Annotated in this window: 52 protein-coding genes and 4 tRNA genes (2 of these 56 cut by a window edge); 32 read left to right on the top strand and 24 right to left on the bottom strand. The window is 60.2% G+C overall.

From position 1 onward, the window contains the following. The 6 genes from MKZ87_RS04265 to MKZ87_RS04290 form a co-directional block, all read left to right on the top strand. A protein-coding gene (locus tag MKZ87_RS04265) for an ureidoglycolate lyase (protein WP_027613342.1) crosses the window boundary here: on the top strand, positions 1-17 show its 3' portion. 487 nt of this gene lie to the left of the window's left edge; only the last 17 of its 504 coding nucleotides appear in the window; its start codon lies off the left edge, out of view; its stop codon occupies positions 15-17. Between the two features lie 51 nt (positions 18-68). Beyond that, positions 69-1,382 (top strand): urate hydroxylase PuuD, encoded by a 1,314-nt coding sequence (locus MKZ87_RS04270; RefSeq protein ID WP_266200341.1) that lies wholly within the window; start codon positions 69-71, stop codon positions 1,380-1,382. Positions 1,383-1,550: 168 nt separating this feature from the next. After that, the gene (locus MKZ87_RS04275; RefSeq protein WP_011333188.1) at positions 1,551-2,909 is read left to right on the top strand and encodes a nucleobase:cation symporter-2 family protein; all 1,359 of its coding nucleotides are present in this window, start codon (positions 1,551-1,553) and stop codon (positions 2,907-2,909) included. Positions 2,910-2,993: 84 nt separating this feature from the next. Continuing rightward, positions 2,994-3,779, top strand: coding sequence for an outer membrane protein OmpK (locus MKZ87_RS04280; protein WP_085705322.1), 786 nt, complete (start codon positions 2,994-2,996; stop codon positions 3,777-3,779). Position 3,780: 1 nt separating this feature from the next. Next, a complete protein-coding gene (locus MKZ87_RS04285) occupies positions 3,781-4,155 on the top strand; it encodes a hypothetical protein (RefSeq protein ID WP_234204756.1) in 375 nt (124 codons plus the stop codon). Beyond that, positions 4,152-4,937: an outer membrane protein OmpK gene (locus MKZ87_RS04290; protein ID WP_266200342.1), complete on the top strand. Its 786-nt coding sequence runs from the start codon at positions 4,152-4,154 to the stop codon at positions 4,935-4,937. The genes MKZ87_RS04285 and MKZ87_RS04290 overlap by 4 nt, the downstream gene beginning before the upstream one ends. Before the next feature lie 130 nt (positions 4,938-5,067). Here MKZ87_RS04290 and MKZ87_RS04295 read toward each other — a convergent pair whose 3' ends face one another. After that, on the bottom strand, positions 5,068-6,240 hold the full coding sequence (locus tag MKZ87_RS04295) for a patatin-like phospholipase family protein (RefSeq protein ID WP_085705323.1): 1,173 nt from the start codon (positions 6,238-6,240) through the stop codon (positions 5,068-5,070). A 36-nt stretch (positions 6,241-6,276) separates the two neighbouring features. Further along, positions 6,277-7,209: a lipid A biosynthesis lauroyl acyltransferase gene (locus tag MKZ87_RS04300; protein WP_085701123.1), complete on the bottom strand. Its 933-nt coding sequence runs from the start codon at positions 7,207-7,209 to the stop codon at positions 6,277-6,279. 117 nt (positions 7,210-7,326) lie between these two features. On the opposite strand from MKZ87_RS04300, the gene minC reads away from it, so the two are divergent. The 8 genes from minC to MKZ87_RS04340 all read left to right on the top strand — a co-directional run bounded on the left by minC (position 7,327) and on the right by MKZ87_RS04340 (position 14,578). Then, complete coding sequence (minC, locus tag MKZ87_RS04305) at positions 7,327-8,064, top strand: septum site-determining protein MinC (protein ID WP_085701203.1); 738 nt, start codon at positions 7,327-7,329, stop codon at positions 8,062-8,064. A gap of 169 nt (positions 8,065-8,233) precedes the next feature. After that, the gene (gene minD / locus MKZ87_RS04310; protein WP_085690474.1) at positions 8,234-9,046 is read left to right on the top strand and encodes a septum site-determining protein MinD; all 813 of its coding nucleotides are present in this window, start codon (positions 8,234-8,236) and stop codon (positions 9,044-9,046) included. Continuing rightward, positions 9,046-9,300, top strand: coding sequence for a cell division topological specificity factor MinE (gene minE, locus MKZ87_RS04315; protein WP_007960071.1), 255 nt, complete (start codon positions 9,046-9,048; stop codon positions 9,298-9,300). Before minD ends, minE begins: the two co-directional genes overlap by 1 nt. A 91-nt stretch (positions 9,301-9,391) precedes the next feature. After that, positions 9,392-10,027 (top strand): RluA family pseudouridine synthase, encoded by a 636-nt coding sequence (locus tag MKZ87_RS04320; RefSeq protein WP_266200343.1) that lies wholly within the window; start codon positions 9,392-9,394, stop codon positions 10,025-10,027. Between the two features lie 46 nt (positions 10,028-10,073). Continuing rightward, a complete protein-coding gene (locus MKZ87_RS04325) occupies positions 10,074-10,667 on the top strand; it encodes a hypothetical protein (protein ID WP_266200344.1) in 594 nt (197 codons plus the stop codon). A gap of 76 nt (positions 10,668-10,743) precedes the next feature. After that, entirely contained in the window at positions 10,744-12,033 is a 1,290-nt protein-coding gene (locus MKZ87_RS04330; protein ID WP_085705327.1) for a M18 family aminopeptidase, read from the top strand. Positions 12,034-12,165: 132 nt separating this feature from the next. Then, positions 12,166-12,342 (top strand): hypothetical protein, encoded by a 177-nt coding sequence (locus MKZ87_RS04335; RefSeq protein ID WP_007960078.1) that lies wholly within the window; start codon positions 12,166-12,168, stop codon positions 12,340-12,342. Positions 12,343-12,418: 76 nt separating this feature from the next. Beyond that, on the top strand, positions 12,419-14,578 hold the full coding sequence (locus MKZ87_RS04340; RefSeq protein ID WP_085705329.1) for a mechanosensitive ion channel family protein: 2,160 nt from the start codon (positions 12,419-12,421) through the stop codon (positions 14,576-14,578). A gap of 409 nt (positions 14,579-14,987) precedes the next feature. Here MKZ87_RS04340 and MKZ87_RS04345 read toward each other — a convergent pair whose 3' ends face one another. Then, complete coding sequence (locus tag MKZ87_RS04345; protein WP_085701120.1) at positions 14,988-15,701, bottom strand: UTRA domain-containing protein; 714 nt, start codon at positions 15,699-15,701, stop codon at positions 14,988-14,990. A gap of 351 nt (positions 15,702-16,052) precedes the next feature. Between MKZ87_RS04345 and MKZ87_RS04350 the strand changes: the two genes are divergently transcribed. The 6 genes from MKZ87_RS04350 (at position 16,053) to MKZ87_RS04375 (ending at position 21,405) form a co-directional block, all read left to right on the top strand. Beyond that, positions 16,053-17,117, top strand: coding sequence for an ABC transporter substrate-binding protein (locus tag MKZ87_RS04350; protein ID WP_085690470.1), 1,065 nt, complete (start codon positions 16,053-16,055; stop codon positions 17,115-17,117). Positions 17,118-17,295: 178 nt separating this feature from the next. Then, complete coding sequence (locus MKZ87_RS04355) at positions 17,296-18,102, top strand: alkaline phosphatase family protein (RefSeq protein ID WP_085705331.1); 807 nt, start codon at positions 17,296-17,298, stop codon at positions 18,100-18,102. A gap of 5 nt (positions 18,103-18,107) precedes the next feature. Further along, positions 18,108-18,944 (top strand): ABC transporter permease, encoded by an 837-nt coding sequence (locus MKZ87_RS04360; RefSeq protein WP_176247781.1) that lies wholly within the window; start codon positions 18,108-18,110, stop codon positions 18,942-18,944. Continuing rightward, on the top strand, positions 18,931-19,731 hold the full coding sequence (locus MKZ87_RS04365) for an ABC transporter permease (protein ID WP_085690467.1): 801 nt from the start codon (positions 18,931-18,933) through the stop codon (positions 19,729-19,731). The genes MKZ87_RS04360 and MKZ87_RS04365 overlap by 14 nt, the downstream gene beginning before the upstream one ends. Then, positions 19,728-20,717 (top strand): ABC transporter ATP-binding protein, encoded by a 990-nt coding sequence (locus tag MKZ87_RS04370; protein WP_011333173.1) that lies wholly within the window; start codon positions 19,728-19,730, stop codon positions 20,715-20,717. Before MKZ87_RS04365 ends, MKZ87_RS04370 begins: the two co-directional genes overlap by 4 nt. Before the next feature lie 34 nt (positions 20,718-20,751). Next, the gene (locus tag MKZ87_RS04375; RefSeq protein ID WP_085705335.1) at positions 20,752-21,405 is read left to right on the top strand and encodes an HAD family hydrolase; all 654 of its coding nucleotides are present in this window, start codon (positions 20,752-20,754) and stop codon (positions 21,403-21,405) included. Positions 21,406-21,450: 45 nt separating this feature from the next. On the opposite strand, the gene MKZ87_RS04380 is transcribed toward MKZ87_RS04375, so the two are convergent. Then, a complete protein-coding gene (locus MKZ87_RS04380; protein ID WP_085705337.1) occupies positions 21,451-22,413 on the bottom strand; it encodes a zinc-binding dehydrogenase in 963 nt (320 codons plus the stop codon). Positions 22,414-22,594: 181 nt separating this feature from the next. Between MKZ87_RS04380 and MKZ87_RS04385 the strand changes: the two genes are divergently transcribed. Beyond that, complete coding sequence (locus MKZ87_RS04385) at positions 22,595-24,679, top strand: carboxy terminal-processing peptidase (RefSeq protein WP_176247780.1); 2,085 nt, start codon at positions 22,595-22,597, stop codon at positions 24,677-24,679. Between the two features lie 133 nt (positions 24,680-24,812). Next, positions 24,813-26,603 carry a bifunctional diguanylate cyclase/phosphodiesterase gene (locus tag MKZ87_RS04390; RefSeq protein WP_085705341.1) on the top strand — a complete coding sequence of 597 codons (1,791 nt, stop codon included), beginning with the start codon at positions 24,813-24,815 and terminating at the stop codon, positions 26,601-26,603. 32 nt (positions 26,604-26,635) lie between these two features. Here MKZ87_RS04390 and MKZ87_RS04395 read toward each other — a convergent pair whose 3' ends face one another. The 7 genes from MKZ87_RS04395 to MKZ87_RS04425 form a co-directional block, all read right to left on the bottom strand. Next, a complete protein-coding gene (locus tag MKZ87_RS04395; protein WP_085705343.1) occupies positions 26,636-26,995 on the bottom strand; it encodes a hypothetical protein in 360 nt (119 codons plus the stop codon). Then, positions 26,992-31,761 carry an RHS repeat-associated core domain-containing protein gene (locus tag MKZ87_RS04400; protein WP_266200345.1) on the bottom strand — a complete coding sequence of 1,590 codons (4,770 nt, stop codon included), beginning with the start codon at positions 31,759-31,761 and terminating at the stop codon, positions 26,992-26,994. Before MKZ87_RS04400 ends, MKZ87_RS04395 begins: the two co-directional genes overlap by 4 nt. 225 nt (positions 31,762-31,986) lie before the next feature. Beyond that, entirely contained in the window at positions 31,987-32,394 is a 408-nt protein-coding gene (locus MKZ87_RS04405) for an SEL1-like repeat protein (protein ID WP_085703391.1), read from the bottom strand. After that, positions 32,395-32,766: a hypothetical protein gene (locus tag MKZ87_RS04410; protein WP_003223109.1), complete on the bottom strand. Its 372-nt coding sequence runs from the start codon at positions 32,764-32,766 to the stop codon at positions 32,395-32,397. Next, entirely contained in the window at positions 32,763-33,104 is a 342-nt protein-coding gene (locus MKZ87_RS04415) for a helix-turn-helix domain-containing protein (protein WP_266200346.1), read from the bottom strand. Before MKZ87_RS04415 ends, MKZ87_RS04410 begins: the two co-directional genes overlap by 4 nt. A 114-nt stretch (positions 33,105-33,218) precedes the next feature. After that, entirely contained in the window at positions 33,219-33,674 is a 456-nt protein-coding gene (locus tag MKZ87_RS04420; RefSeq protein ID WP_085699283.1) for a YkvA family protein, read from the bottom strand. 293 nt (positions 33,675-33,967) lie between these two features. Further along, on the bottom strand, positions 33,968-34,681 hold the full coding sequence (locus MKZ87_RS04425) for an FKBP-type peptidyl-prolyl cis-trans isomerase (protein WP_085699285.1): 714 nt from the start codon (positions 34,679-34,681) through the stop codon (positions 33,968-33,970). A 270-nt stretch (positions 34,682-34,951) separates the two neighbouring features. Between MKZ87_RS04425 and MKZ87_RS04430 the strand changes: the two genes are divergently transcribed. After that, positions 34,952-36,760, top strand: coding sequence for a di-heme-cytochrome C peroxidase (locus MKZ87_RS04430; RefSeq protein ID WP_085699287.1), 1,809 nt, complete (start codon positions 34,952-34,954; stop codon positions 36,758-36,760). 26 nt (positions 36,761-36,786) lie between these two features. Next, positions 36,787-37,923, top strand: a complete 1,137-nt coding sequence (locus tag MKZ87_RS04435; RefSeq protein WP_139834850.1) for a catalase family protein — start codon at positions 36,787-36,789, stop codon at positions 37,921-37,923. 145 nt (positions 37,924-38,068) lie between these two features. Here the strand turns inward: MKZ87_RS04435 and MKZ87_RS04440 are convergent. The 4 genes from MKZ87_RS04440 to MKZ87_RS04455 all read right to left on the bottom strand — a co-directional run bounded on the left by MKZ87_RS04440 (position 38,069) and on the right by MKZ87_RS04455 (position 38,602). Further along, positions 38,069-38,145 (bottom strand) — tRNA-Asp (locus MKZ87_RS04440). Between the two features lie 19 nt (positions 38,146-38,164). Continuing rightward, positions 38,165-38,240, bottom strand: a tRNA-Val gene (locus MKZ87_RS04445). Between the two features lie 190 nt (positions 38,241-38,430). Then, positions 38,431-38,507: transfer RNA gene (locus MKZ87_RS04450), tRNA-Asp, on the bottom strand. 19 nt (positions 38,508-38,526) lie between these two features. Then, positions 38,527-38,602: transfer RNA gene (locus MKZ87_RS04455), tRNA-Val, on the bottom strand. A gap of 159 nt (positions 38,603-38,761) precedes the next feature. On the opposite strand from MKZ87_RS04455, the gene rdgC reads away from it, so the two are divergent. The 3 genes from rdgC to sugE all read left to right on the top strand — a co-directional run bounded on the left by rdgC (position 38,762) and on the right by sugE (position 41,155). Beyond that, complete coding sequence (rdgC, locus tag MKZ87_RS04460) at positions 38,762-39,682, top strand: recombination-associated protein RdgC (RefSeq protein WP_085703388.1); 921 nt, start codon at positions 38,762-38,764, stop codon at positions 39,680-39,682. A gap of 74 nt (positions 39,683-39,756) precedes the next feature. Beyond that, positions 39,757-40,722, top strand: coding sequence for a bile acid:sodium symporter family protein (locus MKZ87_RS04465; RefSeq protein ID WP_085703387.1), 966 nt, complete (start codon positions 39,757-39,759; stop codon positions 40,720-40,722). 118 nt (positions 40,723-40,840) lie between these two features. After that, positions 40,841-41,155 (top strand): quaternary ammonium compound efflux SMR transporter SugE, encoded by a 315-nt coding sequence (sugE, locus tag MKZ87_RS04470; RefSeq protein WP_039769847.1) that lies wholly within the window; start codon positions 40,841-40,843, stop codon positions 41,153-41,155. 42 nt (positions 41,156-41,197) lie between these two features. Here sugE and MKZ87_RS04475 read toward each other — a convergent pair whose 3' ends face one another. From MKZ87_RS04475 to MKZ87_RS04490, 4 genes are all read right to left on the bottom strand, one after another. Further along, positions 41,198-43,072: an MFS transporter gene (locus MKZ87_RS04475; RefSeq protein ID WP_085699293.1), complete on the bottom strand. Its 1,875-nt coding sequence runs from the start codon at positions 43,070-43,072 to the stop codon at positions 41,198-41,200. A 98-nt stretch (positions 43,073-43,170) separates the two neighbouring features. After that, on the bottom strand, positions 43,171-44,322 hold the full coding sequence (locus MKZ87_RS04480; RefSeq protein ID WP_085703386.1) for a TDT family transporter: 1,152 nt from the start codon (positions 44,320-44,322) through the stop codon (positions 43,171-43,173). 105 nt (positions 44,323-44,427) lie between these two features. Continuing rightward, the gene (locus MKZ87_RS04485; RefSeq protein ID WP_085699297.1) at positions 44,428-44,739 is read right to left on the bottom strand and encodes a cupin domain-containing protein; all 312 of its coding nucleotides are present in this window, start codon (positions 44,737-44,739) and stop codon (positions 44,428-44,430) included. A gap of 53 nt (positions 44,740-44,792) precedes the next feature. Further along, entirely contained in the window at positions 44,793-45,980 is a 1,188-nt protein-coding gene (locus MKZ87_RS04490; RefSeq protein ID WP_085703385.1) for an MFS transporter, read from the bottom strand. Between the two features lie 91 nt (positions 45,981-46,071). Here MKZ87_RS04490 and MKZ87_RS04495 point away from each other — a divergent pair, with 91 nt between their 5' ends. Beyond that, entirely contained in the window at positions 46,072-46,614 is a 543-nt protein-coding gene (locus tag MKZ87_RS04495; RefSeq protein WP_085699301.1) for a TetR/AcrR family transcriptional regulator, read from the top strand. A gap of 134 nt (positions 46,615-46,748) precedes the next feature. Then, the gene (locus MKZ87_RS04500) at positions 46,749-50,219 is read left to right on the top strand and encodes a hybrid sensor histidine kinase/response regulator (RefSeq protein ID WP_085703384.1); all 3,471 of its coding nucleotides are present in this window, start codon (positions 46,749-46,751) and stop codon (positions 50,217-50,219) included. Positions 50,220-50,228: 9 nt separating this feature from the next. Here the strand turns inward: MKZ87_RS04500 and rmuC are convergent, their stop codons facing one another. Together rmuC and MKZ87_RS04510 are read right to left on the bottom strand one after the other, a co-directional pair. Then, entirely contained in the window at positions 50,229-51,593 is a 1,365-nt protein-coding gene (gene rmuC, locus MKZ87_RS04505; RefSeq protein WP_176247747.1) for a DNA recombination protein RmuC, read from the bottom strand. A gap of 175 nt (positions 51,594-51,768) precedes the next feature. Continuing rightward, a complete protein-coding gene (locus MKZ87_RS04510; RefSeq protein ID WP_081493545.1) occupies positions 51,769-52,092 on the bottom strand; it encodes a hypothetical protein in 324 nt (107 codons plus the stop codon). A 953-nt stretch (positions 52,093-53,045) separates the two neighbouring features. Between MKZ87_RS04510 and MKZ87_RS04515 the strand changes: the two genes are divergently transcribed. The 3 genes from MKZ87_RS04515 (at position 53,046) to MKZ87_RS04525 (ending at position 55,447) form a co-directional block, all read left to right on the top strand. Next, positions 53,046-53,270 (top strand): hypothetical protein, encoded by a 225-nt coding sequence (locus MKZ87_RS04515; protein ID WP_007950419.1) that lies wholly within the window; start codon positions 53,046-53,048, stop codon positions 53,268-53,270. A 276-nt stretch (positions 53,271-53,546) separates the two neighbouring features. After that, a complete protein-coding gene (locus MKZ87_RS04520; RefSeq protein ID WP_085699307.1) occupies positions 53,547-54,029 on the top strand; it encodes a hypothetical protein in 483 nt (160 codons plus the stop codon). A 146-nt stretch (positions 54,030-54,175) separates the two neighbouring features. Continuing rightward, positions 54,176-55,447 carry an OmpP1/FadL family transporter gene (locus tag MKZ87_RS04525; protein WP_085703382.1) on the top strand — a complete coding sequence of 424 codons (1,272 nt, stop codon included), beginning with the start codon at positions 54,176-54,178 and terminating at the stop codon, positions 55,445-55,447. 97 nt (positions 55,448-55,544) lie between these two features. Here MKZ87_RS04525 and MKZ87_RS04530 read toward each other — a convergent pair whose 3' ends face one another. The 3 genes in view from MKZ87_RS04530 to MKZ87_RS04540 are tightly spaced (at most 55 nt apart) and all read right to left on the bottom strand, a layout consistent with a single transcriptional unit that may run on beyond the window. After that, positions 55,545-56,105, bottom strand: a complete 561-nt coding sequence (locus tag MKZ87_RS04530; RefSeq protein WP_085699310.1) for a glutathione peroxidase — start codon at positions 56,103-56,105, stop codon at positions 55,545-55,547. A gap of 55 nt (positions 56,106-56,160) precedes the next feature. After that, complete coding sequence (locus tag MKZ87_RS04535) at positions 56,161-56,283, bottom strand: hypothetical protein (protein ID WP_256574712.1); 123 nt, start codon at positions 56,281-56,283, stop codon at positions 56,161-56,163. Further along, positions 56,280-56,735, bottom strand: the 3' end of a protein-coding gene (locus MKZ87_RS04540; RefSeq protein WP_085703381.1) for an MFS transporter. The gene runs 753 nt beyond the window's last position; 456 of the gene's 1,209 nt are visible here — the last part of the coding sequence; its start codon lies beyond the right edge, outside the window; it ends in the stop codon at positions 56,280-56,282. Before MKZ87_RS04540 ends, MKZ87_RS04535 begins: the two co-directional genes overlap by 4 nt.

The raw sequence follows: 56,735 nt of genomic DNA on the forward strand, positions 1-56,735 counted from the left end.
TCGCCCCCCACCAATAAGAGAAGGTCTGATCACTCGACAACAAGAGTGACAGGCGAGAGGTAAAGACTGTGGAAGCACATCTGTTGGAATGGCTGAACCTGAGCGTGCGCTGGGTTCACATGATCACTGGCGTGGCCTGGATCGGCGCGTCGTTCTACTTCGTCTGGCTGGAGAACAACCTCAACCGCGTCAACCCGAAAACCGGTCTTGCCGGTGATCTGTGGGCGATCCACGGCGGCGGTATCTATCACCTGGAAAAATACAAACTGGCCCCTCCGTCGATGCCGGAGAACCTGCACTGGTTCAAATGGGAAGCCTATTTCACCTGGATGTCGGGGATCGCGCTGCTTTGCGTGGTGTTCTACTCCAACCCCGTGCTCTATCTCGTGGCACCCGGCAGCGGCCTGACCGGCCCTGAAGGCGTGGCCATCGGCGTCGGTTCGCTGATCGCCGGCTGGTTCATCTACGACTTCCTTTGCGATTCACCCCTCGGCAAGAAACCCGCCCTGCTCGGCTTCATCCTGTTCGTGCTGATCATCGGCGCGGCGTATGGCTTCAGCAAGGTGTTCAGCGGTCGTGGTGCGTACCTGCACGTCGGCGCGATCATCGGCACCATCATGGTCGGCAACGTGTTCCGCATCATCATGCCAGCGCAGCGCGCACTGGTTGCCGCGATTGCCGAGAACCGCACGCCGGATCCGGCCCTGCCGGCCAAAGGCCTGCTGCGTTCGCGTCATAACAACTACTTCACCCTGCCGGTGCTGTTCATCATGATCAGCAACCACTTCCCGAGCACTTACGGCAGCCAGTACAACTGGCTGATCCTGGCCGGGATCGCAGTGTTGGCGGTGTTGGTGCGTCACTACTTCAACACCCGTCACGACAGCCACAAATTTGCCTGGACCCTGCCAGTGGCAGCAGTGGGCATGATCAGTCTGGCGTACGTCACCGGCCCTGCGCCGATGTCGACCGCTCCGGACGTGGCCAAGGCGCCTGCGAAAATCGAGTACCAGCCGCTGCCGGAAACGGCTTTGGGTGGTGGCGCGAAACCGGCTGAAGCGGCGCAGCCAGCAGCTCCTGCTGCACCGGCCGCCGCTCCCGCTCAGGCCTCCAACGCCGGCCCTGAGTTCGACAAGGTGCACAACGTGATCCAGGAACGCTGCGCGGTCTGCCACTCGGCCAAACCAACCAGCCCGCTGTTCAGCGCTGCACCGGCCGGTGTGATGTTCGACACCCCCGAGCAGATCCGCCAGAACGCGGCGCGGATCCAGGCGCAAGCCATCACCACGCAGATCATGCCACTGGGCAACATCACACAGATGACCCAGCAGGAACGTGACCTGATCGGTGCATGGATCGCCCAGGGAGCCCAGACCAACTAAGCCGTAAAAACATCGCTGGCAAGCCGGCTCCCACAGGGTTTTGCACTGCCTGTGTGGGAGCTGGCTTGCCAGCGATCAGCCGCAACGCGGTTTACCTGATGCAAAGAAACAGCTGTGAGCAACCCGGCAGCTGTTCATCACAAGAATAAAAAAGATCCGAGGTGTTGCATGTCCGAGCTGTCCAAAGCGCGCATCCCCGACGCACCCGCCATTCAGCGTTTGCCCCTTTTGCAACTGATCCTGGTCGGTTTGCAACATGTACTGCTGATGTACGGCGGCGCCATCGCGGTACCGCTGATCATCGGACAGGCCGCTGGCCTGAGTCGTGAAGAAATCGCCTTCCTGATCAACGCCGACCTGCTGGTCGCCGGCATCGCCACCATCGTGCAATCCTTGGGGATCGGCCCGATGGGCATTCGCATGCCGGTGATGATGGGCGCCAGTTTTGCCGCCGTCGGGAGCATGGTCGCCATGGCCGGCATGCCCGGCATCGGTCTGCAGGGAATCTTCGGCGCAACCATCGCCGCCGGGTTCTTCGGCATGATCATCGCGCCGTTCATGTCCAAGGTCGTACGCTTCTTCCCTCCCCTGGTGACCGGCACGGTCATCACCTCGATCGGTTTGTCGCTGTTTCCCGTGGCCGTGAACTGGGCCGGTGGCGGCGCTGGCGCCGCTCAATTCGGTTCACCGATTTACCTGGCCATCGCCGCACTGGTGCTGGCCACCATTCTGTTGATCCACCGCTTCATGCGTGGTTTCTGGGTCAACATTTCCGTGCTGATCGGTATGTGCCTGGGCTACGTGCTCTGCGGCGCCATCGGCATGGTCGACCTGAGCGGCATGGCCAACGCGCCATGGGTTCAGTTCGTCACCCCGCTGCATTTCGGCATGCCGAAGTTCGAACTGGCGCCGATCCTGTCGATGTGCCTGGTGGTGGTGATCATCTTCGTCGAGTCCACCGGGATGTTCCTTGCGCTGGGCAAGATCACCGGCCAGGAAGTCTGCCCGCGCATGCTGCGTCGCGGACTGCTGTGTGATGCCGGCGCATCGTTCTTCGCCGGATTCTTCAACACTTTCACCCACTCCTCCTTCGCGCAGAACATCGGACTGGTGCAGATGACCGGCGTGCGCTGCCGCTCGGTGACCATCGTTGCCGGCGGCTTGCTGATCGTCCTGAGCCTGCTGCCGAAAGCGGCGTTCCTGGTGGCGTCGATTCCACCGGCGGTGCTGGGCGGGGCGGCGATCGCGATGTTCGGCATGGTGGCGGCGACCGGCATCAAGATTTTGCAGGAAGCCGACATTGGCGACCGGCGCAATCAATTGCTGGTGGCGGTGAGCATCGGCATGGGCCTGATTCCCGTGGTCCGTCCGGAATTCTTCGCCCACCTGCCGTTGTGGATGAGCCCGATCACCCACAGCGGGATCGCCATGGCCACCCTGAGCGCGCTGACGCTGAACCTGTTGTTCAACATTCTCGGTGGCGCCGAACGCGCCGCGATCAACGACTGCCACGCACACCCGCACTGATCCGAAGAGTAAAAAAGGGGCTCGCCAACGCCAGCCCCTCGCGACAGCTTTGCCTCAAACAATAAAAACAAGAGGGAGCAACAGATGATCCGGACTCAAACCAACGTGTTGTTGAGCGGCGGCCTGCTGGCCGCATCCCAGGCCATGGCCGGCGATTTATTGCTGTGGCAGACCAACAGCCTGAGCTACCTGTACGGCAAGAACTTCGCGATCAACCCGTCGATCCAGCAGACGGTGACGTTCGAGCATGCCGACAAGTGGAAGTACGGTGACAACTTCCTGTTCGTCGACAAGATCTTCTACAACGGTAAGGAAGACCGCAACAAAGGACCCCACGCGTTCTACGGCGAATTCAGCCCGCGCCTGTCGTTCGGCAAGATCTTCGACAGGAAGCTGGAGTTCGGCCCGATCAGGGACGTGCTGCTGGCCATGACCTACGAGTACGGCGAAGGCGACAGCGAGGCCTATCTGATCGGTCCCGGCTTCGACCTCAAGGTGCCGGGTTTCAACTATTTCACCCTGAATTTCTATCGCCGCCAGACCGAAGGCCCGCGCCCCGGCGATGGCGTCTGGCAGATCACTCCCGGCTGGTCCTACAGCATTCCCGTGGGCAATTCCGACCTGCTCATCGACGGCTATCTGGACTGGGTGGTCGACAACGACCAGAACTCGCGCGGCACCTATCACGCCAACCTGCACATCAACCCGCAGATCAAATACGACTTGGGCAAAGCCCTTGGCTGGGGCGAAAAGCAGGTGTACTTCGGCACCGAATACAGCTACTGGAAAAATAAATACGGCATCGAAAACACCCACAGTTTCGACACCAATCAGAACACCGCCAGCCTGCTGGTGAAGGTGCACTTCTAAGATGACCCGCAACCGTGCGCCTTACCTGTCGTCGGTGCTCTGTTGCGGGGCACTTGAGGCCTGGCCGTTGAGTCAGTATTCTCCGCGGCCTCCTGAATTCGGTCTAAAAAAAAGCCCGAATTTAATTCCTGACCGAAAAGCCAACTTATCCCGGCCGCGGTCAGTACCGAGGCATCCCGAAAACACGCTCAATCGACTGTTTTTCAGCAGCCGACGGGCGTTTTTTTGTTTTTCGAAAAGCCTTGGCTCAGCTCTTGCTAACAGCATGAAAGCTGACCGGATGGATGATTTTTGCTTCAACGAAAAAAGGCGCCACACCAGAGCGCCGACTCAAAAAAATAAACGTGGAACACCTACTTTGGGAGCAACCGAATGAAACGTATGTGCACCAGCCTGATGCTCGCGGGATCGCTGCTGGCAGGGGGTCAGGCCATGGCCGACGGCCTGCTGCAATGGCAGAACAACAGCCTGACCTACCTTTACGGCAAGGACTTCAAGGTCAACCCGGCCATCCAGCAGACCGTCACCTTCGAGCACGCCGATGCCTGGAAGTACGGGGACAACTTTTTGTTCGTCGACAAGATTTTCTACAACGGCAAGCCTGACGGTGGTGTCGGCAACAACACTTACTACGGCGAATTCAGTCCACGCCTGTCGTTAGGCAAGATCCTCGATCAGAAGATCGAATTCGGCCCGGTCAAAGACGTGTTGCTGGCGATGACCTACGAGTTCGGCGAAGGCGACGTCGAGTCCTACCTGATCGGTCCAGGCTTCGACCTGGCGATTCCCGGCTTCGACTACTTCCAGTTGAACTTCTATCAGCGTCACACCGAAGGCTCGCGTCCGGGCGACAATGTCTGGCAGATCACACCGGTCTGGTCTTACACCATTCCGGTCGGCGACTCGAACATCCTGATCGATGGTTTCATGGACTGGGTGGTCGACAACGACGTTAACAGCAAGGGCGCATACCACGCCAACCTGCACTTCAACCCACAGGTCAAATACGACCTGGGCAAGGCGCTGAATTTCGGCGAGAAGCAGCTGTACGTCGGTGTTGAATACGACTACTGGAAAGACAAGTACGGGATCGATGATACCCGTGCCTTCACCACCAATCAGAACGTGACCAGCTTCCTGGTGAAGTTCCACTTCTGATCCGGCGGCGTCCTTATGGACGCCATCGCGAGCAAGCTCGCTCCCACAGGGTCACGCGCCGTTCACAGCGGTTGTGTACACCGCAGAACCCTGTGGGAGCTGGCTTGCCAGCGATTGCTGCGCCCAAATCTCAAGCGGGAACAAGCGCCTCGCCGATCCCGAGAAACCGGCACAGCTCATCGCGCTTGGCCAAGGCATCGCGCCGCCCAAGGTCGATCAATTCGCTGCAATACCCCGCCTCGAACAGCAAGTAACTCAACACCCCTGCCCCGCTCGTCTTGGTCGCCCCCGGCCCACGCAAGAACAACCGCAACGCCGCCGGCAGTTCCTGGCGATGCCGCGCCGCGATTTCATCGATCGGCTGACTTGGTGAAATCACCAGCACTTCCACCGGCGCCACACCCAGCGCGCGGGTCGGCGTGCCTTCGGGCATCAGCCGGCTGAACTGGTTGAGACGCTGAAGCAGTTCGATATCGCTTTCCAGGCTATCAATAAAGGTGCTGTTGAGCATGTGCCCGCCAATCTGCGCCAGTGTCGGCTGTTGACCGGTGTAGGTGCGCTCCAGTGGTTGCGCCGGGTCAAATCCGCGCGGGTTGCCGCTGACACCCACCACCAGCACCCGGCTCGCCCCCAGATGCAGCGCCGGACTGATCGGCGCTGACTGCCGCACCGCGCCATCGCCGAAATACTCCTCGCCGATTTTCACCGGCGCGAACAACAGGGGGATCGCCGAACTGGCCAGCAAGTGCTCAACCGACAACTGCGTCGGCACGCCGATGCGACGGTGACGCAGCCAGGAATCGATGGTGCCGCCGCCCTGGTAGAAGGTCACCGCCTGTCCCGACTCGTAGCCGAACGCCGTGACCGCCACCGCGTGCAATTGCTTGCGCGCGATGGATTCGGCGATGCCGGGCATGTGCAGTTTTTCATTGAGAAGATGACGCAGCGGCGAACTGTCGAGCAGCGCCACCGGCACTTGCCGGCCCATGCCCAACAGACTGTGGCTGACAAAACGACTGGCCTGGCGGATCACCCCCGGCCAGTCGCTGCGCAGCACGCGATGGCTGCGAAAGCCTTGCCAGAACAGCGTCAGACGTTCGATGGCGGCGCGAAAATCCGTGGCACCGCTGGCCAGGCTGACCGCGTTGATGGCACCAGCAGAAGTGCCGACGATCACCGGAAACGGATTGTCCGCCCCCAATGGCAGCAATTCGGCGATCGCCGCCAGCACTCCCACTTGATACGCCGCCCGAGCCCCACCGCCGGAAAGAATCAAACCTGTGACCGGTTCAGCTGGGCTCATCGCAACGCTCCGTGGTGCTTGTGGGGATGGGTCAAATCAACCGCGTTTGGCGTACAGCTTCGGCTCGCCCGGTGGCCGGCTCTTGAAGCGTCGGTGCGCCCACAGGTATTGCTCGGGGCACTCACGCAACACGCTTTCGACCCACTGATTGATGCGGATGCAATCTTCCTCTTCGGTCTCGCCCGGAAAACCTTCCAGCGGCGGATGAATCACCAGACGATAACCGCTGCCGTCGGCCAGACGCTCCTGGGTAAACGGCACCACCAGCGCCTTGCCCAACCGGGCGAACTTGCTGGTGGCGGTGACCGTTGCAGCCTGAATGCCGAACAGCGGCACGAAGATACTTTGCTTGGCGCCGTAGTCCTGATCCGGTGCATACCAGATCGCCCGGCCGGAACGCAGCAGCTTGAGCATGCCACGCACGTCGTCACGCTCCACCGCCAGCGAATCGAGGTTGTGCCGCTCGCGGCCCTGACGCTGGACGAAGTCGAACAGCGGATTCTTGTGTTCGCGGTACATCCCGTCGATGGTGTGCTGCTGGCCGAGCAGCGCCGCGCCGATTTCCAGGGTGGTGAAATGCACCGCCATCAGAATCACGCCCTTGCCTTCGCGCTGGGCCTTTTGCAAATGCTCCAGACCTTCGACGTGAGCCAGTTTGGCCAGACGCTGACGCGACCACCACCAGCTCATCGCCATTTCAAAGAAGGCGATGCCGGTGGAGGCAAAGTTTTCCTTGAGCAGGCGCTTGCGTTCGGCGGCGGACTTTTCCGGGAAACACAGTTCCAGATTGCGCTTGGCGATGCGCCGCCGGTCGCCGGCGAAGCGATACATCAGGGCACCGAGAAAACGACCGATGGCCAGCAACGCCGGATAGGGCAGCTGCACGATCAGCCACAACAGCCCGAGGCCGCACCAGAGCGGCCAGAAGCGCGGGGCAAGAAATGCTTTTCGAAAACGCGGGCGATCCATTAAAGCTTCCGTAAATACAGTGGCCGCGCATTCTACATCGTTCGACCCGGCTTGCGGCCTGCGGGCGTTCTCGTTATAAGTCTCGGCACTTTTAGTGACAAGCCGTTGTATGCCGACATGAGCCAAACCGAACCGAAAGACCAAGATCCCGTGTTCCAGCTGAAGGGCAGCATGCTCGCCATTACAGTGCTGGAGCTGTCCCGCAACGACCTGGACAGCCTCGATCGGCAATTGGCCGCCAAAGTCGCCCAGGCACCGAATTTCTTCAGCAACGCGCCGCTGGTTCTGGCGCTGGACAAACTGCCGCCAGGCGAAGGCGCTGTCGACCTGCCGGGCCTGATGCGCGTGTGCCGTCAGCACGGCCTGCGCACCCTGGCGATCCGCGCCAGCCGCATCGAAGACATCGCCGCCGCCATCGCCATCGACATCCCGGTGCTGCCGCCGTCCGGCGCCCGCGAACGACCGCTGGAAAGCGCTGAACCCGTCGCACCGAAGAAGCCGGAAAAACCGCCGGAGCCGGCCGTCAAACCGACCCGCGTCATCACCACGCCAGTACGTGGTGGCCAACAGATATATGCCCAGGGTGGCGATCTGGTGGTGGTGTCCTCGGTCAGCCCGGGGGCGGAACTTCTCGCCGATGGCAACATCCATGTATACGGCCCGATGCGCGGTCGTGCGCTGGCCGGGGTCAAGGGCGACACCAAGGCGCGGATTTTCTGTCAGCAATTGAGCGCTGAACTGATCTCCATCGCAGGCCACTACAAGGTTTCCGAGGACCTGCGTCGCGATCCGATGTGGGGCTCGGGCGTACAGGTCAGCCTGTCGGGCGACGTGTTGAACATCATTCGGCTTTAACGGATACTGCCGCATTTTCCAAGCATCTCTAAAACGTAGCGAAAACGGCTCAAACGAAGTAGGAAAAAGGCCAAAAGCCGAATTCCAGCCAAGGCTGTCCGACTGCAGTAGTTTTCTAGAGATGTTTTTCAGGGGCTGAACAGTCCTTCTTCCTTAGGGGTGAAACACCTTGGCCAAGATTCTCGTGGTTACATCCGGCAAGGGTGGTGTGGGTAAGACCACCACCAGCGCCGCTATCGGTACCGGCCTCGCTCTGCGCGGCCACAAAACAGTGATCGTCGACTTCGACGTGGGCTTGCGTAACCTCGACCTGATCATGGGTTGCGAGCGCCGCGTGGTGTATGACTTCGTCAACGTGGTGAACGGCGAAGCCAACCTGCAACAGGCCCTGATCAAAGACAAGCGCCTGGAAAACCTCTACGTGCTGGCCGCCAGCCAGACCCGCGACAAGGACGCGCTGACCCAGGAAGGCGTGGAAAAAGTCCTGATGGAGCTCAAGGAACAATTCGAGTTCGTCGTCTGCGACTCCCCGGCGGGCATCGAGAAAGGCGCGCACCTGGCCATGTACTTCGCTGACGAAGCGATCGTCGTGACCAACCCGGAAGTGTCCTCGGTACGTGACTCCGACCGCATGCTGGGCCTGCTGGCCAGCAAGTCCCGTCGCGCCGAAAAAGGCGAAGAGCCGATCCAGGAACACCTGCTGATCACCCGCTACCACCCGGAGCGCGTCGAAAAAGGCGAAATGCTGGGCGTCGAAGACGTCAAGGAAATCCTCGCCGTACGCCTGCTGGGCGTCATTCCGGAATCCCAGGCCGTACTCAAGGCCTCCAACCAGGGCGTACCTGTGATCCTCGATGATCAAAGCGACGCCGGCCAGGCCTACAGCGATACCGTTGATCGCCTGCTGGGCAAGGAAAAAGAACACCGGTTCCTGAATGTCGAGAAGAAGGGATTCTTCGAGCGTCTGTTTGGAGGTAGGTAATGAACCTTTTTGACTTCTTTCGTGCCAACAAAAAGCCAAGTACCGCCTCGGTCGCGAAAGAGCGTCTACAGATCATCGTGGCGCATGAACGCGGCCAGCGCAGCACCCCTGACTACCTGCCATCCTTGCAGAAGGAACTGGTGGAAGTGATCCGCAAGTACGTCAACATCGGCAACGACGACGTACACGTGGCACTGGAGAGCCAGGGCAGCTGCTCGATTCTGGAACTCAACATCACCCTGCCAGACCGCTGAGTCGATCCGGCAGGAACGACGGCGGCTCAGGACCCTTCCGATAGTGGAGGGGCCCTGAGCCGCCGTTGGCATTTGTTACGAGGCTGTTTTAATGCCGTTGTCCAACGTCCAAATCATTCATCAGGACGCCGCCGTTCTGGTGGTGAACAAACCGACCCTGTTGCTCTCCGTCCCCGGCCGGGCCGACGACAACAAGGACTGCCTGATCACCCGCCTGCAGGAAAACGGCTACCCGGAAGCGCGAATCGTCCATCGCCTGGACTGGGAAACGTCGGGGATCATCCTGCTGGCCCGCGACGCCGATACCCACCGCGAACTGTCACGCCAGTTTCATGATCGTGAAACAGAGAAAGCCTACACCGCGCTCTGCTGGGGCCAGCCGGAACTGGACAGCGGCAGCATCGACTTGCCGTTGCGCTACGACCCGCCGACCAAACCGCGCCATGTGGTGGATCACGAACTCGGCAAGCACGCGCTGACTTTCTGGCGTGTACTGGAGCGTTGCGGCGACTGGTGCCGCGTCGAACTCACGCCGATCACCGGCCGCTCGCACCAGTTGCGGGTGCACATGCTGTCGATCGGCCATCCGTTGCTCGGTGACGGCCTCTACGCCCACGAGCTAGCCCTCGCGGCCTGGCCACGACTGTGCCTGCACGCGAGCATGCTCAGCTTCACCCACCCACAGTCCGGCGAACGCTTGCGCTTCGAATGCCCGGCACCGTTTTAAGCACTGCCTGACCGGCAGTCGCTCGTTTTAAAGGATTTTGTTCCGGATGAGTTGTACTGATTCCCTGGCAACACCCGTCAAGAAGACCCGTCATCAACTGCTCTACCTGATTTACGGCAATCAGGATGTCTACCGGCGCGAAGTCAAATTCAGCATCCTCACAGCCCTGTCCCAGGCCAAAAACGGCAAACGTCCGGCGATCAGGATTCTCACTGACCGGCCGCAGGACTACGAAGGCTGGCCGGTCGACACCGTGTTGCTCGACGAAGCGACCCTGACGCGCTGGCAGGGACACAACGGCTACCACCATCGGCGCAAGGCCTGCGCGATTGCCGCCGGTATGCAACTGGCCGAGAAAACCCTGTTCGTCGACACCGACACCCTGTTCACCAGCCCCCCGAGCAGCCTGTTCCAATACATCGATGCGAATCAGTCGGTGATGGATCACCCCTACTACAGCGCCTGTCGTCATGAATGGTGGGAATGCGCGTCGCGGGAGATTCTGCGCTGGGACGAGAGCCGTCAGAAAAAGCTGCTCAATCAGAGCCGCTGGCCAAAACAACTGCCTCGTCCGGACAAGCCTGAAGACGAAAAAGTGATCATGAACTATCTGAAAAAAAGAGTGGCCGCCACTCGTTGATGCGAGTGGCACATGTCTTGTCCCAAGCATCAGGCCGATGCGTTAAACTCCCGCCCATTGCTGTCTGGAGCTTCTTATGCGCGAAGAGTTGAACCAAGGCCTGATCGACTTCCTCAAGGCCTCCCCTACCCCGTTCCACGCCACCGCCAGCCTTGTTCAACGGCTGGAGGCCGCCGGTTATGTGCGCCTCGACGAGCGTGAAACCTGGCACACCGAAGCCAATGGTCGTTACTACGTCACCCGTAACGACTCCTCGATTGTCGCGATCAAGATGGGCCGCAACTCACCGCTGCACGACGGCATCCGTCTGGTCGGCGCCCACACCGACAGCCCGTGCCTGCGAGTCAAGCCACAACCTGAGCTGCAGCGCCAGGGCTTCTGGCAGCTCGGCGTCGAAGTCTACGGCGGTGCGCTGCTCGCACCGTGGTTCGACCGCGACCTGTCGCTGGCCGGCCGCGTCACCTTCCGCCGTGACGGCAAGGTCGAAAGCCAATTGATCGACTTCAAGGCCCCGATCGCGATCATTCCCAACCTGGCCATTCACCTCAACCGTGAAGCCAACCAGGGCTGGGCCATCAACGCCCAGACCGAACTGCCACCGATTCTCGCGCAGTTCGCCGGTGATGAGCGGGTGGACTTTCGCGCGGTGCTCACCGACCAACTGGCTCGCGAGCATGGCCTCAACGCCGACGTGGTGCTGGATTACGAGCTGAGTTTCTACGACACCCAAAGCGCCGCCATCATCGGTCTGCATGGCGACTTCATCGCCGGTGCGCGCCTGGACAACCTGCTGTCGTGCTACGCCGGCCTGCAAGCCTTGCTGACCGCCGACACCGAAGAGACCTGCGTGCTGGTGTGTAACGACCACGAAGAAGTCGGTTCCTGCTCTGCCTGCGGCGCTGATGGCCCGATGTTGGAACAGACCCTGCGCCGTCTGTTGCCGGAAGGTGACGAGTTCGTGCGCACCATCCAGAAATCCCTGCTGGTCTCGGCCGACAACGCCCACGGCGTGCACCCGAACTACGCCGAAAAGCATGACGCCAATCACGGCCCGAAACTCAACGCCGGCCCGGTGATCAAGGTCAACAGCAACCAGCGTTACGCCACCAACAGTGAAACCGCCGGTTTCTTCCGCCATCTGTGCATGGCCGAAGAAGTCCCGGTGCAGAGCTTCGTGGTACGCAGCGACATGGGTTGCGGCTCGACCATCGGCCCGATCACCGCCAGCCACCTGGGCGTGCGCACCGTCGATATCGGCCTGCCGACGTTCGCCATGCACTCGATCCGCGAACTGTGCGGCAGCCACGACCTGGCCCACCTGGTCAAAGTGCTGAGCGCGTTCTACGCCAGTCGCGAACTGCCGTAGGACACAGTCGGGATCGCAGCTTCGGGCTGCGATCCCTCGGCCTGTAAAACCGGCTCGGTTCTGATACAGATCACCACCGGTCGGCCAAATCCCGCCTAGACTTAAATCATTTCCTTCGACAAGGCTGTCGCCATGATCTCGATGTCTGCGTTTCACTCCATGCTCATTCCCATCCTGTGCGGAATGATTCTGCTGGCCATCGGCTTCAACTTCCGTGACAAGAACGCCGGTGTGTTCGCCATGTGGATCGGCATGCTGATGATCCTGGCCACCGTGGTCTACAAGATCCTTGCCAAACTCAACGAATAAATCCGCCCCCGGCTCGCATTGAATCTGGCGGGCTCGTACACTCGCCCGATCCGCCCCTTGCGAGGTTGACCGCCTAGTGTTCGCTCGTCTTTTTGCCCTGCCCTGCCTGTTTCTCGTTTGCCTGATGACCCTGATGTCGCCGGCACCTGCCGATGCTGCCGGTCTGCCGGGGCTGCTCACGGGCTCCGGCAATACTCAGCCCGAAGCCCAGGCACCGCTCGGCCAGTCCCTGGACGAAGTCATCAAGTCGCTGGAAAACGACAAGCAACGCGCCCAGTTGCTGACCGATCTGAAAAAACTGCGCGACGCCACGAAAAAGGCCCAGGCCAGCCCGGAAGAAGGCGTGCTGGGACTGATCGGCGGCACCCTCGCCACCTTCGAAAAACAGTTCACCGGCGCCGACAGCCCGCTCAATCGCTGGTCCGCCGAATTCGACATGGCTCAGGACGAGCTCAAAGGCCTGATGCTGCCGGCCAGCGAGTGGCTGCCGATCATCTTCGCCTTCGCCGTGATCCTCGCGGTCTGGAGCCTGCTCGCCGCCGCGCTGATCTGGCTCGGCCACCGGGTACGCATGCGCTTCGGTCTGACCGAAGAACTGCCGCAAAATCCCCGGGCCCTCGACATGTTGCGCTTCGCCCTGCGCAAGCTCGGGCCCTGGCTGATCGCGTTGGTGATCACGGTTTACATGAGCTACGCACTGCCCTCGTCACTGGGCAAAAGCCTGGCGATGGTGCTGGCGTATGCGCTGGTGGTCGGCACCTGTTTCTCGGCCATCTGCGTGATCGCCTTTTCCGTACTCGACGGCCCGCACCGCCATCGCGCGTTGTACATCCTGCGTCACCAGGCTTTCCGCCCGTTGTGGCTGATCGGCAGTTTCGCCGCCTTCGGTGAAGCCCTGAGCGATCCGCGACTGGTGGCCGGCCTCGGTGTGCACCTGGCCCACACCGCCGCCACCGTCGCCAATGTCCTTGCGGCGCTGTCGACCGGGCTGTTCATCCTGCGCTTCCGCCGGCCGATCGCCCACCTGATCCGCAACCAGCCGTTGTCCCGGCGCCTGACCCGCCGCGCCCTCAGCGACACCATCGAAATCCTCGGCACCTTCTGGTACGTCCCGGCACTGGTGCTGGTAGGCATTTCCCTCTTCGCCACCTTCATCTCCGCCGGCGACACCAGCACCGCACTGCGCCAGTCACTGATCTGCACCGTGCTGCTGGTGTTGTGCATGGTCATCAACGGCCTCGTCCGCCGCCACGCCCTCAGACCCCAACGCGGCCCGAAACGTCATGCGTTGTATTCCGAGCGCCTGAAAAGCTTTTTCTACACCCTCGCCCATTTACTGGTGTGGCTGGCCTTCATCGAACTCGGCCTGCGGGTCTGGGGCATGTCACTGATCGGCTTCACCGAAGGCGAAGGCCACGACGTCAGCGTAAAAATCTTCAGCCTGATCGGTACGCTGATCTTCGCGTGGCTGATCTGGATTCTCAGCGACACCGCCGTCCACCACGCCCTCACCCGCTCCCGCAAAGGCCTGGCCAACGCCCGCGCGCAAACCATGATGCCGCTGATCCGCAACGTGCTTTTCGTGGCGATCTTCATCATCGCCCTGATCGTCGCCCTGGCAAACATGGGCATGAACGTCACGCCCCTGCTGGCCGGTGCCGGCGTGATCGGTCTGGCCATCGGCTTCGGCGCCCAGTCGCTCGTAGCGGATCTGATCACAGGCCTGTTCATCATCATCGAAGACTCCCTGGCCATCGACGACTACGTCGACGTCGGCGGCCACCTGGGCACCGTCGAAGGCCTGACCATCCGCACCGTTCGCCTGCGGGACATTGACGGCATCGTCCACACCATCCCGTTCAGCGAAATCAAAAGCATCAAAAACTACTCCCGCGAATTCGGCTACGCGATCTTCCGCGTGGCCGTGCCGTTCAACATGAGCATCGATGAAGCCATCAAACTGATGCGCGACGTCGGCCAGAAAATGCGCACAGATCCGCTGCAACGCCGCAACATCTGGTCGCCGCTGGAATTTCAGGGCGTGGAAAGCTTCGAATCCGGCAACGCGATACTGCGCGCAAGGTTCAAGACAGCACCGATCAAACAGTGGGAAGTTTCACGGGCGTTCAACCTGTCGCTGAAACGGCATCTGGATGAGGCCGGCCTGGATCTGGCGACGCCGAGGATGAATGTGCAAGTGATCACCGCAGGCGGTGGTGGCCAAACTCAAGAATAGATCCGGCGAATCTGACCGACTTCCGGCCGCCATCGCTGGCAAGCTAACTCCCACCACTCACCACGATGAGCGTTAGCTCGAGTAAAGCTTTTGATCTTTTGGCCCCATCGGAAGGCTGAGTGGAGGGATTTATCCGGGGGTGGGAGCGCAGCGACCGTGCGGCGCAGCCGCATGCATCGAGAGGAGGTGCAGCGAAGCAAACCGTAGGCGATGCCCCCGGATGAATCCCGGAACGAAGGAACACCGAGCCTCAGCGAGGTGCCGAACGCAGGGGCCCAGCGTTTTGGTTACTTTGGGGCGTTTGCCAAAGTGACTCGCCGTAAGGGCGAAACCGTCAGCGGCAGCACCCGAAGCAACGGATATTCACCCAAAACAACCCAAAACCTGGTCGGCCCAGAGGCCGCCAAGGTCAAACCACATCAACCCCCACGTGAATCGCATCATGCCGCCAAAACTCCAGATCACAATCAATCAACCGCCCGGCCTGATCATAATTAACCCGAGCAATCCTCAACCCCGGACTCCCCACCGACACCCGCAACGCCGCCGCCGCATCGACCGATAAAGACGTCGGCACAATCTCGAACCGCACCCGCCCATAGTGCAAGTCGTAATGCCGCGCATACAGTTCGGTAATCGACTGATTCAAATCAAACTCCAGAATCCCCGGAAAAAACTGCGGATTCAGATAATGCTCCACATACAACACCAGCCGCCCATCGATCCGCCGCGACCGGCAAATCTGAATCACGCTCGACAACGCCGGCAACTGCAACCAGGCACATACTGCCGCTGACGCCGGTTGCAACCGCGCCGAAATCACCTCGGTCGACGGCACCCGCCCCTGCGCACTGACCATCGCGTGAAAGTGACTGCGCTGCATCAGGTTGTAGGCCAGACGCGGTGGCGACACGAACCAGCCCCGCCGCTCCTCGCGATAAATCTGCCCTTGCGCCTCCAGTTGCAACAAGGCTTCACGCACCGTAATCCGCGTCGTGCCGAACAGCTCACTGAGCTTGCGCTCGGCCGGCAACTTGCTCCCCGCCGCCAGCAACCCGTGATCGAGCTGCTCCTGAAGGATCTGGCCAATCGCTGTCACCGCTTTTGTTGCCTCATCGCGCATCAACGTTACCTATCTGGACTAGACCAGCACTGTTTCGGGGCAAAACCGCACAGCTATTGCGCCATTCGGTCGTGTTGCAAGCCTAGGCAGTGCAGATGACCGAGAGATGACAAAACTACCGAACGGTCGCCCTGACAACTTGCAATACATCGGCCAAGTCCCTTGCCCACCGGGACTTTGAGGGTGGTCTACGCTTAGCGGGCTGCCGACGATATCGGCGAAATAAAGGGCGGGTCAGGTATCCGCCGACATCAAAGTGTCATCCAGCCCCCCTACATTGGCTCAGGTATTGCTGACCTAGACCAACACAAACCGCAATCGCAGCGTTGAACACGACCAAGGAGCTTCGGAATGAAACAGCTTTTCCTGGCAACACTGTTAGGCTCGACCATTGCCATGTGCACCGCCGCCATGGCGGCTGATGATCTGAAAACCCTCGAAGCCGCTGCGAAAGCGGAAGGCGCCGTCAACAGCGTCGGCATGCCCGATGACTGGGCCAACTGGAAAGGCACCTGGGAAGACCTGGCCAAGAACTACGGCCTGAAACACATCGACACCGACATGAGTTCGGCCCAGGAAATCGCCAAGTTCGCCGCCGAGAAAGACAACGCCACCGCCGACATCGGCGACGTCGGCGCGGCTTTCGGCCCGATCGCGGTCAAGCAAGGCGTGGTGCAACCGTACAAGCCGACCACCTGGGATCAAGTACCGGACTGGGCCAAGGACAAGGACGGCAACTGGGCACTGGCCTACACCGGCACCATCGCTTTCATCGTCAACAAGAAGCTGCTGCACGGCTCCGAAGTTCCGACCAAATGGGCTGACCTCAAGGGCGGCAAATACAAGGTTTCCATCGGTGACGTGAGCACCGCTGCACAAGCTGCCAACGGTGTACTCGCCGCTGCGCTGGCCAACGGCGGCGACGAGAAAAACCTCCAGCCTGCCCTGCTGCTGTTCGCAGACATCGCCAAGCAGGGTCGCCTGTCGATGGCCAACCCGACCATCGCCACCATGGAAAAAGGCGAGATCGAAGTCGGCGTGGTCTGGGACTTCAACGGCCTGAGCTACAAGGCCAAGATGGCCAACCCGGATGACTACGTGGTGCTGATTCCGTCTGACGGCTCGGTGATTTCCGGCTACACCACCATCATCAACAAATACGCGAAGAACCCGAACGCCGCCAAGCTGACCCGCGAATACATCTTCAGTGACGCCGGCCAGACCAACCTCGCCCGCGGCAACGCTCGCCCGATCCGCGCCGAGCACCTGCAATTGCCGGAAGACGTGAAAGCCAAACTGCTGCCGAACGAGCAGTACAAGAAGGTCACGCCGATCAAGGACGCCGATGCGTGGGAAAAAACCTCCAAGGCCCTGCCGCAGAAGTGGAACGAAGAAGTCATCGTAGAAATGAAGTAAGCCCGTAAGTCCCGCTTCCGGGATTGCTGGAGATCCCTGTGGGAGCGAGCTTGCTCGCGAATGCGGTCTTTCGTTCAACATTGATGTTGGCTGACACGACTCCTTCGCGAGCAAGCTCGCCCCCACAAGGGCTCCCGACTGAATCTGAAATTTTCTGTTTCGCGGAGTTTTTGCCCCTATGAAGCACACCGTCATCCTTGTCGTGCTCGACGGCCTCAGTTACGAGGTTGCGTGTCACGCCATGGGGCATCTGCAGGCTTACGTTGGCGCAGGACGCGCGGCGCTGTACCAGCTGGAGTGCGAGCTGCCGGCCCTGTCCCGACCGCTTTACGAATGCATCCTCACCGGCGTGCCACCGATCGAGAGCGGCATCGTCCACAACAACGTCTCGCGCCTGTCCAACCAGCGCAGCATTTATCACTACGCCCGCGATGCCGGTCTGAAAACCGCCGCCGCGGCGTACCACTGGGTCAGCGAGCTCTACAACCGCTCGCCGTTCGTGGCGGCTCGGGATCGGCATACCGATGACCCGACGCTACCGATCCAGCACGGCCACTTCTACTGGAACGATCACTACCCGGACTCGCACCTGTTCGCCGACGCCGAAAACCTGCGCCTGCGCCACGCCCCGGATTTTCTGCTGATCCATCCGATGAACATCGACGACGCCGGCCACAAGCACGGCCTCGACACCCCGCAATACCGCAACAGCGCGCGCAGCGCCGACATCATCCTCGCCGACTACCTGCAAGGCTGGCTCGACGCCGGTTACCAAGTGCTGGTGACTGCCGACCACGGCATGAACAACGACCGCTCGCACAACGGCCTGCTGCCGGAAGAACGCCAGGTGCCGTTGTTCGTACTCGGTGACGCCTTCAGCCTGAATGCCGGCGCCACGCCGAAGCAGACCGACATCTGCGGAACCGTCTGCGAACTGCTCGGCGTACCCCACGACAAACCTGTTTGCCGGGAGTTGCTCAAGTGAACTCAATGACTCGCGGCAAATGGCTGGCCGCCCTGTGCCTGGTGCCTTTCGCGCTGTTCTTTATCGTGTTCGAAATCGCCCCGCTGATCTGGGTGATGATCAACAGCCTGCAATCGGAAGAATTCGGTTGGGGCTTCGCCAACTTCAGCAGGATCTTCAGCTCGAAGTTCTACCTGCAGGCGATCCAGTACAGCCTCGAAATCAGTTTCTGGTCGAGTGTGTTCGGGATCATCATCGCGGTGCTGGGTGCGTACTCCCTGCGCCGGGTCGATTCGAAACTGCGCAACTTCGTCAATGCCTTCGCCAACATGACCAGCAACTTCGCCGGCGTGCCTCTGGCGTTTGCCTTCATCATCCTGCTCGGCTTCAACGGCAGCATCACCATCATGTTGAAGCAGGCCGGGATCATCGAAGACTTCAACCTGTACTCGAAAACCGGGTTGATCATCCTCTACACCTACTTCCAGATTCCCCTCGGCGTCCTGCTGCTGTACCCGGCATTCGATGCGCTGCGTGAAGACTGGCGCGAATCCGCCGCCCTGCTCGGCGCTGACAGCTGGCAGTTCTGGCGCCACATCGGCCTGCCGGTGCTGACCCCGGCCCTGCTCGGCACCTTCGTGATCCTGCTGGCCAATGCCCTCGGCGCCTACGCCACGGTTTACGCGCTGACCACCGGCAACTTCAACGTATTGCCGATCCGGATTGCGGCGATGGTGTCCGGCGACATTTCCCTCGATCCGAACCTGGCCAGCGCCCTGGCCGTCGTGCTGGTGGCGCTGATGACCCTGGTGACCGTCGTGCATCAACTGTTGCTGAAGAGGAGCTACCATGTCTCGCGCTGAATCCGGCCCGGCCGGCGTCTACCACCGCGTCGTGGTGTATCTGCTGTTCGCCATCCTGCTTCTGCCGCTGCTGGGCACGCTGATCTACTCGATTGCCAGCAGCTGGTCGGCCACCATCCTGCCCAGCGGTTTCACTTTCAAGTGGTACGTCCAGTTGTGGAGCGACCCGCGCTTCCTGCACGCCTTCGGTCAGTCGCTGCTGGTGTGCGTCGGCGCGCTGATCCTGTCGGTGGTGCTGATCCTGCCGCTGCTGTTCGTGGTGCATTACCACTTCCCGAAACTCGATGCGCTGATGAACATCCTGATCCTGCTGCCCTTTGCGGTGCCGCCGGTGGTGTCGTCGGTGGGGCTGTTGCAGCTTTACGGTTCCGGGCCGTTCGCGATGGTCGGCACGCCGTGGATCCTGATCGGTTGCTACTTCACCGTTGCCCTGCCGTTCATGTACCGGGCGATCACCAACAACCTGCAAGCGATCAACCTGCGCGACTTGATGGACGCCGCCCAACTGCTCGGCGCCAGCACCTTTCAGGCAGCTTTCCTGGTGGTACTGCCGAACCTGCGCAAAGGCCTGATGGTCGCCTTGCTGTTGTCGTTCTCGTTCCTGTTCGGTGAGTTCGTGTTCGCCAACATTCTGGTCGGCACCCGCTACGAAACCCTGCAGGTCTACCTCAACAACATGCGTAACAGCAGCGGCCACTTCACCAGTGCGCTGGTGATCTCCTACTTCTTTTTCGTGCTGGTCCTGACCTGGGTCGCCAACATCTTGAACAAGGACAAAAGCGAATGAGCTATGTCAGCGTCCAACACCTTCAGAAAAACTACGCGGGCACCACGGTGTTCAGCGACATCAACTGCGAAATCCAGAAGGGTGAATTCGTCACCCTGCTCGGCCCATCGGGTTGCGGCAAATCCACCTTGCTGCGCTGCATCGCCGGCCTGACGCCGGTGGATGGCGGCAAGATTCTGCTCGATGGCGTCGACATCGTGCCGCTCACCCCGCAGAAACGCGGGATCGGCATGGTGTTCCAGAGCTACGCACTGTTCCCCAACATGACCGTTGAACAGAACGTCGCCTTCGGTTTGCGCATGCAAAAGGTCAACGCCGACGACAGCCACAAGCGGGTTGCCGAAGTGTTGAAACTGGTTGAACTCAACGATTTCGCCAGCCGCTATCCGCATCAGCTGTCCGGCGGTCAATGCCAGCGTGTCGCCCTCGCCCGCTCGCTGGTCACCCGTCCGCGCCTGTTGCTGCTGGATGAACCGCTGTCGGCCCTCGATGCACGGATTCGCAAACACCTGCGTGAGCAGATCCGTCAGATCCAGCGCGAACTCGGCCTGACCACGATTTTCGTCACACACGATCAGGAAGAAGCGCTGACCATGTCTGACCGGATTTTCCTGATGAATCAGGGAAAGATCGTACAAAGCGGCGACGCCGAAACCCTCTACACCGCGCCGGTCGACGTGTTCGCTGCCGGCTTCATCGGCAACTACAATCTGCTGGATGCCGAAAGTGCGTCGAAGCTGTTGCAGCGGCCTATCAACCACCGCATCGCGATTCGCCCGGAGGCCATCGAATTGAGTCTGAGCGGTGAGCCCGACGCGCAAATCCGCAGCCACAGCCTGCTGGGCAACGTGATTCGCTACCGCGTCGAAGCCCGGGGCGTGGAACTGGTGGTGGATGTGCTCAACCGTTCGGCAGCGGATCTGCATCCCGACGGTCAGCGCCTGTCACTTTCCATCGATCCCACCGCCCTGTGTGAGGTAGCCTGATGACTTTGCTGACACCCAAGAGGGAACTGAACTGATGGCCCTGGCAATTTTTGATCTGGACGACACGCTGATTCATGGTGACTGCGCAACGCTATGGTGCGAGCAGATGGGGCGCCTGGGCTGGGTCGATCCCGAGTCGTTCATGCGCAGGAACAATGAGCTGATGGACGCCTACAGCCATGGCAAGTTGCGCATGGAGGACTACATGGACTTCAGCCTCGAGCCGCTGATCGGCCGCACCTCGGAAGAAGTCGAGCATCTGGTCGCGCCGTGGGTTGAAGACTTCATAGAACCCATCATCTTCAGCGATGCCACCAAAACCATCGCCGCCCACCGCCAGGCCGGCGACCGGATTCTGGTGATCTCGGCCTCGGGCACGCACCTGGTGAAACCGATTGCCGAACGGCTGGGTATCGACGAAGTTCTGGCCATCGAACTGGAAGTGGCGCATGGCGTGTACAGCGGCCAGACCGTAGGCACCCTGACCTACCGCGAAGGCAAAATCACCCGGTTGCTGGAATGGCTGGACGCCGAAGAAGAAAATCTTGAGGGCGCGAGTTTCTATTCCGACTCACGCAATGACCTGCCGCTGCTGCTGAAAGTGGATTACCCGCATGTGGTCAATCCGGATCCGGTGTTGCTTGCGCAGGCCGAGAAATCCGGCTGGCCGATTCACCTCTGGAAGTAAGCGATTGCCTTGTGGGAGCAGGCCTGCTCCCACAAGCATCGATGATCAACTCAGGCTTTCGTCGATCACCAGCACCAGCTTCCCCGCCACCGTGTTGCTCGCCAGCTCGGCGAACGCCGCCTCCGCATCCTTGATCGGGAACGCCTTGGCCAGTTGCGGCTTCAGGCGCCCTTCGGAAAACAGCGGCCACACGTGCTGGCTCAGATCGCTGAACAGATCGGCCTTGAACTGATCCTCACGGCTGCGCAGGGTCGAGCCCAGCAGTTGCACGCGCTTGGCCAGCACCTGGGCCAGATCCAGTTTCGCTTCACGGCCACCCATCAGACCGATCAGCACCCAGCGGCCGTCTTGAGCCATCAGCTTCAGATTCAGCGCTGAATAATTGCCGCCGACCGGATCCAGAATCACATCGAACGGCCCGAAATCCCGGAGACTTTCCAGATCATCGGTGCGCACCACCCCGCCCTGGGCACCCAGCGATTCGCAATAGGCCAGTCGCTCAGCCGAGCCGACGCTGACCCAGCATGGATTGCCGAAAGCCTTGCACAGTTGAATCGCGGCTGAGCCGATGCCACTGGCCCCGGCGTGCAGAAGAACTTTCTCACCCGGTTTGAGCGCAGCGAGTTGAAACACATTCAGCCAGACGGTCGCGTACACCTCGGGCAAGGCAGCGGCCTCGATCAGCGATACACCTTCCGGAACCGGTAGCACATGCCGTCCGTCGACGACCACCTCTTGCGCCATCCCGCCCCCGGCCAGCAGGGCGCAGACCCGGTCACCGACCTGCCAGGAAGAGCCCGCGCCGACCTCGCTGATCACCCCGGAGCACTCAAGACCCAGCACCTGGCTGGCACCCGGAGGGGGCGGATAAAGTCCGGCTTTCTGTAATAAATCCGCACGATTGAGGCCCGCTGCCGCTACTCGGATGCGAACTTGTCCTACATCACATGTAGGACTTGGTTCATCAACCCATGCCACTTGACCTTCAACGCCTTGCAATGCCTTCACAGTGCCTCCATAGTGAGTCTGGACTGAGCCCGAAGCTGTAGCGCCGGGCTTTTTGCATTATGCGACCGGCCCTGGGGTCTGAACGAACGCTGAACAGCAGTTATCGTACAGAGCGTAGAGGTACCGGCGACTTCAAAGACGGCCTAATATGCGTTATCAATTGTCCCCGCGTCGAATCAGCATGAAGCATCTGCTCCCCAGCACCGCCCTCGCTCTTTTCATCGGTATCGGCCTGTTGCCGGTGTCGGGCACCACCTTCGCAGCCAACAGCTGGGACAAGTTGCAGCCTGATCGCGACGAAGTGATCGCCAGTCTGAACGTCGTCGAGTTGCTCAAGCGTCACCACTACAGCAAGCCGCCGCTCGACGATGCGCGCTCGGTGATCATCTACGACAGCTACATCAAGCTGCTCGACCCGTCGCGCAGCTATTTCATGGCCAGCGACATCGCCGAATTCGACAAGTGGAAGACCCAGTTCGACGACTTCCTCAAGAGCGGCGACCTCAACGCCGGGTTCACCATCTACAAGCGCTATCTGGACCGCGTGAAGGCGCGTCTGGACTTCGCCCTTGCCGAGCTGAACAAAGGCGTCGACAAGATGGACTTCACCACCAAGGAAACCTTGCTGATCGATCGCAAGGACGCTCCTTGGCTCAAGTCCACCGCCGAACTCGATGACCTGTGGCGCAAACGCGTCAAGGACGAAGTGCTGCGGCAGAAGATCGCCGGCAAAGACCCGAAGCAGATCCAGGAAACCCTGACCAAGCGCTACAAGAATCAACTGGCGCGTCTGGACCAGACCCGCGCCGAAGACATCTTCCAGGCGTACATCAACACCTTCGCGATGTCTTACGATCCGCACACCAACTATCTGTCGCCGGATAACGCGGAGAACTTCGACATCAACATGAGCCTGTCCCTCGAGGGCATCGGCGCCGTGTTGCAGAGCGACAACGACCAGGTGAAAGTCGTGCGTCTGGTGCCCGCAGGCCCGGCCGACAAGACCAAGCAGGTTGCTCCGGCCGACAAGATCATCGGTGTTGCCCAGGGCAACAAAGAGATGGTAGACGTGGTCGGCTGGCGTCTGGACGAAGTGGTCAAGCTGATCCGTGGCCCGAAAGGCACCGTGGTGCGTCTGGAAGTGATTCCGGCCAGCAATGCGCCGAACGACCAGACCAGCAAGATCGTGCCGATCACCCGTGAAGCGGTGAAGCTCGAAGACCAGGCCGTGAAGAAGTCCGTGCTGAACCTGAAACAGGACGGCCGCGACTACAAGCTCGGCGTGATCGAGATTCCGGCGTTCTACCTCGACTTCAAGGCCTTCCGTGCCGGCGATCCGGACTACAAGAGCACCACCCGCGACGTCAAGAAGCTGCTGACCGAACTGCAGAAAGATAAAGTCGACGGCGTGGTCATCGACCTGCGCAACAACGGCGGCGGTTCCCTGCAGGAAGCCACCGAGCTGACCAGCCTGTTCATCGACAAGGGCCCTACCGTGCTCGTGCGCAACGCCGATGGCCGGGTCGATGTACTTGAAGATGAAAACCCGGGCGCGTTCTACAAAGGCCCGATGGCGTTGCTGGTCAACCGCCTGTCCGCCTCGGCTTCGGAGATCTTCGCCGGCGCCATGCAGGACTACCACCGTGCGCTGATCATCGGTGGCCAGACCTTCGGCAAAGGCACCGTGCAGACCATTCAGCCGCTGAACCATGGCGAACTGAAACTCACTCTGGCCAAGTTCTACCGGGTTTCCGGTCAGAGCACCCAGCATCAGGGCGTCCTGCCGGACATCGATTACCCGTCGATCATCGACACCAAGGAAATCGGCGAAAGCGCCCTGCCGGAAGCCATGCCGTGGGACACCATCCGCGCGGCGATCAAACCGGCGAGCGATCCGTTCAAACCGTACCTGGCCCAGCTGAAATCCGAGCATGACACCCGTTCCGCCAAGGACGCGGAGTTCGTGTTCATCCGCGACAAGCTGGCCCTGGCGCAGAAGCTGCTGGAAGAGAAAACCGTCAGCCTCAATGAAGCCGAACGCCGTGCCCAGCACGCCGATATCGACGCCAAGCAACTGGCGATGGAGAACATCCGTCGCAAGGCCAAAGGCGAAGAACCGCTCAAAGAGCTGAAGAAAGAAGACGACGACGCCCTGGCAGCCGCCGAGCCGGACAAGGTCAAACCGGAAGACGACGCCTACCTTAGCGAGACCGGGCGTGTACTGCTGGATTACCTGAAGCTGAGCAACCAGGTCGCAAAGAAATAAGGTGATGGCAATTTAATGCTGACGATCCCCGGGTCGTCATCAAACAGTCATCATTCTGTCGTGCAATAAAGGACTGGGAGCGGTTCTCTTCATCGAGAACGCTCCCAGTCCTTTTTTATCGCCAGAGATTGCCATGACCACGACCGAACAGCTGAGTGCCTTGAGCTCGATCCTGACTCAAAGCGGTTTACACAGCCTGTTCCAGCCGATCATTTGCCTCTCCGAACGGCGCATTCTCGGCTACGAAGCCCTGACCCGCGGCCCGTCCAACAGCCCGCTGCACTCCCCCATCGCCCTGTTCGCCGTGGCCCGCCAGGCCGGCCGCTTGAGCGAACTGGAAATCGCCTGCCGCCAGAGTGCCTGTCGTCGTTTCAACGAACAGCAATTGCCGGGCAAACTGTTTCTCAACGTCTCTCCCGAATCCCTGCTCGAAGCCGCGCACCAGCCGGGGCGGACACTGCAGTTGCTACAGGATTTTGGTATTCCGCCGAGTCAGGTGGTGATCGAACTCACCGAACAGACACCGATCGACGACTTTCAGTTGCTGCAAACCGCGCTGCATCACTACCGGGCGATGGGTTTTTCGATTGCTCTCGACGATCTGGGCGCGGGTTACTCGAGCCTGCGCCTGTGGTCGGAGCTGCGGCCGGATTACGTGAAGATCGACCGGCACTTTATCGACGGCATTCATCAGGACGCGTTGAAGCGTGAGTTCGTCGGATCGATCCTGCAAATCGCCAAGGCCTCGCGGGCGCAGGTGATTGCCGAGGGCATCGAGTTGCCGGAAGAGTTGGCGGTGCTGACCGAGATGGGCGTTGATCTGGTGCAGGGCTATTTGCTGGGGCGCCCGCAGGAACATCCGTCACGCGACGCCCGGACCCTGATGCCCAAACACGACAGTAGCGCCGTGGCGCTGAATGACGAAGGCAGCGACCTGAGCGCCCTGCTCATCGATCAACCGGCCGTGAATCGCGACACACCGACCGCCACCGTACTGGAAGCCTTCCGCCGCCAGGCCAACCTGAACTCACTGGCGGTGCTCGACGAACAGGGTCAGCCGTGCGGCATCGTTCATCGTCATTCATTGTCCGATGCCCTTCTCAAGCCGTTCGCCACCGACCTGTTCGCTCGCAAACCGATCAGCCGCCTGATGAACGACGACTTCCTCGCCGTGGAAATGAGCCAGTCACTGCAACAGGTCAGCCGTCTGATCACCAGCCGCGCCCGGCAACGCATCGAAGAAGACTTCATCATCACCCTCAACGGCAGCTATCTGGGTCTGGGCAGGGTAATCGACGTGCTCAAACTGATTACCGAACTGAAAATCCAGCAGGCTCGGTACGCCAATCCGCTGACTCTGCTACCCGGCAACGTACCGATCCAGCAATGCCTGACACGGTTGCTGCAACAGGGACGGGAGTCGGTTATCTGCTATGTCGATATCGACAGCTTCAAACCCTTTAACGATATCTATGGGTATGGGCGTGGGGATGAGGTGTTGTTGTGTCTGGCGCAATGCCTAAACGAACGCGTCGACCCGTCCCGCGATTTTGTTGGCCACATCGGTGGTGACGATTTCCTGTTGGTGCTCGGCCCGGAAGATTGGCGCAAACGGCTGAACCAATTGCTTGATGATTTCCAGAGCCAATGCCGTCGCTTCTACCGCCCCGAACACCTGGACGCTGGGTGTTTTGTTGCGCCGAACCGCCAGGGTATTCGTCAGGAGTTTCCATTGCTGTCATTGTCCATTGGTGTGGTGCATTTGCATCCTGAAGCTTGTGCGCAACTGGATGCGAGTCAATTGGCGGAAATGGCTTCGCAGGCGAAGCATCATGCGAAGAATGTGCCGGGGTATAGTGTGCATTTGATTGATAGCCTTACGGCTCCTGACCTTGATACACCGCAGGTTATTGGCCAACGCTGACTGTCAAAGTACGGCCTTTCCCTGTGACATCCTTATCTCTCTGTTGAGTCATCGATGTGATACCTCAACAAGCAACTTAACAAAACCTGCATGAACTGACGTTGATCCTCTACATCATCATCAAAATAAGTTGTGATTTTTGTGAATACAGCATCAAAGCTGTCACCAGCGTCCAAGTAGTGCTTCAGCGTATCAATACACCACTCGCGTTCATGAAAAGTGTAAGAAAGAAACTCAGGCTTCATAAGAATATCAAGCAGCTCAGCAAGCTCTTTCTTGTCATTAACATTCTTTGAAACAATGATTTTTTCACGTGCATCATCATGAGTGTTTTCTATATCAAACAGAAAAAGAAGACCACGCAAAACAAAATATTCAGGCTTACGTTTCATTCCATAAATTCCGTATAAGAGGTTATCGGCATACCTGCTCTATCAAGGATGACTACCGCATGTGTTTGCTGCCCGTAAATTACTCCACCTCTTTTGTACCCTTCACCAACCACCTTGCCCATATTCATCGGTTCCTTAGACGCCATTTGCCCATTTCGCCTGAAAATAAGCTGAGCACGATGTATCGCGTTCAATTGGTCTCGATAGCTAAAAAAATGAGTGGCAGCACTGGGTATTTTTGGCTGCCCTGCTCGTCTCCCGTTGGTGTAAACCTCGATGACTCCAGTTGTTGGATTTCTACCCGTCATCGAACGTTCCTGCTGAGAAGCCAGTGTGGTCTGTTTGCCATGTTTCTCTAAGGAGTGTGCGTCTCGCGTAGCTTTCTCCATTTCATCCAAACGCCGATAAGCATTCGCCTCTGCCAACTCATCAATCTTCGCCCGCCGTTCCTGCGCTGTCATCTTCGGCAGCTGCGGCTCGCCTTTATCAACAACCGAACCACCTACCCCATCCGGCACCGGACATCCCGGCCTGTTCGGCGGCGGACAATTGGACGTCAACCCCAACGGATCCACCCACCCCGTGGGATTCGGCACGTACCGGTACTGGTTCAGCCCCCCGGCCAGCTTCACCGGATCCGGCGTCAGGTACCGGCCCACCTCCGGGTCGTAATACCGGTGCCGGTTGTAATGCAGTCCGCTTTCGTCATCGAAGTACTGCCCCTGAAAGCGCAGCGGCTGGTTCAGGTAGTCCTCGGTCGCCAGTTCCAGCGAGGTGACCTTGCCGTAGGCGCTGTATTTGGCCGACCAGACGATGTCGCCGCTGTAGTCGGTCAACTCCTGCGGCGTGCCGAGGTGGTCGAGTTGGTAGTAGAACGGGCAGGCGCGTTTCGGGCCTTTGCCGTCGAGCATCGCCAGCGGGCGGAAGGTCCCCGGTTCGTAGATGAAGCTGCGGTGTTGTTGTTCGCTGCTTTCGGCGATCAGGTGGTCGCCTTGCCAGAAGAACTCGGTGGTCTGGCCGTCGACGGTCTTGCGGATGCGCCGGCCGAAGGCGTCGTATTGGTAGGTCGCGCTGGTGCCGTCGGGGCGGGTGAGGCCGATCAGGCGGTGCTGGCTGTCATAGCGGTATTCGGTGACGAGTTGTTGGGCGCGGCCGCGGCGTTCGCGGATCAGGTTGCCGAAGGCGTCGTAGTCGTAATGGCGGTCGCCCTGCATCAACAGGCGGTTGCCCTTGATCTGGGTCGGGCCGGGGCGGTCCTGCATCAGCAGGTTGCCGGCCGGGTCGTGGGCGAAGTTTTCCGGCACATCGTCGCGGGTGTGGCGCACGCGAATCAGCCGGTCCAGAGCGTCGTAGGTGTAGCTGCGCTGGCCGTGGCGGGTGTCGGCAATGTGTTCGAGGTTGCCGTTGGCGCTGTAGGCAAAGTCGCGGCGGTACAGCGCGCTGCGTTGATGGCCTACGGCGTGGGACTGCAAGCGGCCCTGTTCGTCGTAGGCATATTCGCTGAGCAGCAGGCCTTGCTGGCGCTGCTGTTCGCGGCCGTTCTGGTAGACGTGGCGGGTCAGCAAGGCGCCGTTGAGGTCGATCGCGGTCAGCGCACCGCCCTTGGCGTAGTGGTAATCGAGCTTGCTGTTGTCCGGCAGGCGCAGGCGGGTCAGTTGGCCGCAGGCGTCATAGGTGTAACGCAGGGTGCCCCAGCCCTGATGCTCGCGCACCAGTCGGTCCTGCAGGTCGTATTCGAAGGCCAGCGGGTGATCCTGGCCGTCGTCCACCCCGACCAGACGGCCTAAGCGGTCATAGCGATAGCTGACCTCGACCCCGTCCGGCAGGGTCTTGAGCAGCAGGCGTCCGGCGCTGTCGCGTTGGTAAGCGGTGACCAGCGTCGAGCCGTCGTCGCCGAACTCGGTCTTTTCCAGCAGATGGCCGTTGCGGTCATAGACGTACGCGGTGCGCCGGCCATCGAAGCCGGTTTCCTGTCGGATCAGTCCGGTCGGCGTGTAGTCCAGCCGGTACTTTTCGCCGGACTCGTTCTCGATTTCCGTGAGCAGCAGCTGCGCATGGTCGTAGCGGTACTGCACTCGTGTACCGTCCGGGTTGATCCGCCGGCTGACCAGGTGCAGGTCGTCGTCATACTCGTAACGGGTGATGCGCCCCTGTTCATCGCGTTCGGCGGTGATCTGGCCATAGGCGCTGTAGGACCAGGCGCGGGTGGCTCCGGTAGGCAGCGTCGTCTGGATCAGCCGGCCAACGGCGTCCCAGGCGTGGCGGGTGACCGCACCATGCTCGTCCTGAACCGTCGTCCGCCGCCCCAAGGCGTCGTAGGAAAACTTCCAAACCCCGCCGTCCGGCAGACTTTCCTCGACCAGTTGCCCGAGGTCGTTCCAGACGAACACATGGCGACCACTGTCCGGATAACGGATCGACCGCAACCGCCCCTGCGCGTCAAAGTGGTAATGGGTGACATGACCGTCGGGATCGACCGCCTCGGTGACGTCACCCTGAGCATTGCGCCGGTACGTCCAAACGGCATCGCCGCGTGAACGGCTGTGCAGGAAACCGTTACGGTACTCGTAGGACGTCGGCGCATCGTCCGGCGGAATCAGCGCGATCAGCCGTCCGGCATCGTCGTAGCGGTACTCGGTGACCGCGCCCAGCGCATCCTGCTCGGCGACCAGCCGGCCCGCCGAATCGTAGGCCTTGAGCTGCTCGCCCCCGTCCGCCGACACCTGACGCACCAGCCGCGCCGTGTCGTCGTGGACGTAAGTTTCCTCAGTCCCGTCGACGTAATGCACGGTGACGCTGCCGGCGTCATCCCAGACGTAACGCGTGTCCATCTGCGAAAACGACGCCCAGTGCCGCACGCAACGCGCCGCCTTGCCGGACCGCTCCCATGCCCAGAAGAAGCTCGCACCGCCAGCCAGTTGCCGTTGCAGGATGACGTGCCGGTCGTCGTAGTCGTAACGCTCGCTTTCGCCGACGGCGTTGGTCGCCTCGATCAATCGATGGCGGGCATCAAAGCGGTAACTGGCCAGCGTCTGCTCGGTACGCCAGGCCGCCTCGCGCCAGACCTGATAATCGACCGCGACCAGATGCGCCCGCTCATAGCGCAGCAACACCGAACGACCGGCCCCGTTATCCAGGCGCTGAATCCGGTCGGAAAGATCCCGATGCACCGTCAGACGATTGCCGTACGCATCGCTGATGGCGGTCAGACGCCCAACCCGAAAGTGATAAAACCGCGCGGCCTCACCCGCCAGCGCAACGATCAACTCTTCCGGTTCATCCCCGAGAAAGATCGCCGCCCGCGACAGACTGTTGTGAATCGCCGGCCGCTCAACGCTCGGCAACGGAAACCGCGTGCGCCGGTTTTCATGGTCGACCCAGACCACCGCCGCGCCATCAACCTCCAGACGATGCGCCAGCGAATGGCTCCAGCCAAACCCCAATCCAGCATCGATCTCGGCTGCACTGCTGCGATACAAGCGGCTGAACTCGAACGGCAACAGCCCATCGAGTACACCGTCAGTCAACGTCAGCAGTTCTTCCCCGGTGACCATCGACACCGGACAGCCGTTGGTGCAGGTCAGCGGCGCACAATCGGCGCTGTCACCGTTGGGATTTTTCGCCTGATCCGGCGTGTCGTCGTGCTGCTCGTCTTTTTTCAGGGAAGCATTACGCCGGGCATCCCAGCGCAATTGCATGCGACCCTTTTTCACCCCGGCGGCGATGCCCCTTGCGGCGACGGACTTGTAGTGGTTCACATAACCGATAAAGGTGCTGACGATGCCGAACATCGCCTTCACCAGTCGCGTCACCGCCGACAACAACTGAGCGCCACGCTCCGCCAGACGCAAGGTCAGATAAGCGATCCCTGCCCCGGCGCCAACGAAAGTCAGCACAACGCCGATCAATACATCGATCAGCAGCTGCACCACCACCATCGAGACTGCCTCGGCGGTTTTCCCGGCAATTTCAGTGCCGGGCAACATTTCCAGCCAGAGGCTCGCAGTACGCAGCAACAAACACAGCGCCGCCTCGTCACTGACCAGTAACTGAAGCTTCTCCATCATTTCAGGCGCTGTTTCTGCCAGCGCAATCAGCTGTGCGGCGCCACTGCCCAACCGCTCGGCAAACTTTCCGGGGTCCTTGAGAATTTCCGACAACAACCCGATGCTGTCCCACACCCCCTCGATCGCCGCCCAGCTCCCGGCGAGCATGCCGTTGCCCGCCGCCGTCACCACCGACTGCGACCACTGCGGCTTGAAGCCTTGCCACTCGCTGCGCAGCCAGCCATCCAGCTGCCGACTCAGGCCATCGTAGGACTCGAAAAGTGCATCAATCTGCTGCTCGCTGGCCTCGCTGTGCACCACCACCCGGTAGAACTTGCCTGCTTCACCGGTAAACACCCCCTTGCCTTGAGCATCGAGGGTGACGGAGTTGACCTCGCCACCGTCCATCGCCACCACATCGACTACGATGCCGCCCAATGGAATGTCGTATACCGACTCGAACTTGCTCTCGATCTCCATCGGCCCGGATTCCGGGCATTGCACGAGCGCAGAAGAGAAACGGTTGTCGTCAATCGCGACCGCCGTGCTGTGCTCGCCGAAACGGATGATCCGCTCCATCCCCATCAGAGACGGCAGATCGGCCGCATGACTGACACCATCTGCCGAGCGACTGAGCCAGTGCTTCAGTTGTTCGCGATAGAGATCGAGGGTGCGGGGAAAGCTGTCGAGTTCTTGCTCGATGCGGGTGACGGCATCCATCAGCGCAATCCCATGCGCATGGCGAAACGTAAAACCGGGTCGAACATATGCGTTCCCTCGCGCAAAAATCAGGCGAGGGACTTTGCGGGGGATCAAACAGAAAAGAAGTCAGGCGAGTAGGCGGAGGATGTAGGAGAAGTCTGTAACTGATTTTTATCGCACGGCAGACGCAAAAACGGGGCGGGAGGTTTACCTCACGCCCCGTTCACGGAACAGATGATTTGCTTATTTAAAAGCGTCTCGGCCGGCCAGCTCTTTCAACTTGAGCTCGGCCAACGGATGCCCGGCCTTGGCGGCCATGGTCCACCAGCGAGCGGCTTCCGAAGGATCTGGCGCTTTGCTCGGCGTACCTGCAAGACTGATGACACCGACTTGATATGCCGCTTTGCCATCCCCGGCCAGCGCCGCCAGTCGCAACAAACGTACACCTTCCTGACGTGCGCCCAGGCCAACCCCGCGAAACGTCAGGATGTGCCCGTAAAAACTTTGCGCGCCGACATCGCCCAGATTGGCCATGCGCGCAAACTGACCTTCGAGCCAGCGCCAGCCGCGGGGCTGACGGACAAACCACGCCCAGTGAAACAGCCTGCGGGCGAGCCAGTAACTGGCCCGCGCCTTGAGTCGTAAAAACACTCAGGCCTCCGCCGATTCCGGGTACTCGTACTCAAAGACCCGCACCACTTCCGAAGCATGCCAGGAGGCGGCGGCAACACCGTCGGACGGCCCGGAAAAACGCCCCAGGCGCTCGACACATTCAAAGAAACCGGTGCGTGGCAGGCGACTGGCACCCTGGCTGATCACCAGCGAGCTGCGCAACGGCTGTTCGGCTTTCGCGTCCAGTGCCGCGAGATGCTCCAGTGCAGCGGTCAATGTCTGCATGGCCGGCGTGGGCAGTTGCAGGCGTTCGAGCAAGGCTCGATAAGTCAAAAGATGGCGCTGCCTGCGCGCCTGATCCAGTTCCCCCAGCAATCCGTCCCAATGTTGACGACTGATGCGTACGCTCACGATTGTTCCCTCCACCCTGGCACCGTCAACTCCCAGGCCAGGCTGCGGCGAATCGCGGCGTCGGGCAGACGCTCGCCACTTTCAATCATGGCCAGGTAAGACGGGCTGATGCCTACCGTGCGGGCCAGCGCCTCGATGGCGATGCCCTTCCCTTCGCGCAAACTGCGTAACTGATCCAGACCTGGAAGAATCGGGTCCGGGGTTGCCGCAAGCGGCGCTGGAGCCGGTTGCGACGGTGCTTCGTTAATGCCTGCTGCTTTCAGTAGAGCCTGATACTGAGCCCATCGCAGAACCGCATATTCGGGTTCGCCATCGCGTGCAATTATCTGAATATCCATGACTACCCCGTAGGACAACAACACTTAGCGAGTCGGCACTTTTCCCTAGAAGTGTAATCCTAACAGCGGCCAAGGTCGTGGGGGGTATCTATCTGAATAAGAGGCTGTCGCAATTCAGGACTTTTTCGGGCCCTGAAGCTGAAGTTGCTCGGGGGTATCGGGCAGGCGCTCGACCACTCTGAGCTTTTCCGGCGTCTGGCGCTGACGCCACAGGCGGAAAGCATTCAGTTCATCGTCGAGGGTTTTCATCAGCCAGGCGAGGACGGCGATGTCATCAAGCATGCCGAACATGGGAATGAAATCGGGAATTGCATCGACCGGACTGAGGAAATACATCAGACCGGCAACCACCGAAACGATCGCCTTGGCGCTGATTGCGCGGTACTCGCCGCGCCAATAGGCCAGGCACAGTGCCTGCAACAGACGCAAATCGTCCTTCAGCTTGCCGAGGCGATTGCCTTGGGCGGCGCCTTTGCTGGCCACGGCAAACAACAGGGTCGGCAAGCGGCCTCGCGCCAGCAATCGTCCGGCCAGAGGAAGGAATCGGGCGAAATTCCACGGCGCTTTCATTTATTTCTCCCGTTGAAATGTTATCCACACAAATTGTGGATAACCTTGTGAACAGAGCTGCATTTAAGCGCTGAGAGCCCCGTTTCATAAGGGCTGCGCTCAGATCGGGCGTTTTTTACTCACATAAAAAATCCCAATATTTCATTGACTTGGCGGCTTCAGACGTCTAGCGCGGCAACCTTAAAGTCTAGGACTGCCAGGACCGGCATCGGTTCGGTCTGTTTACGCTGACCATCGTCCAGATGCAACAACGCCCCGCATAAGCGAGGCGTTGTTGTTGAAACCGGCGCAGATTACTTGGCGGCGTCTTCTTTGGCTGGATCCTTGATACCCAGCAGTTCCAGGTCGAAAACCAGAACCGAGTTGGCCGGGATTGCCGGGCTTGGCGATTGTGCGCCGTAAGCCAGATCGCTAGGGATGTACAGCTTGTACTTCTCGCCAACGTGCATCAGTTGCAGGCCTTCGACCCAACCCGGGATCACACCGCTGACCGGCAGATCGATCGGGCTGCCGCGTTCGACGGAGCTGTCGAAAACGGTGCCGTTGGTCAGCTTGCCGGTGTAGTGAACGGTCACGACATCGGTAGGCTTAGGCTGTGGGCCGTCGGCCTTCTTGACCACTTCGTACTGCAGACCGGAAGCGGTGGTGGTCACGCCGGCTTTCTTGCCGTTTTCTTCGAGGAATTTCTTGCCGGCGGCTGCCGACTCTTCGCTCATCTTGGCCATACGCTCTTCGGCACGCTTTTGCAGCGCGGCGAAGGCTTCGACCAGTTCTTCATCTTTCAGCTTCTGTTCTTTCTTGCCGACGGCATCTTCGATGCCCTGGGCTACCGCTTTGGAGTCCAGATCATCCATGCCTTCCTGAGCAAGGCTCTTGCCCATGTTCAGGCCGATACCGTAGGAAGCTTTTTGCGCCGGGGTTTTCAGCTCTACGCTGGTCTGCGAATCACAACCCGCGAGTACCAGGCTAACCAAGGCAACCGCCGCCGCCAACCGATGCTGTTTCATGCTATTTCCTTGTTCATGCGCCTAAAGGGCAATCGAGTAAAGCCGCGAGCTTATCAGGCCGCCACGACCAATGGCTACCGGCATGAGAGCAGGAATCTTCCGATAAGTTCAGGGATTAAAAAGCATTTGGCGAAAGGCACGATGAAGCTTCTGTCATCTTTTACCGACAGCGATTGATGCCGCTTCCCACAACACTTGGCGTAATGGCCACTTGCCGCACACGGCCTCGCTCAGGCATAACAGCGCAACAACTCGACAAGGATGTTCATCTTGCGCCTTTTATACCGTGTGCTGACGCTGATCGTGGTGCTGCTGGGACTGATCCTGGCGGTAGTTCTTTACTATGTCGCCAATCCGAGATTGCCCTTCCCCGCGCCTGCAAAACAAGTGCATTACCTGAACCAATGGACTGAGCAAGAGCGCCAGACCTACTACTTCACCCCGCAGGGGACGCAGGTCAAAGGCCTTCGTTACGAATGGTTTCAGGCGCTGGAGCTACCATTCTCGCAGCAACGCTTTGCCTCCCCGGAATACCTTGCACGCTTTGGTTTTCTGATCGATCCGCAGCAGAAAGCCACGCCCGAAAACCCGGGCAATCTGCCGGTAGGTTTCGCCCGGCATCAAAATCCCGGCAGCGCCGAGCAATATCTCGACATCACTTGCGCGGCCTGCCACACCGGCGAGCTGCATTTCAATGGCCAGGCGATACGCATCGACGGGGGCACGGCCCAACACGTGTTGCCTTCCAGTGTTCCTACATTGCGCGGCGGAAGTTTCGGACAGGCATTGGTTGCCAGTCTCACCTCGACTTACTACAACCCGTGGAAATTCGAGCGCTTCGCCCGCAATGTGCTGGGCAACGACTACGACGCACGCAATGAACAACTGCGCAAAGACTTCAAAAGCTCACTGAACACCTTCATCAAAGTGGCGTGGAACGACACCCACCGCGGCCTCTACCCCACCGAAGAAGGCCCGGGCCGCACCGATGCCTTCGGCCGTATCGCCAACGCGACCTTCGGCGATGCGATCTCCCCGAGCAATTACCGCGTGGCCAACGCTCCCGTGGATTACCCGCAGCTGTGGGACATGTGGACCTTCGACTGGGTGCAGTGGAACGGTTCGGCGCAGCAGCCGATGGCACGCAATATCGGCGAGGCACTGGGTGTCGGCGCCACTCTGAATTTCTTCGACGCCAACGGCCAACCGCTGCAGGGCGATGAGCGCTATGCCTCCAGCGTACGTGTGCGTGATCTGCACAAAATCGAAGAAACCCTGCAAAAACTGCAACCGCCGGCATGGCCTGAAGAGGTACTGGGCGTCGTCGACAAACCCTTGGCAGCCAAGGGGCGAACCCTGTTCGCCGAGAATTGCGCCGGATGCCACGTCCCGCGCCAGACCCGGGAAGGCGAGCGCTGGGTACAACACCTGCACATGCTTGCGGTGGATGTCATCGGCACCGACCCGAATGCCGCCAACAACATTGCCAATCACCGCTTCGACCTGACCGCCCTGCAATGGAACCCGGCAGAGCTTGAACAAATGGACGTGAAGTTGCACCCCACCCCCAAGGAACCGCTGGACCTCAGCCAGCTATCAGTGGCCAAGGGACTGGCTTATGTGACCGCCTTCGTGGAAAACCGTGCGTACCGTGAAGCGGGCGTTACCGCTGCCGAGAAGCCACAACTCGATGGCTTCGGCCTGCCGATCGGCGTTCGCGAAAAAGTCGCCTACAAGGCCCGTCCGCTTGCCGGTGTATGGGCCACGGCCCCGTTCCTGCACAACGGCTCGGTCCCGAGCCTTTATCAGTTGCTGTCGCCTCAGGACGAGCGCGCCACGACCTTCTATAAAGGCACGCTTGAATACGATCCACGCCATCTTGGGTACCGCACCGAGGCTTTCACCAACGGTTTCCTGTTCGACACCCGCATCACCGGCAACCACAACAGTGGCCATGAATTCCGCGCCGGCGAACGCGGCAACGGGGTGATCGGCCGACTGTTGCAGCCAGAAGAACGTTGGGCGCTGCTCGAATACCTGAAAGTGCTGGGCGGCCCGCTGGAGGCACAACTGCCATGATCTTCAATTCCTTTAAAAGACCTTCGATGCTGGCGCGTTTCTGGCTCTGGCTGGGACGGTTACTGGGCAAAACCCTGTTGTTCCTGCTGGTGATCGGCCTGATCGGCTGGGCCCTGACCACCGCGTGGTTTGCCTGGCAGCACCGGGGTCCGGTATCGGCGCTGGAGCAGATTCCGGACGGTGAAGCCGCCATGACCCAGGACGTGATCCAGACTGCCGTGCGCATCGTCGATCAGCACCGCGAAAGCACCCGCTACCTGCGCGATGCCCATGCCAAGGCCCATGGCTGCGTGAAAGCCGATGTGCAGGTGTTGCCGGATCTGGCTCAGGAATTGCGCCAGGGCGTATTCAGCGAACCAGGCAAGCTGTGGAAAGCAACGATGCGCCTGTCCAACGGCAACGCCTATCCGCAATTCGACAGCATCCGCGATGCCCGGGGCATGGCGATCAAATTGCTCGATGTGCCGGGCAAATCCTTGCTGGCTGATCGTCAGGAGTTGCACGAACAGGATTTCGTGATGTTCAGTCACCCGAACTTCTTTGTCAGCAATGTCGCCGAGTATCGTCAGAATGTGGCGGCGCAGGCTGACGGCAAGAGGGTCATGGCGTTTTTTCCGGGGTGGGATCCGCGTAGTTGGCAAATCCGGCATCTGTTCATTGCACTGGCAACCTTATCGCCACCGCCGGAAAGCCCGACCCGCACGACATATTTCTCGGTATCGCCCTACAAGTTCGGCGAGGCCAATGCCAAGTTCCGGGTGATGCCGGATCCGGAGCGCTGCCCCGCTTATACCTTGCCGAAACAGAACCAGGATCTGCCGAACTTCCTGCGCAGCGCATTGAACCAGCAACTGTCCACCGACCGGATGCCGGCGTGCTTTGTGTTGCAGATCCAGCGGCAGGACGCGAACAAGTTCATGCCGATCGAAGACACCAGCATCGAATGGCGCGAGCAGGACAGTCCATTCCAGACTGTGGCCAGGATCACTCTGCCCCCGCAGGACTTCGACACCCCGGCGCTGAACCTGCAATGCGACAACCTGTCGTTCAATCCCTGGTTCGGCATCGAAGCCCATCGCCCGATTGGCGGAATCAACCGGCTGCGCAAAGCGGTGTATGAAGCGGTCAGCGATTACCGCCACAGCCGTAACTCGGCGCAATAGCAGCGCCAGAAACGAAAAAAGCGACCGTCAACGGTCGCTTTCTCATGGCCAGACTCAGCGAAAGCCAAATCCCAGGCAGCAAAAAGCCCGCAAAAGGCGGGCTTTCTGAGGTGATCTGGCGTTCAGTGTTCCAGATTACCGAATATGGCGCAGCGGACGGGACTCGAACCCGCGACCCCCGGCGTGACAGGCCGGTATTCTAACCGACTGAACTACCGCTGCGCGAAACGCTTGAAACGAATGGTGGGTGATGACGGGATCGAACCGCCGACATTCTGCTTGTAAGGCAGACGCTCTCCCAGCTGAGCTAATCACCCTTCGCTTCGTTACGGGGCGCATTATGCCACAGATTTTCGTAACGTGTTGATTTAATTGAATTTTTTTTCAAATAAATCCGAAAACCGGTGAAACGATACATCCCGCAGGTACAACTCGAGGCAGAAAAAAACCCGCCTCGGCGGGTTTTTCCGTGGTGACCTGGCGTTCAGTGTTCCAGGTTACCGAATATGGCGCAGCGGACGGGACTCGAACCCGCGACCCCCGGCGTGACAGGCCGGTATTCTAACCGACTGAACTACCGCTGCGCTAAACACTTGAAACGAATGGTGGGTGATGACGGGATCGAACCGCCGACATTCTGCTTGTAAGGCAGACGCTCTCCCAGCTGAGCTAATCACCCTTCGCTTCGGTGTGGCGCGCATTCTACGGAGCGTCCCAACCTCTGGCAAGCACTTTTTTAATTAATTTTCTTAGCCCTTCCAAAGGCTTAGAGAAGGGTTGGCCTATGACCCGGCGAAGACAATAATGCCCCCCTTTGTATAAAGGAGAGACTCACCCCATGTGGTTCAAGAACCTGCTTATCTATCGCCTGACCCAAGACCTGCCTGTCGATGCCGAGGCGCTGGAAACTGCACTGGCCACCAAACTGGCGCGTCCATGTGCAAGCCAGGAGTTGACCACCTACGGTTTCGTGGCGCCGTTCGGCAAGGGCGAAGATGCGCCACTGGTGCACGTCAGCGGTGACTTCCTGCTGATCTGCGCCCGTAAAGAAGAACGCATCCTGCCGGGCAGCGTCGTGCGCGATGCGGTCAAGGAAAAGGTCGAAGAGATCGAAGCCGAGCAGATGCGCAAGGTCTATAAGAAGGAACGCGATCAAATCAAGGATGAAATCATCCAGGCCTTCCTGCCGCGCGCCTTTATCCGCCGCTCGTCGACTTTCGCCGCCATCGCGCCGAAACAGGGTCTGATCCTGGTCAACTCGGCCAGCCCGAAACGCGCCGAAGACCTGCTCTCCACGCTGCGTGAAGTGATCGGCACCCTGCCGGTTCGCCCACTGACCGTGAAAACCGCGCCGACCGCCGTGATGACTGAATGGGTCACCACCCAGCAAGCCGCTCCGGACTTCTTCGTACTGGACGAGTGCGAACTGCGCGACACCCACGAAGACGGCGGCATCGTGCGTTGCAAGCGTCAGGATCTGACCAGCGAAGAAATCCAGCTGCACCTGAGCACCGGCAAGGTTGTGACTCAACTGTCGCTGGCCTGGCAGGACAAACTGTCGTTCATGCTCGACGACAAGATGACCGTCAAGCGCCTGAAATTCGAAGATCTGTTGCAGGATCAGGCAGAACAGGACGGCGGCGACGAAGCCCTCGGCCAACTGGACGCCAGCTTCACCCTGATGATGCTGACGTTCGGCGACTTCCTGCCGGCGCTGGTTGAAGCACTGGGCGGTGAAGAGACTCCGCAGGGGATCTGAGTCTCTGCGCAGTCTTTGGGTTATCTTCAAACGCCACCGCTTCGGTGGCGTTTTCACATAATAAGGAACAGACCATGCGCGCACTGGCTGCACTGAGTCGTTTTGTCGGCAACACCTTCGCTTACTGGGTTCTGATTTTCGCGGTGCTCGCGTTCCTGCAACCCGCCTGGTTCCTCGGCCTCAAAGGCGCGATCGTACCGCTGCTCGGGCTGGTGATGTTCGGCATGGGCCTGACCCTCAAACTCGACGACTTCGCCGCCGTCGCCCGCCATCCGTGGCGTGTGGCCCTAGGCGTGGTCGCGCATTTCGTGATCATGCCGGGGATGGCGTGGTTGCTGTGCCAGATCTTTCATCTGCCGCCGGAAATCGCCGTCGGGGTTATTCTGGTCGGCTGCTGCCCGAGCGGCACCTCATCGAACGTCATGACCTGGCTGGCCCGTGGCGACCTGGCGCTGTCGGTGGCCATCGCCGCCGTCACCACCCTCCTCGCCCCGCTGCTGACACCGGCGCTGATCTGGCTGCTGGCCTCGGCCTGGTTGCCGGTTTCGTTCATGGAATTGTTCTGGTCGATCCTGCAAGTTGTGCTGCTGCCGATCGTCCTCGGCGTGGTGGCGCAACGTGTGCTGGGGGACAAGGTGCGCCACGCGGTGGAAGTATTGCCGCTGGTATCGGTGATCAGCATCGTGATCATCGTCGCCGCCGTGGTGGCCGCCAGTCAGGCGAAAATCGCCGAATCCGGCCTGCTGATCATGGCCGTGGTGATGTTGCACAACAGCTTCGGTTATCTGCTGGGTTATTTCACCGGGCGCCTGTTCGGCCTGCCGCTGCCGCAGCGCAAATCCCTGGCGCTGGAAGTCGGCATGCAGAACTCGGGATTGGGTGCGGCACTGGCCAGTGCGCACTTCTCGCCGCTGGCGGCGGTGCCGAGCGCGTTATTCAGTGTGTGGCACAACATTTCCGGGGCGCTGCTGTCGACGTACTTCCGACGGATGAGCGAAAAACAAGACCGTGAAACGCTGGCGCAACAGGCGGCCGACTGATCCCGGATCAAGGCGCGGCGCACAATTTTCGGTAGTATGTGCGCCACGTGGGGACGACCCTGCGGCTCAATCGAGTTTTCAATCTGGGGACGGCCCCGTCAATCGATGGAGGTCTTTCATGTCCTGGATCATTCTGTTTTTCGCCGGCCTGTTCGAAGTCGGCTGGGCCGTCGGCCTGAAATACACCGATGGGTTCACCCGTCCGCTTCCCACCGTTCTCACCGTTGCCGCCATGGCAGTCAGTTTGGGCTTGCTGGGGCTGGCGATGAAGGAACTACCGCTGGGCACGGCTTACGCGATCTGGACTGGCGTCGGTGCCGTGGGCACGGTGATTGCCGGGATCATTTTGTTTGGCGAATCGATGGCATTGATTCGCCTGGCCAGTGTGGCGTTGATCGTCACCGGGCTGATCGGGCTCAAGGTCAGCGCCTGAGCCGTTGCCGCCACCCGTCAGGGATGGCGGCTTTCCAGACGCCTACCTGACAGTCCCGCGCAATTCCCCGACCATCGCCTGAAGCTCCGCTGGTTGCGCCGCGTCAACGGCGACCGGCTTACCCGCCACCAGCGTCACCCGCGACCACAAGCGCCGGAACACCCCTTTGTTCGGATCGCGACTGAAAAAACTCCCCCATAACCCCTGCAACGCCAGCGGAATCACCGGCACCGGTGTCTCTTCGAGAATCCGCGTCAGCCCGCCCTTGAACTCGTTGATCTCACCATCGGCGGTCAACTTGCCCTCCGGGAAGATGCAAACCAGCTCACCTTCCTTCAGATACCGGGCAATCCGGGTGAAGGCCTTTTCGTAGATCTGGATGTCTTCCTGGCGTCCGGCGATGGGAATCGTCCCCGCTGTGCGAAAGATAAAGTTCAGCACCGGCAGGTTGTAGATCTTGTAGTACATGACAAAGCGAATCGGCCGACGTACCGCACCACCAATCAGCAAGGCATCGACGAACGAAACGTGGTTGCACACCAGCAACGCCGCGCCCTCATCGGGAATCGCCTCAAGGTTGCGATGCTCGACGCGGTACATGGAATGGCTGAGCAGCCAGATCATGAAACGCATGCTGAACTCGGGAACGATCTTGAAGATGTAGGCGTTGACGCCGATGTTCAGGAGCGACACCACCAGGAACAGCTGCGGGATCGATAGCTTGACCACGCTCAACAACACGATGGTGACAATCGCCGAAATCACCATGAACAGCGCGTTGAGAATGTTGTTGGCGGCAATCACCCGCGCCCGCTCGTTCTCGGCGGTGCGCGACTGGATCAGCGCGTACAGCGGCACGATGTAGAACCCACCGAAGATCCCGAGGCCCAGCACATCGAGCAACACCGCCCAGGCATGGCCGAAACTCAGCACTTCGATCCAGCTATGGCCGACGGCGCTTTCCGGAATTCCACCGGAATGCCACCACAGCAACAGACCGAAAACAGTCAGGCCGAACGAGCCAAAAGGCACCAGGCCGATCTCGACCTTGCGCCCTGAAAGCTTCTCGCACAGCATCGAACCCAGTGCGATGCCGACCGAGAAGACAGTCAGAATCAGGGTGACTACGGTTTCGTCGCCGTGCATCCATTCCTTGGCGTAAGCCGGAATCTGCGTCAGATAAATCGCCCCGACAAACCAGAACCACGAGTTGCCGACAATCGAGCGCGAAACTGCTGGTGTCTGCCCCAGCCCCAGTTTCAAGGTTGCCCATGATTGACTGAAGATGTTCCAGTTCAGGCGCATCTGCGGCGAGGCCGCCGCGGCGCGGGGAATGCTGCGACTGGCCAGGTAACCCAACACGGCGATGCCGACAATCGCGGCGGACACCACTGGCGCGTAATTGGCCGATGACATCATCACCCCGGCGCCGATGGTCCCGGCCAGGATCGCCAGGAATGTACCCATCTCCACCAGCCCGTTGCCACCGACCAGTTCGTCCTCGCGCAACGCCTGCGGCAGGATCGAATATTTCACCGGCCCGAACAGTGCCGAGTGCGTGCCCATGGCAAACAGCGCCACCAGCATCAATGACAGGTGATCGAACAGGAAGCCGACAGATCCCACGGCCATGATGACGATTTCAGCCAGTTTGATCAGACGGATCAACGCGTCCTTGGCGAATTTTTCCCCGAACTGCCCGGCCAGCGCCGAAAACAGGAAGAACGGCAGAATAAACAGCAGTGCACACAGGTTGACCCAGATCGAGCGGTCACCTTCGATGGTCAGCCGATAGAGAATGGCGAGGATCAACGACTGCTTGAACACGTTGTCGTTGAACGCGCCCAGCGACTGGGTGATGAAGAACGGCAGGAAGCGCCGGGTACGCAGCAGGTTGAACTGTGAGGGGTGACTCATCTTCCGTGTGTCCCTGATGTTGGGTAACGAGTGGCCTGGATACGCTTATTGGAATGTCAATCCGCGATCCAGGCCACACCTTACCTAAACTTTTCAGGTTATTTCTTCAAACCTGCAATGCACGGAGAAACAAACAGCTCGCCGCGCCATGCGCCTTGCAGCGTGCGTTTACCTACAATCAGCCACATCGCCGCCAGCAACGTCACCAGTACACAACCGGCCACGCTGAAGAACGTCAGGTGCAACGTGCTGCCCAGCTTCAGAGTCGCCAGCGAATACACGCCCAACGGGAAGGTAAAGCCCCACCAGCCGAGATTGAACGGGATGCCATCACGCAGGTAACGCACGGTGATCAGCAGCGCCATCAACATCCACCAGAGACCAAACCCCCAGAGCGTGATCCCCGCTATCAGGCCCAGGCCCGAGGCGATTTCGCCGATGCCTGGCAGACCGTTGGCCGCGAAGATCGCTGGCGCATCGCCGCCCAGCAGCAACATGCCCAGCGCCCCGGTGCCGATCGGCCCCAGCGCCAGCCAGCTCGAAGCCGCCATGTTTTCGTGGGGCAATTTGTGCAAGGCCATACGCAGCAACAGGATGGTCAGGATGCTGAACGCCACCGGCAGAGAAAACGCCCAGAGCACGTAGCTGGTCGTCAGCACTACCAGTTGCGAGTGCGCGTCGGCCAAGTGCGGCGCGAGCAGTCCGCCACTGGCTGCCGCCACTTCCGCCGCCACCACCGGCAGCAACCAGACGGCAGTCATCTGATCGATGCTGTGCGCCTGACGGGTGAACATCATGTAAGGGATCAGCACGCCGCAGGCCAGCGACATCGCCACGTCCAGCCACCACAACACTTCGGCCAGTTGAATGACTCCTTCTCCCCAGCGTGGCAGACCGAACAGCAGAAAGCCGTTGATGATCGTCGCCAGGCCCATGGGAATGGTGCCGAAGAACATCGAAACCGTGGAGTGGCCGAAGATCCGCTGCGCTTCGTCAAAGAACAGAATCCAGCGGGCGGCGTAGGCAGCAGTAAACAGCACGAACAACAGAATGTTGAACAGCCACAGCCCTTCGGCCACGGCGTGCAATCCGGGAACGGACACCGGCAATTGCGCCAGCGCCAACGCCAGCACGCCGGTGCCCATGGTGGCGGCGAACCAGTTCGGGGTGAATTGGCGGATCACTTCGCGCGGGTGCTGAAGCTGGCTGAATGGCTTGATGCCGGGTTTGGCGCTGTTGGGGCAAATCATCATGAACTCCTGTCCTCAGGTGAGGTTGAGCTCATGGTAGAACCGAATCGAATATCTATATAACGGGTAATATCTCTAACTGTTATCTATTTAGTAGATATGCAGTCAGACACTGCCTTCGGTTTCAATGACAAGAATTCGCGCCGCGCCCTGAGGATGAGCGACATGTTCAGTGCCGATGGACGCATAGAAGATGTCGCCAACCTCCAGCAATGCCTGCTTCTCCTCGCCTTCTTCGCGATAGTGCATGAGCACCTGACCGTCGAGCACCACGAACACTTCTTCGCCGTCATTGACGTGCCATTTGTAGGGCTGATCGGTCCAGTGCAGACGCGTGGTGATGCCGTTCATGTTGGCGATGTCGAGCGCGCCCCAGGCGCGCTCGGCGGTAAAGGTCTTGCTGCGAATAATCTTCATGCGTCGATCCGTGAAAAAGTTATGGCTGGCCAAGGCTAACCGAATCCGCAGGCTTATGGCGCGCTGCAGGTCTTCGCCGCTTGCGCCCGAAAACTCATCAGCAGCGCTCCGACCGCCAGCACGATCAATACCGCGCCATACACATCGGTGGTGGCCAGCAGGCCCACGCTATGGGTGAAGTGCCCGGCCAGCAAAGCCGGCAGGCAGAACGCCAGGTAACTCAGCACATAGAATGCCGACATCAACCCGGCGCGCTCATGCGGCAATGCCAGCGGCACCAGACTGCGCACCGCTCCCAGAAAACCGGAGCCAAACCCACAACCGGCCACCAGCGTACCGAAGAAGAACAGCGACAGACTGGCGCTGTGCACGCCCAGCAGAACCAACACGAGCCCGGCTGGCAGCAGGCTCGCGCCGAGTTGCAGCGCCCGGGAAGCAGGACGATTGCGCAACGTGAAAATCATCAACGCACCGGTGACGGTCAGTGCCGCCACAGTCGCGCCGCCGATCAGGTTGGAGGTGGAGCCAGTGGCCGTGCGCACCAGCGATGGGGCCAGCGAGGCATAGAAACCACCAAGCGCCCAAGTCGCGGTGTTCAGCGGCAAGACTCGCCACAGCGTCGAACGTGCCTGAACCGGCACATGCAGGGTTGGCCGCAACGAGGCCCATGCCCCGGCTTGCGGCGAGACGCTTTCCGGCAAGCGCCAGACATAAATCCCCTGCAACACAAACAGCGCGAGCAGCAACCAATAGGTCAACTGCAACGGCGCCGGAGCGAACTCGGCCAACAAGCCGCAGCCCATGCCGCCCAACGCCATGCCCAGCAACGGAGCGACACTGTTAATCAGCGGGCCCTGCTGACGGTCGGTGTCCAGCAGCGTCGCGCTCAACACCGCGGTGGCCATGCCGGTGGCGAAGCCTTGCAGCACTCGCGCGCCGATCAGCCAGCCCACGCTGTCGGCGTAGATAAACAGCAGCATCGCCAGCGAATTGAGCGTCACGGCGGTGAAGATCACTGGTTTGCGTCCCAGGTGATCCGACAGCGACCCGACTGTCAGCAACGCGGCCAGCAGACTCAGCGCGTAGACGCCGAAAATCAGGGTCAGCACCGCTGCCGAAAAATGCAGCCGATCCTGATACAGGTGATACAACGGCGTCGGCGCAGTGGAAGCGGCGAGAAAACTCAGTAAGGTGATCGCCAGAAACCACAGGCTGGATCGGTTGGAAGCAAGGCTGGTCATGGGCACACTCCGCAAAAGCTAATTTTTTGCTTTTGCGGAGTGTGCTCTCGGCTTGCGCTTAAAGCAAATTCTTTGTGTTAAGGTCTGGCGCATGGCTATTAAAGAAGGTTTACGCCCCGGCGGTCGCAGTGCCCGGGTGCAAGAGTCGATTCACTCGGCAGTCCGCGCGCTTCTGCAAGAACAGGAGCGCTCAACGGTGACCGTCCCGCAAATCGCGGCGCGTGCAGGCGTGACGCCGTCGACGATTTATCGACGCTGGGGAGATCTGGCGGCCTTGCTCGCGGACGTCGCCCTCGCCCGCATGCGCCCCGACAGCGAGCCGGCAGAAACCGGCAGCCTGCGCAGCGATATCCGCGCATGGGCCGAACAATATCTCGACGAAATGAGTTCTGAACCCGGGCGCAACATGATGCGCGATGTGCAGGCAAGCGCGACGCCGGGGTATTGCGTGACGATCATCGGTGCGCAATTGCAGACCATCATCGAGCGCCACCCAGAGGAAACGGCGCCGAGCGTGGATCGGCTGATCAATCTGGTGGTGTCCCCGGTGGTGTTCCGCATTCTGTTTTCGGCGGCGCCGCTGGAAGTCGATGAACTGCACCGTTTGATCGACCTCGCGCTCAAACCGGATTGACCACAGAACCGCCCGGTTCCGTGACTGCGACACCCCGCCGCGCCACGACCTTGGTCGACACTGACTAACTGTCGCGCCCGTGCGAGACTGTCTGACCGGGCGCAAGTCCGGTCGTTTTCTGTCGGGAGTGTTCCATGTCGTTGTCCACCGGGCTGATCGCCGCCGTCGCCCTGGCCTATATGGCCATCATGTTCGCCATCGCCTTCTACGGCGACCGTCGCAGCACACCGCTGCCGCCACGGGTGCGTGCCTGGGTGTACAGCCTGTCGCTGGCCGTCTACTGCACCAGCTGGACGTTTTTCGGCGCGGTCGGTCAGGCCGCCGAACAACTGTGGTCGTTCCTGCCGATCTACCTCGGGCCGATCCTGCTATTGCTGGGCGCGCCGTGGGTGCTGCAGAAAATGGTGATGATCAGCAAACAGGAGAACATTACCTCCATCGCCGACTTCATCGCCGCCCGCTACGGTAAATCCCAATCGCTGGCGGTGGTGGTCGCGTTGATCTGTCTGGTCGGCGTTCTGCCCTATATCGCCTTGCAACTCAAAGGCATCGTCCTCGGCGTGAACCTGCTGATCGGTGCCGGTGCCGACGCCATGGGCACCCGCGCCCAGGACACGGCCCTGATCGTGTCGCTGGTGCTGGCCCTGTTCACCATTGTTTTCGGTACGCGCAACCTCGATGCCACCGAGCACCACCGCGGCATGGTGCTGGCGATTGCCTTTGAGTCGCTGGTCAAGCTGTTTGCCTTCCTCGCCGTCGGCGCCTTCGTCACCTATGGGCTGTATGACGGCTTCGACGATTTGTTCAATCAGGCAATGCTCGCACCGCGCCTCGAGGAATACTGGAAGGAAACCATCAACTGGCCATCGATGGTGGTGCAGACCGGCGTGGCGATGATGGCAATCATCTGCCTGCCCCGGCAGTTCCACGTGACAGTGGTCGAGAACATCGACCCGCAGGATCTGCGCCTGGCCAAATGGGTGTTCCCGACCTACCTCGCCCTGGCAGCGCTGTTTGTAGTCCCGATCGCCCTGGCCGGTCAGATGATGCTGCCCAGCTCGGTCATCCCCGACTCTTTCGTGATCAGCCTACCGTTGGCCCAGGCCCACCCGGCGCTGGCGATGCTGGCGTTTATCGGCGGTGCATCGGCGGCCACCGGCATGGTGATCGTGGCGAGTGTGGCGCTGTCGACCATGGTCTCCAACGACATGCTGTTGCCGTGGCTGCTGCGCCGCAACAATGCCGAGCGCCCGTTCGAAGTGTTCCGCCAGTGGATGCTCTCGGTGCGCCGGGTCAGCATTGTGGTGATTTTGTTGCTGGCCTACGTCAGCTACCGTTTGCTCGGCTCGACCGCGAGCCTGGCGACCATCGGCCAGATTGCCTTCGCCGCTGTGACCCAACTGGCCCCGGCGATGCTCGGCGCGCTGTACTGGAAACAGGCCAACCGTCGCGGCGTGTTCGCCGGCCTGGCCGCCGGCACGTTCCTGTGGTTCTACACCCTGATCCTGCCGATCGCTGCCCGCAGCCTCGGCTGGTCGCTGGACAGTTTTCCCGGCCTCGCCTGGCTGCACGGCAACCCGCTGAACCTGCCGATCACCCCGCTGACCCAAGGTGTGGTGCTGTCGCTGGCGGGCAACTTCACGTTGTTCGCCTGGGTCTCGGTGCTGTCCCGTACACGGGTCTCGGAGCACTGGCAGGCCGGACGTTTTATCGGCCAGGAAATCAGCGCCCGGCCGAGCGCACGCTCGATGCTGGCGGTGCAGATCGACGACTTGCTGCAACTGGCCGCGCGTTTTGTCGGTGAAGAACGCGCGCGGCAGAGTTTCATCCGCTTCGCCTACCGCCAGGGCAAAGGCTTCAACCCGAATCAGAATGCCGACGGCGAATGGATCGCCCACACCGAGCGCTTGCTGGCAGGTGTCCTCGGTGCCTCTTCGACGCGTGCTGTAGTAAAAGCCGCCATCGAAGGTCGGGAAATGCAGCTGGAGGACGTGGTCCGGATCGCCGACGAAGCGTCGGAAGTGCTGCAGTTCAACCGCGCACTGTTGCAAGGCGCCATCGAGAACATTACCCAGGGCATCAGCGTGGTCGACCAGTCGCTGAAACTGGTGGCCTGGAACCGTCGCTATCTGGAGCTGTTCAACTATCCGGACGGCTTGATCAGCGTTGGCCGCCCGATTGCCGACATCATTCGCCACAACGCCGAACGCGGTTTGTGCGGCCCCGGCGAAGCGGAAGTTCACGTTGCCCGGCGCCTGCACTGGATGCGTCAGGGCCGTGCCCACACCTCCGAGCGACTGTTCCCCAACGGCCGGGTGATCGAGCTGATCGGCAACCCGATGCCCGGCGGCGGTTTCGTCATGAGCTTCACCGACATCACCGCGTTCCGCGAAGCCGAGCAGGCGCTGACCGAGGCCAACGAAGGCCTGGAGCAACGGGTCAGCGAACGGACGCAAGAACTGTCGCAACTCAACGTCGCGCTGACCGAGGCCAAAGGCAATGCCGAGGCGGCCAACCAGTCCAAGACCCGCTTCCTCGCCGCCGTCAGTCACGACCTGATGCAGCCGTTGAACGCCGCGCGGCTGTTCTCCGCCGCCCTCTCCCATCAGAACGACGGCTTGAGCGGCGAGGCGCAGAAACTGGTGCAGCATCTGGACAGTTCGCTGCGTTCGGCCGAAGACCTGATCAGCGACCTGCTGGACATCTCGCGCCTGGAAAACGGCAAGATCAACCCGGATCGCAAGCCGTTCGCGATCAATGAGCTGTTCGATACCCTCGGCGCGGAGTTCAAGGCACTGGCCCAGGAACAGGGCCTGAGTTTCCGGGTACGAGGCAGTCAGTTGCGCATCGACAGTGACATCAAGTTGCTGCGGCGCATTCTGCAGAACTTCCTCACCAATGCGTTCCGCTACGCAAAAGGCCCGGTGCTGCTGGGCGTGCGTCGGCGACAAGGCGAAATCTGTCTGGAAGTGTGGGATCGCGGGCCGGGGATTCCGGAGGACAAACAGCAAGTGATCTTCGAGGAATTCAAACGCCTCGACAGCCACCAGACCCGCGCCGAAAAAGGTCTGGGTCTGGGCCTGGCGATCGCCGACGGCCTGTGCCGAGTGCTCGGTCATACATTGCGCGTACGTTCATGGCCGGGGCGTGGCAGCGTGTTCAGTGTCCGCGTGCCGTTGGCCAAAGCGCAGACCGTGCAGCCGCCAGCGGCGGTGGAAATCAATGGCAAACTGCACAGCGGCGCGCAGGTGCTGTGCATCGACAACGAAGACAGCATTCTGATCGGCATGAACAGCCTGCTCACACGCTGGGGCTGTCAGGTCTGGACCGCGCGCAACCGCGAAGAATGCGCGGCACTGCTCGACGACGGCGTGCGGCCACAATTGGCGCTGGTGGACTATCACCTGGATCACGGCGAAACCGGCACTGATCTGATGGCCTGGTTGCGCACAAGACTGGGCGAGCCAGTGCCGGGAGTGGTGATCAGCGCCGACGGGCATCCGGAAACCGTGGCGCAGGTTCATGCAGCGGGGCTGGATTATCTGGCCAAACCGGTGAAACCGGCGGCGTTGCGGGCGTTGTTGAGTCGCTATTTGCCGCTCTAGAAGAGCAGCTTATTCAGGCAGTTCGACCAACCCGTCGGCATCGGTCATTGCGCGTTCCAGCAAATCGGCCGGCAGGCTCTTGCTGGCCCGCGCACCGAGCAACTTGAGCTGTTCGCTGCGGCTGACCAGGTTGCCCCGTCCTTCCGTCAGCTTGTTGCGCGCCGCGCTGTAGGCTTTGTCCAGTTGCTGCAAGCGATTGCCGACTTCGTCCAGATCCTGAATGAACAACACGAACTTGTCATACAGCCAACCGGCGCGCTCGGCGATTTCCCGGGCGTTCTGGCTCTGGCGCTCTTGCTTCCACAGACTGTCGATGACCCGCAGCGTCGCCAGCAATGTGGTCGGGCTGACAATCACGATGTTGCGATCGAAAGCTTCCTGGAACAGCGCCGGTTCGGCTTGCAACGCGGCGGAAAACGCCGCTTCGATGGGCACGAACAGCAAGACGAAATCGAGGCTGTGCAAGCCTTCCAGACGTTTGTAATCCTTGCCGGCCAGGCCTTTCACGTGGCTGCGCAAGGACAGCACGTGCTGCTTCATGGCGATCTGGCCGAGGGCATCGTCGTCGGCGGCGACGTATTGCTGATAGGCGGTGAGGCTGACCTTGGAGTCGACCACCACCTGCTTGTCGCCCGGCAGGTAAATGATCACGTCCGGCTGGAAACGCTCGCCGTCCGGCCCCTTGAGATTGACCTGAGTCTGGTACTCGCGGCCCTTCTCCAGCCCGGCATGCTCAAGCACGCGCTCAAGAATCAGCTCGCCCCAGTTGCCCTGGGTTTTCTGGCCCTTCAGGGCGCGGGTCAGATTGGTCGCTTCGTCGCTCAGACGCAGGTTCAGTTGCTGCAAGCGCTCCAGCTCCTTGGCCAGCGAGAAACGCTCGCGGGCTTCGGCCTGATAGCTTTCCTCGACGCGTTTTTCAAACGACTGGATGCGTTCCTTCAACGGGTCGAGCAATTGACCGAGGCGTTGCTGGCTGGTTTCGGCGAAGCGTTGCTCGCGCTCATCGAAGATCTTGCCGGCCAGTTCGGCGAACTGGGCGCGCAGCTCGTCGCGGGAACCTTGCAGGTCATCCAGGCGTTGTTGATGGCTTTCCTGTTGCTCGCGCAATTCGGCATTCAGCGAAGCCGCCTGGGCGTCCAGGCGCCGCAATTCGGCTTCCTTGTTGGCGCGTTCAATGTTCCAGGCATGGGCGGCGTCACGGGCGTCATCGCGCTCGATCTGCAACAGCTCGACTTCCCGGCGCACGGCCGCGAGATCCGCTTGTCTGGAGGCGTTGGCCTGGCCGAGGTCGGCGACTTCATCGCGGCAGGCTTCTAATTGAGCAGTGAGACCGTCCTGGGCCATCTGCGCCATGGCCAGCCGCTCCTCGAGCAACGCGACTTCAGACCGGCTCTGACTGGCCCGACGTTGCAGTTGCCACGCCAGTGCCAGCAGCGGCACCGCCGCGCCTGCCAGTCCCAGCAGGATGCTGGTCAAGTCAATCGCCATAGTGATTCTCGCCAATCCGATAAAGCCTGAAGGTTAACCAAGGCGCCAGGTCTTGGACAGCTCAGTCTTCGATCAGGCCGAGTTCCTGTTGCGCACGTCGGTCACCCGCGCGGGCGGCCTGACGCAGCAGGTCCTGGCCGATGCGGCGATCCCGGGCATTGCCGCACTCGCGGCACATCAACTGGCCGAGACGACTTTGCGCCGCGACCACCCCTTCCCGGGCCGGTTGCTTGAGCAGGCGGCCGGCGAGGTGCTTGGCATTCTGGCTGTCGCCCAAACGCGGGCTGTCCAGCAGCCATTCGGCCACGCGTACGGAAAATCGCTTGGGAGCGGTAACACGAGGGGGTTGGGAGGTAACAGATTCTGGAGCTGAACGAAACTTCATAAAGCACTGTGGGACAGATCGGAAGGCGCGCCACTCTACTCTTTTTTTCGCACAGGTAAAGTCGAAAAAAACCCGGCACGCCCGTGCTAGAGCAAGCGCTCGGGACAATCCACAGAAGCTGTGGATAACTCAGTGGACAACCGCCTTCCAGTCGCCGCAAAGCCTTGTGGAACGGGGCTCGCAGTCAAACTGACGATTTTTTCACCAGTTAAAAAAAGCGATGTTTTTCATTGACTTAAACTTTCGATGCAGGCAGCCATCGGGGTCAGGATCGTTATGACAGCGCCGTTACCGTCTGCGCAACTAATGTGCACAAGTAACTGTTACGCGGTTATATCGATGCGCCTTTTCGGGTCGTTTTGGCATTCAGGCTGGGGACAAGCCCCTGCGCCGAGCTTCAGCGCCGGTCACGTCGTGGCGACCGACGGTCATTGAGTGAGCCAGATCGGGGCAGGTTACGGGCCTGGCAATGTCTCCTGATTTATTTTTGATCAGCGGGTTTGCCTTTCGGGGATCGTTCCGTTAGTATCCGCGGCGTTAGTACCAAGCTGAAAGTCAATTCCGGTCGAACACACCCCACGGTCAGCCTTCTTTCACAGAAGCCTCCACCGACAAAAGCGGGATCGACCCCTCGATGGTTTCCAGGTAAATCTTCCGACAACACAGCCTTTGAATCGAATGCAAAGGGTGTTGCGAAGACCCCTTACTCTGACCGAACCAACCTGCAAATTGATCAGGATCTTCACCCCGGGCCCAGAACCTCTGCCCTCGATGTGTTGCCTGTCCTCCTAAGTACCTACCTGCCAGCCCAAGCGCGCCCACTTTTATAGCGCTCGAACTGGCTGCCTTGTTCCAGTCGGGTTCTTCGTTCGACCAATGGTGGTTGACGTTACTGGAACGTTTTAACGTTGCACGGTTCTTATCCGTGTCATTTGTAGGAACACCTAATAACTATGTCGACTCAAATCCAGACTCAGGATGCCATTCGCACCCTAACCAACGCTTTTGCTCCAATGAACTGCCTGATCATGGCCGCTCGCAAAGGCTGCTTCAGCTTCACCGTGGTCAATGAACACGGGATCGCCCGCCACAGCGAGCGTCTGTATCCCGATCAATACTCCAGCGCCGAACCGCTGCAGGCCGTAATTGATCGCACCCGTCAGGCATTGATCGCCTGAGAGGCCGAAATGGCTGCAAAAGCAAAAGCCCCGCTTAAAACGCGGGGCTTTTTATTGCCCGATGTTTCGCTTTTGCGACTTTCCGCTTAAGCACCAACTGATATAACGGTTATAACGCCCCGCCGGAAATATTTTAAAAACAGGCCTTTACGTCGCGAATATGACACTACACTTCAACTCAAGCGGCGTGATCCGCTTCCGGCGGGCCTGATTCGATCCACAGCTGCCAAGCTCCCCTTCAGGTCTCGCCGCCCAATAACAAGATCCGAGGGTTTTATGGGTATCGCTGCCAGCGAACTGTGCCGCCATGTGATCCGTCCCACGCTGATTTATCTGGGACGTCACTGCGCCACCGCCGAATCCCTGTTGCTGGGCATCGCCGCCAGCCAGTCCGCCCTCGGTTCGGCCCTGCATGACCGCCGTGGCCACGGCCTTTACCGGATTGCCGAACACCGTCACCAGGCGCTCTGGGATCATTACCTGGCACTGGATCCCGAACGCGCCAGCCTGGTTCGTGGCCTCGCAAGCCAGCATGCCTTCCTCAGCGGCCCGCACCTCGAACTGACCGTCAACCTGCGTTACGCCACGGCCATTGCCTGGCTGCTGGTCGAAGAACAAAACCCCGTCCTCCCCGAGTCGGATGATCTGCTGGGCATGGCGCGCATCTGGCGTCAGACCTTCCAGCCTCAAGGTCGTCTGCGCGATTTCACCTGCGCCTGGCAAACCTGTGTTTCACCGCTGAATCAGGTCGCTTGCTGATCCGCCGGTTTCGCAACATCGTCCAACGAGTAGCGAATCTGGTCGGATTGTCCTACAAAACCGCTCTAACTCAAGGCATACGGCCTATAGCGCTAGGACGAAAATGTTGGTAATTTTCGCCCCGGTGATCACCAGGAGTTCTAATAATGAAAAAAGTCATGCTCAAAACCACCCTTAGCCTTGCCGTAACCGTGGCATCCACCCAGATCTTCGCAGCTGGCTTTGCCATCAACGAACACAGCATCAGCGGGATGGGGACTGGGTACGCCGGGCGATCTTCTTCTGCCGACGACGCAAGCACTGTTTATGGCAACCCTGCCGGCATGTCGCGCATCACGCGCGAACAAGTCACTGGCGGTGTTGCATTCCTCGACGCAAAAACCGATATCAATGACGCCAGCTCCAGCCCGAACGGCGGCAGCAACAAAGGCGACATGGTGCCCTTCACCTCCGTACCTATGGGCTACTACGTCAAGCCGATCGACGAGCATTGGGCATTCGGCCTGGGTGTGTACGTACCCTTCGGCCTGATCACCGACTATGAAAACGGCTTTGCCGGCCGCTACTTCGGCAGCAAGTCCGAAGTCAAGGTCATTACCTTCCAGCCGACTGTCAGCTACAAATTCAACGACGTGGTGTCGATCGGTTTCGGTCCGACCATCAACCGCATCGACGGCTCGCTGGAATCCAACCTGTCGATCACTCAGGCTGCGCCGGACGGCAAGGTCAAGATCAAGGGTGACGACACCGCACTGGGCTACAACATCGGCGTTCTGGTACAGGCTACCGACACCACTCGCCTGGGTCTGACCTACCACTCGAAAGTCGACTACAAGCTCGAAGGCAACACCAAGGTCAACTACGGTGTGCTGGGCGCGGTCGGCCTGGGTGCGAACCAGAAATACGACGCTTCGCTGAAGATCACCACGCCTGAATCCGTGGACTTCTCGGTCACGCAGGCGATCAACGACCGCTGGAACGTCTACGCCGGTACCACCTGGACCCGCTGGAGCCAGCTGGAAAAGATCACCGTCAAGAACTCCGGTGTACAGCCTCTGCTGGCTGGCCAGTTCGGCGAGATCACCGAAGAGCAGAACTGGCATGACACCTGGGCTTACGCCATCGGTACGTCCTACCAGCTGAACAAGGAATGGGTACTGCGTACCGGTCTGACGTTCGACCAGGCCCCGACCAACAACGTCGACCGTTCGCCACGCATCCCGACCGGCGACCGGACCATCTTCAGCATCGGTGCCGGCTGGAGCCCGACCGAAGACCTGACCATCGACGTTGCCTACTCGTACCTGAAGGAAGAGAAGGTCAACATCCGCAACGAAAACGATCGTGGCCAGAGCTACAACTCGCAGTACGAAAACTCGGCAAACGGCTTCGGTGTCGGCGCAACCTACCGCTTCTGATGCTGTACGGCGAAGCTGATCTCTTTAGCGTTTGAGGCCTCGCCCACTAAAAAGCCCCGCTCTCTTCACAGAGGCGGGGCTTTTTAGTGGGCGTCGATCAGGGTTTCAGCGGCTTGGAGGCAATGGCTTTTTCAATGGCTGCCAGAAATTCCGGATCATCCGGCTTGGTCAGGCTGGAGAAGTTGGCAATGACCTTGCCCTGACGGTCGATGACGTATTTGTAGAAATTCCACTTCGGCGCGCTGCTCTGTCTGGCCAGCACCTGGAACAGGTGGGTGGCATCGTCGCCCCGCACCTTCTGTGGCTCGGTCATGGTGAACGTCACGCCGTAGTTGGCGTAACAGACCTTGGCGGTCTCGGCGCTGTCCTTGGATTCCTGCTTGAAGTCATTGGAAGGCACGCCGAGCATTTCCAGGCCCTGGGCCTTGTAGCGCTGATTGAGCGCTTCGAGCCCCTCGAACTGCGGCGCGAAACCACAGAAGCTGGCCGTGTTGATCACCACCAGCGGTTTGTCGGCGTAACGCTGACACAGGTCGATGGATTCCTTGGCCCGCAACTTGGGCAACGAACCTTGCAACAGATCCGGACAATCCGCGGCCTGGGCCAGTCCGGTCAACGCCATCAGCAAAGCGGGAACAGCACACCAGCGCTTGAGCATGTCGGGCATCCTTGAGCAATCGTCAGACCTCGACGTTACTCGCCCTCCCGCCGGTCTAGCAAGCACCCATGCCCAACTGCATCAGCGCCAGCCCGCCCCGATGCCAGCCCCACCACACCAGCGCCAGCAACGCGGCACCGAGTGCGGTGATGACGATCTGCGGCCAATAACGGTTCATGCAGCGCTCGCACGCGTTTGCAGGCGCTCGACCGGGCGCTCGCGCACCGGCCAGTTCAGCGCCGCCGCCAGCAGGCTCAAGAGAATCGCCACTTGCCAGATCAAGTCATAACTCCCGGTCCGGTCGTACACCACCCCGCCCAGCCAGCCGCCAAGGAACGAACCCAATTGATGGAACAGGAACACGATACCGCCGAGCATGGACAGATTCCGCACACCAAACAAGGTCGCCACCGTACCGTTGGTCAACGGCACCGTCGACAGCCACAGGAAGCCCATGGCCATGCCGAACAGATAGGCCGAGGTCGTCGTCACCGGCAGCCACAGGAACAGCACGATCACCACGGCGCGCAACAGATAAAGTCCGGTCAGCAGACGCGGCTTGGACATGCGCCCGCCGAGCCAACCGGCGGTGTAAGTGCCGAAGATATTGAACAGACCGATCAACGCCAG

The organism is Pseudomonas sp. MCal1 (assembly GCF_026341415.1).
Lineage (GTDB): Bacteria > Pseudomonadota > Gammaproteobacteria > Pseudomonadales > Pseudomonadaceae > Aquipseudomonas.

What these genes read in the sequence shown, in the direction of transcription:
- MKZ87_RS04525 (WP_085703382.1), top strand. Translation starts at nt 54,176, where the DNA reads ATGAAAAAAGTCATGCTCAAAACCACCCTTAGCCTTGCCGTAACCGTG.
- MKZ87_RS04420 (WP_085699283.1), bottom strand. Translation starts at nt 33,674, where the DNA reads ATGAAAGCGCCGTGGAATTTCGCCCGATTCCTTCCTCTGGCCGGACGA.
- MKZ87_RS04335 (WP_007960078.1), top strand. Translation starts at nt 12,166, where the DNA reads ATGATCTCGATGTCTGCGTTTCACTCCATGCTCATTCCCATCCTGTGC.
- MKZ87_RS04465 (WP_085703387.1), top strand. Translation starts at nt 39,757, where the DNA reads ATGCGCGCACTGGCTGCACTGAGTCGTTTTGTCGGCAACACCTTCGCT.
- MKZ87_RS04495 (WP_085699301.1), top strand. Translation starts at nt 46,072, where the DNA reads ATGGCTATTAAAGAAGGTTTACGCCCCGGCGGTCGCAGTGCCCGGGTG.
- MKZ87_RS04280 (WP_085705322.1), top strand. Translation starts at nt 2,994, where the DNA reads ATGATCCGGACTCAAACCAACGTGTTGTTGAGCGGCGGCCTGCTGGCC.
- minC (WP_085701203.1), top strand. Translation starts at nt 7,327, where the DNA reads ATGAGCCAAACCGAACCGAAAGACCAAGATCCCGTGTTCCAGCTGAAG.
- MKZ87_RS04275 (WP_011333188.1), top strand. Translation starts at nt 1,551, where the DNA reads ATGTCCGAGCTGTCCAAAGCGCGCATCCCCGACGCACCCGCCATTCAG.
- MKZ87_RS04285 (WP_234204756.1), top strand. Translation starts at nt 3,781, where the DNA reads ATGACCCGCAACCGTGCGCCTTACCTGTCGTCGGTGCTCTGTTGCGGG.
- MKZ87_RS04530 (WP_085699310.1), bottom strand. Translation starts at nt 56,105, where the DNA reads ATGCTCAAGCGCTGGTGTGCTGTTCCCGCTTTGCTGATGGCGTTGACC.
- MKZ87_RS04295 (WP_085705323.1), bottom strand. Translation starts at nt 6,240, where the DNA reads ATGAGCCCAGCTGAACCGGTCACAGGTTTGATTCTTTCCGGCGGTGGG.
- MKZ87_RS04355 (WP_085705331.1), top strand. Translation starts at nt 17,296, where the DNA reads ATGAAGCACACCGTCATCCTTGTCGTGCTCGACGGCCTCAGTTACGAG.
- MKZ87_RS04325 (WP_266200344.1), top strand. Translation starts at nt 10,074, where the DNA reads ATGAGTTGTACTGATTCCCTGGCAACACCCGTCAAGAAGACCCGTCAT.
- MKZ87_RS04510 (WP_081493545.1), bottom strand. Translation starts at nt 52,092, where the DNA reads ATGAAGTTTCGTTCAGCTCCAGAATCTGTTACCTCCCAACCCCCTCGT.
- MKZ87_RS04490 (WP_085703385.1), bottom strand. Translation starts at nt 45,980, where the DNA reads ATGACCAGCCTTGCTTCCAACCGATCCAGCCTGTGGTTTCTGGCGATC.
- MKZ87_RS04370 (WP_011333173.1), top strand. Translation starts at nt 19,728, where the DNA reads ATGAGCTATGTCAGCGTCCAACACCTTCAGAAAAACTACGCGGGCACC.
- MKZ87_RS04480 (WP_085703386.1), bottom strand. Translation starts at nt 44,322, where the DNA reads ATGATTTGCCCCAACAGCGCCAAACCCGGCATCAAGCCATTCAGCCAG.
- MKZ87_RS04520 (WP_085699307.1), top strand. Translation starts at nt 53,547, where the DNA reads ATGGGTATCGCTGCCAGCGAACTGTGCCGCCATGTGATCCGTCCCACG.
- MKZ87_RS04395 (WP_085705343.1), bottom strand. Translation starts at nt 26,995, where the DNA reads ATGAAACGTAAGCCTGAATATTTTGTTTTGCGTGGTCTTCTTTTTCTG.
- sugE (WP_039769847.1), top strand. Translation starts at nt 40,841, where the DNA reads ATGTCCTGGATCATTCTGTTTTTCGCCGGCCTGTTCGAAGTCGGCTGG.
- MKZ87_RS04385 (WP_176247780.1), top strand. Translation starts at nt 22,595, where the DNA reads ATGAAGCATCTGCTCCCCAGCACCGCCCTCGCTCTTTTCATCGGTATC.
- MKZ87_RS04375 (WP_085705335.1), top strand. Translation starts at nt 20,752, where the DNA reads ATGGCCCTGGCAATTTTTGATCTGGACGACACGCTGATTCATGGTGAC.
- MKZ87_RS04300 (WP_085701123.1), bottom strand. Translation starts at nt 7,209, where the DNA reads ATGGATCGCCCGCGTTTTCGAAAAGCATTTCTTGCCCCGCGCTTCTGG.
- MKZ87_RS04400 (WP_266200345.1), bottom strand. Translation starts at nt 31,761, where the DNA reads ATGGATGCCGTCACCCGCATCGAGCAAGAACTCGACAGCTTTCCCCGC.
- MKZ87_RS04345 (WP_085701120.1), bottom strand. Translation starts at nt 15,701, where the DNA reads ATGCGCGATGAGGCAACAAAAGCGGTGACAGCGATTGGCCAGATCCTT.
- MKZ87_RS04320 (WP_266200343.1), top strand. Translation starts at nt 9,392, where the DNA reads ATGCCGTTGTCCAACGTCCAAATCATTCATCAGGACGCCGCCGTTCTG.
- MKZ87_RS04360 (WP_176247781.1), top strand. Translation starts at nt 18,108, where the DNA reads ATGACTCGCGGCAAATGGCTGGCCGCCCTGTGCCTGGTGCCTTTCGCG.
- MKZ87_RS04500 (WP_085703384.1), top strand. Translation starts at nt 46,749, where the DNA reads ATGTCGTTGTCCACCGGGCTGATCGCCGCCGTCGCCCTGGCCTATATG.
- MKZ87_RS04515 (WP_007950419.1), top strand. Translation starts at nt 53,046, where the DNA reads ATGTCGACTCAAATCCAGACTCAGGATGCCATTCGCACCCTAACCAAC.
- MKZ87_RS04435 (WP_139834850.1), top strand. Translation starts at nt 36,787, where the DNA reads ATGCTGGCGCGTTTCTGGCTCTGGCTGGGACGGTTACTGGGCAAAACC.
- MKZ87_RS04365 (WP_085690467.1), top strand. Translation starts at nt 18,931, where the DNA reads ATGTCTCGCGCTGAATCCGGCCCGGCCGGCGTCTACCACCGCGTCGTG.
- MKZ87_RS04415 (WP_266200346.1), bottom strand. Translation starts at nt 33,104, where the DNA reads ATGGATATTCAGATAATTGCACGCGATGGCGAACCCGAATATGCGGTT.
- MKZ87_RS04350 (WP_085690470.1), top strand. Translation starts at nt 16,053, where the DNA reads ATGAAACAGCTTTTCCTGGCAACACTGTTAGGCTCGACCATTGCCATG.
- MKZ87_RS04290 (WP_266200342.1), top strand. Translation starts at nt 4,152, where the DNA reads ATGAAACGTATGTGCACCAGCCTGATGCTCGCGGGATCGCTGCTGGCA.
- rdgC (WP_085703388.1), top strand. Translation starts at nt 38,762, where the DNA reads ATGTGGTTCAAGAACCTGCTTATCTATCGCCTGACCCAAGACCTGCCT.
- MKZ87_RS04475 (WP_085699293.1), bottom strand. Translation starts at nt 43,072, where the DNA reads ATGAGTCACCCCTCACAGTTCAACCTGCTGCGTACCCGGCGCTTCCTG.
- minE (WP_007960071.1), top strand. Translation starts at nt 9,046, where the DNA reads ATGAACCTTTTTGACTTCTTTCGTGCCAACAAAAAGCCAAGTACCGCC.
- MKZ87_RS04485 (WP_085699297.1), bottom strand. Translation starts at nt 44,739, where the DNA reads ATGAAGATTATTCGCAGCAAGACCTTTACCGCCGAGCGCGCCTGGGGC.
- MKZ87_RS04330 (WP_085705327.1), top strand. Translation starts at nt 10,744, where the DNA reads ATGCGCGAAGAGTTGAACCAAGGCCTGATCGACTTCCTCAAGGCCTCC.
- MKZ87_RS04425 (WP_085699285.1), bottom strand. Translation starts at nt 34,681, where the DNA reads ATGAAACAGCATCGGTTGGCGGCGGCGGTTGCCTTGGTTAGCCTGGTA.
- MKZ87_RS04535 (WP_256574712.1), bottom strand. Translation starts at nt 56,283, where the DNA reads ATGAACCGTTATTGGCCGCAGATCGTCATCACCGCACTCGGTGCCGCG.
- MKZ87_RS04390 (WP_085705341.1), top strand. Translation starts at nt 24,813, where the DNA reads ATGACCACGACCGAACAGCTGAGTGCCTTGAGCTCGATCCTGACTCAA.